The organism is Pseudomonas sp. 5.2 (assembly GCF_059025405.1).
Window position 1 is genome coordinate 226,411 of sequence record NZ_JBYBHH010000001.1, and the last position, 57,671, is coordinate 284,081.

Annotated in this window: 41 protein-coding genes (2 of these 41 only partly in view); 27 read left to right on the plus strand and 14 right to left on the minus strand. The window is 64.2% G+C overall.

All coding sequences use genetic code 11. The features are described from left to right. Positions 1–529 carry the 5' portion of a 3'-5' exonuclease gene (locus AC5PZ0_RS01065; protein ID WP_027592917.1) on the minus strand. 23 nt of this gene lie to the left of the window's left edge, so 529 of the gene's 552 nt are visible here — the first part of the coding sequence; the start codon lies at positions 527–529; its stop codon lies off the left edge, out of view. Positions 530–700: 171 nt separating this feature from the next. On the opposite strand from AC5PZ0_RS01065, the gene AC5PZ0_RS01070 reads away from it, so the two are divergent. Continuing rightward, entirely contained in the window at positions 701–1,501 is an 801-nt protein-coding gene (locus tag AC5PZ0_RS01070) for a substrate-binding periplasmic protein (protein WP_454243165.1), read from the plus strand. A gap of 63 nt (positions 1,502–1,564) precedes the next feature. Further along, positions 1,565–2,578: a GNAT family N-acetyltransferase gene (locus tag AC5PZ0_RS01075; RefSeq protein WP_186682493.1), complete on the plus strand. Its 1,014-nt coding sequence runs from the start codon at positions 1,565–1,567 to the stop codon at positions 2,576–2,578. Positions 2,579–2,617: 39 nt separating this feature from the next. Here AC5PZ0_RS01075 and AC5PZ0_RS01080 read toward each other — a convergent pair whose 3' ends face one another. Further along, positions 2,618–3,148: an RNA polymerase factor sigma-70 gene (locus AC5PZ0_RS01080; RefSeq protein WP_027592914.1), complete on the minus strand. Its 531-nt coding sequence runs from the start codon at positions 3,146–3,148 to the stop codon at positions 2,618–2,620. 342 nt (positions 3,149–3,490) lie between these two features. Between AC5PZ0_RS01080 and AC5PZ0_RS01085 the strand changes: the two genes are divergently transcribed. Further along, positions 3,491–16,450, plus strand: coding sequence for a non-ribosomal peptide synthetase (locus tag AC5PZ0_RS01085; protein WP_493854129.1), 12,960 nt, complete (start codon positions 3,491–3,493; stop codon positions 16,448–16,450). A gap of 291 nt (positions 16,451–16,741) precedes the next feature. Here AC5PZ0_RS01085 and dsbG read toward each other — a convergent pair whose 3' ends face one another. Genes dsbG through dsbD form a run of 3 tightly spaced genes read right to left on the minus strand, consistent with a single transcriptional unit; the run spans position 16,742 to position 20,053 of the window. Next, positions 16,742–17,503: a thiol:disulfide interchange protein DsbG gene (gene dsbG / locus AC5PZ0_RS01090; RefSeq protein ID WP_099428705.1), complete on the minus strand. Its 762-nt coding sequence runs from the start codon at positions 17,501–17,503 to the stop codon at positions 16,742–16,744. Between the two features lies 1 nt (position 17,504). After that, the gene (locus AC5PZ0_RS01095; RefSeq protein WP_493854130.1) at positions 17,505–18,341 is read right to left on the minus strand and encodes a TlpA family protein disulfide reductase; all 837 of its coding nucleotides are present in this window, start codon (positions 18,339–18,341) and stop codon (positions 17,505–17,507) included. Next, positions 18,341–20,053 carry a protein-disulfide reductase DsbD gene (gene dsbD, locus AC5PZ0_RS01100; RefSeq protein WP_493854131.1) on the minus strand — a complete coding sequence of 571 codons (1,713 nt, stop codon included), beginning with the start codon at positions 20,051–20,053 and terminating at the stop codon, positions 18,341–18,343. The genes AC5PZ0_RS01095 and dsbD overlap by 1 nt, the downstream gene beginning before the upstream one ends. A 164-nt stretch (positions 20,054–20,217) precedes the next feature. Here dsbD and AC5PZ0_RS01105 point away from each other — a divergent pair, with 164 nt between their 5' ends. From AC5PZ0_RS01105 to AC5PZ0_RS01115, 3 genes are all read left to right on the plus strand, one after another. Continuing rightward, entirely contained in the window at positions 20,218–20,901 is a 684-nt protein-coding gene (locus tag AC5PZ0_RS01105; RefSeq protein WP_493854132.1) for a response regulator, read from the plus strand. Beyond that, positions 20,898–22,220 carry an ATP-binding protein gene (locus AC5PZ0_RS01110; protein WP_493854133.1) on the plus strand — a complete coding sequence of 441 codons (1,323 nt, stop codon included), beginning with the start codon at positions 20,898–20,900 and terminating at the stop codon, positions 22,218–22,220. The genes AC5PZ0_RS01105 and AC5PZ0_RS01110 overlap by 4 nt, the downstream gene beginning before the upstream one ends. Before the next feature lie 163 nt (positions 22,221–22,383). Continuing rightward, the gene (locus AC5PZ0_RS01115; protein WP_238216012.1) at positions 22,384–23,775 is read left to right on the plus strand and encodes an aspartate aminotransferase family protein; all 1,392 of its coding nucleotides are present in this window, start codon (positions 22,384–22,386) and stop codon (positions 23,773–23,775) included. Positions 23,776–23,990: 215 nt separating this feature from the next. Here AC5PZ0_RS01115 and AC5PZ0_RS01120 read toward each other — a convergent pair whose 3' ends face one another. Then, positions 23,991–24,959: a siderophore-interacting protein gene (locus tag AC5PZ0_RS01120; protein WP_493854134.1), complete on the minus strand. Its 969-nt coding sequence runs from the start codon at positions 24,957–24,959 to the stop codon at positions 23,991–23,993. A 72-nt stretch (positions 24,960–25,031) separates the two neighbouring features. Continuing rightward, positions 25,032–26,153: a cupin-like domain-containing protein gene (locus tag AC5PZ0_RS01125; RefSeq protein ID WP_493854135.1), complete on the minus strand. Its 1,122-nt coding sequence runs from the start codon at positions 26,151–26,153 to the stop codon at positions 25,032–25,034. A gap of 140 nt (positions 26,154–26,293) precedes the next feature. Here AC5PZ0_RS01125 and AC5PZ0_RS01130 point away from each other — a divergent pair, with 140 nt between their 5' ends. Beyond that, positions 26,294–27,256 (plus strand): alpha/beta hydrolase, encoded by a 963-nt coding sequence (locus AC5PZ0_RS01130; RefSeq protein WP_493854136.1) that lies wholly within the window; start codon positions 26,294–26,296, stop codon positions 27,254–27,256. A 147-nt stretch (positions 27,257–27,403) separates the two neighbouring features. On the opposite strand, the gene pvdN is transcribed toward AC5PZ0_RS01130, so the two are convergent. Together pvdN and pvdM are read right to left on the minus strand one after the other, a co-directional pair. After that, entirely contained in the window at positions 27,404–28,693 is a 1,290-nt protein-coding gene (pvdN, locus tag AC5PZ0_RS01135) for a pyoverdine-tailoring periplasmic protein PvdN (RefSeq protein WP_493854137.1), read from the minus strand. Between the two features lie 16 nt (positions 28,694–28,709). Further along, positions 28,710–30,056, minus strand: a complete 1,347-nt coding sequence (gene pvdM, locus AC5PZ0_RS01140; protein WP_454243174.1) for a pyoverdine-tailoring dipeptidase-like protein PvdM — start codon at positions 30,054–30,056, stop codon at positions 28,710–28,712. Positions 30,057–30,254: 198 nt separating this feature from the next. On the opposite strand from pvdM, the gene pvdP reads away from it, so the two are divergent. Next, entirely contained in the window at positions 30,255–31,880 is a 1,626-nt protein-coding gene (pvdP, locus tag AC5PZ0_RS01145; RefSeq protein ID WP_493854138.1) for a pyoverdine maturation tyrosinase PvdP, read from the plus strand. Between the two features lie 194 nt (positions 31,881–32,074). Here the strand turns inward: pvdP and AC5PZ0_RS01150 are convergent, their stop codons facing one another. From AC5PZ0_RS01150 to AC5PZ0_RS01160, 3 genes are read right to left on the minus strand one after another with little or no spacing between them, the layout of a single operon-like run. Then, positions 32,075–33,478 carry an efflux transporter outer membrane subunit gene (locus AC5PZ0_RS01150; protein ID WP_493854139.1) on the minus strand — a complete coding sequence of 468 codons (1,404 nt, stop codon included), beginning with the start codon at positions 33,476–33,478 and terminating at the stop codon, positions 32,075–32,077. 3 nt (positions 33,479–33,481) lie between these two features. Further along, positions 33,482–35,446 carry a MacB family efflux pump subunit gene (locus tag AC5PZ0_RS01155; protein WP_493854140.1) on the minus strand — a complete coding sequence of 655 codons (1,965 nt, stop codon included), beginning with the start codon at positions 35,444–35,446 and terminating at the stop codon, positions 33,482–33,484. Beyond that, entirely contained in the window at positions 35,447–36,619 is a 1,173-nt protein-coding gene (locus tag AC5PZ0_RS01160) for an efflux RND transporter periplasmic adaptor subunit (RefSeq protein ID WP_099428715.1), read from the minus strand. It abuts the gene before it with no gap. 228 nt (positions 36,620–36,847) lie between these two features. On the opposite strand from AC5PZ0_RS01160, the gene AC5PZ0_RS01165 reads away from it, so the two are divergent. The 5 genes from AC5PZ0_RS01165 to AC5PZ0_RS01185 all read left to right on the plus strand — a co-directional run bounded on the left by AC5PZ0_RS01165 (position 36,848) and on the right by AC5PZ0_RS01185 (position 40,166). After that, on the plus strand, positions 36,848–37,324 hold the full coding sequence (locus AC5PZ0_RS01165) for a sigma-70 family RNA polymerase sigma factor (RefSeq protein WP_027592893.1): 477 nt from the start codon (positions 36,848–36,850) through the stop codon (positions 37,322–37,324). A 169-nt stretch (positions 37,325–37,493) separates the two neighbouring features. Further along, positions 37,494–37,973: a histidine kinase gene (locus tag AC5PZ0_RS01170; protein WP_265967937.1), complete on the plus strand. Its 480-nt coding sequence runs from the start codon at positions 37,494–37,496 to the stop codon at positions 37,971–37,973. Between the two features lie 72 nt (positions 37,974–38,045). After that, positions 38,046–39,371 (plus strand): MFS transporter, encoded by a 1,326-nt coding sequence (locus tag AC5PZ0_RS01175; RefSeq protein WP_099454840.1) that lies wholly within the window; start codon positions 38,046–38,048, stop codon positions 39,369–39,371. Between the two features lie 94 nt (positions 39,372–39,465). After that, entirely contained in the window at positions 39,466–39,762 is a 297-nt protein-coding gene (locus AC5PZ0_RS01180; protein WP_274888161.1) for a type II toxin-antitoxin system MqsR family toxin, read from the plus strand. Positions 39,763–39,764: 2 nt separating this feature from the next. Next, complete coding sequence (locus AC5PZ0_RS01185) at positions 39,765–40,166, plus strand: type II toxin-antitoxin system MqsA family antitoxin (protein ID WP_027592889.1); 402 nt, start codon at positions 39,765–39,767, stop codon at positions 40,164–40,166. A 72-nt stretch (positions 40,167–40,238) separates the two neighbouring features. Here the strand turns inward: AC5PZ0_RS01185 and AC5PZ0_RS01190 are convergent, their stop codons facing one another. Beyond that, positions 40,239–41,921, minus strand: coding sequence for an electron transfer flavoprotein-ubiquinone oxidoreductase (locus tag AC5PZ0_RS01190; protein ID WP_081717456.1), 1,683 nt, complete (start codon positions 41,919–41,921; stop codon positions 40,239–40,241). Between the two features lie 538 nt (positions 41,922–42,459). Between AC5PZ0_RS01190 and AC5PZ0_RS01195 the strand changes: the two genes are divergently transcribed. The 9 genes from AC5PZ0_RS01195 (at position 42,460) to AC5PZ0_RS01235 (ending at position 49,647) form a co-directional block, all read left to right on the plus strand. Further along, positions 42,460–43,209: an electron transfer flavoprotein subunit beta/FixA family protein gene (locus AC5PZ0_RS01195; RefSeq protein WP_027592887.1), complete on the plus strand. Its 750-nt coding sequence runs from the start codon at positions 42,460–42,462 to the stop codon at positions 43,207–43,209. Beyond that, positions 43,210–44,139, plus strand: coding sequence for an electron transfer flavoprotein subunit alpha/FixB family protein (locus tag AC5PZ0_RS01200; RefSeq protein WP_027592886.1), 930 nt, complete (start codon positions 43,210–43,212; stop codon positions 44,137–44,139). It abuts the gene before it with no gap. A gap of 235 nt (positions 44,140–44,374) precedes the next feature. Further along, complete coding sequence (locus AC5PZ0_RS01205; RefSeq protein ID WP_099428718.1) at positions 44,375–45,196, plus strand: substrate-binding periplasmic protein; 822 nt, start codon at positions 44,375–44,377, stop codon at positions 45,194–45,196. 9 nt (positions 45,197–45,205) lie between these two features. Next, complete coding sequence (locus tag AC5PZ0_RS01210; protein ID WP_027592884.1) at positions 45,206–45,559, plus strand: DUF4398 domain-containing protein; 354 nt, start codon at positions 45,206–45,208, stop codon at positions 45,557–45,559. Continuing rightward, positions 45,556–46,368 (plus strand): OmpA family protein, encoded by an 813-nt coding sequence (locus AC5PZ0_RS01215; protein WP_027592883.1) that lies wholly within the window; start codon positions 45,556–45,558, stop codon positions 46,366–46,368. The genes AC5PZ0_RS01210 and AC5PZ0_RS01215 overlap by 4 nt, the downstream gene beginning before the upstream one ends. Positions 46,369–46,642: 274 nt before the next feature. Beyond that, positions 46,643–48,085 carry an aminotransferase-like domain-containing protein gene (locus tag AC5PZ0_RS01220; protein WP_027592882.1) on the plus strand — a complete coding sequence of 481 codons (1,443 nt, stop codon included), beginning with the start codon at positions 46,643–46,645 and terminating at the stop codon, positions 48,083–48,085. A gap of 61 nt (positions 48,086–48,146) precedes the next feature. Then, a complete protein-coding gene (locus AC5PZ0_RS01225; protein WP_099428720.1) occupies positions 48,147–48,623 on the plus strand; it encodes a hypothetical protein in 477 nt (158 codons plus the stop codon). Positions 48,624–48,753: 130 nt separating this feature from the next. Next, positions 48,754–49,008, plus strand: coding sequence for a YkgJ family cysteine cluster protein (locus AC5PZ0_RS01230; protein ID WP_027592880.1), 255 nt, complete (start codon positions 48,754–48,756; stop codon positions 49,006–49,008). Positions 49,009–49,041: 33 nt separating this feature from the next. Further along, complete coding sequence (locus AC5PZ0_RS01235; RefSeq protein WP_027592879.1) at positions 49,042–49,647, plus strand: START domain-containing protein; 606 nt, start codon at positions 49,042–49,044, stop codon at positions 49,645–49,647. A gap of 233 nt (positions 49,648–49,880) precedes the next feature. Here AC5PZ0_RS01235 and gltA read toward each other — a convergent pair whose 3' ends face one another. Further along, complete coding sequence (gene gltA, locus AC5PZ0_RS01240; RefSeq protein ID WP_027592878.1) at positions 49,881–51,170, minus strand: citrate synthase; 1,290 nt, start codon at positions 51,168–51,170, stop codon at positions 49,881–49,883. Between the two features lie 351 nt (positions 51,171–51,521). On the opposite strand from gltA, the gene sdhC reads away from it, so the two are divergent. From sdhC to AC5PZ0_RS01265, 5 genes are all read left to right on the plus strand, one after another. Beyond that, a complete protein-coding gene (gene sdhC, locus AC5PZ0_RS01245) occupies positions 51,522–51,908 on the plus strand; it encodes a succinate dehydrogenase, cytochrome b556 subunit (protein ID WP_077068487.1) in 387 nt (128 codons plus the stop codon). After that, positions 51,902–52,270 (plus strand): succinate dehydrogenase, hydrophobic membrane anchor protein, encoded by a 369-nt coding sequence (sdhD, locus tag AC5PZ0_RS01250; RefSeq protein ID WP_027592876.1) that lies wholly within the window; start codon positions 51,902–51,904, stop codon positions 52,268–52,270. The genes sdhC and sdhD overlap by 7 nt, the downstream gene beginning before the upstream one ends. A gap of 3 nt (positions 52,271–52,273) precedes the next feature. Further along, a complete protein-coding gene (gene sdhA / locus AC5PZ0_RS01255) occupies positions 52,274–54,046 on the plus strand; it encodes a succinate dehydrogenase flavoprotein subunit (protein ID WP_027592875.1) in 1,773 nt (590 codons plus the stop codon). A gap of 11 nt (positions 54,047–54,057) precedes the next feature. Beyond that, entirely contained in the window at positions 54,058–54,762 is a 705-nt protein-coding gene (locus AC5PZ0_RS01260; protein ID WP_008091906.1) for a succinate dehydrogenase iron-sulfur subunit, read from the plus strand. A 245-nt stretch (positions 54,763–55,007) separates the two neighbouring features. Then, on the plus strand, positions 55,008–57,671 hold the 5' portion of the coding sequence (locus AC5PZ0_RS01265; protein ID WP_027592874.1) for a 2-oxoglutarate dehydrogenase E1 component. It continues 168 nt past the right edge of the window; 2,664 of the gene's 2,832 nt are visible here — the first part of the coding sequence; it begins with the start codon at positions 55,008–55,010; the stop codon falls past the right edge of the window.

Here is a 57,671-nt window from a genome sequence, read left to right on the forward strand (position 1 = left end):
TTAAGGGCAGTAGCCGCGCGGTATTGCGCGCATCTTCCAGGGCCCGGTGCTGCTGCCCGCAAAAGTGCATGCCGGCCAGTTGCAAGGCGCCATTGAGGCCGGTCGGCCGCTGCAGGTGACGGGCTTTGGCGAAGCGCTGCTTGAGGTTGATGTGCGGCACGTTGCGCAGCAGGCTGTCGAGCCCGTGCTGTTGCCATTCCTGCAGTAATTGCTGGCGGTCGTAGTCGCCCCAGCTGACCCAGGCCTGCAACTGCCCACGATGGTGCCCCAGCCAGCGCTCGAAGCGCGCCCACACCTCAGGGAAGGGCGCGGCGCTGTCGACGCTGGCCTGGCTGATGTGCGTGAGCTCGCGGCAAAACGGCGTCAGCTGTGGCCGCCGCCGGGGCCGTACGAAACGCTGGAAGTGGTCGACTTCGCGGCCTTCGCGGGTTACCAGGCTTGCACCGATTTCAATGATTTCCATCTCTGTGACCGGCCACCCACCATCGTCGGTGGTGGCTTCCAGGTCGATCACCAACCAATGGCCCATACCAGGCTCCCTTGCAGATCCTGCTAGAGCGTAGCCAATGTCTGGCCTTACGGCACCCCCTGGCAATTTGCCGCCTGCTTTGGCACAAAGGCCGGCGACCAGCAGTTGTGCCCTGCCCGGAAAACGCCTAGCTTAGGCGCAACCAGGTACGAACCGTGATGAGTGTGCGTCTTGACCCCAGCGCCCGGCTTAAAGGCCTTGCCCATTCTGCTGATGCTGGCTGCGCTTTGGCTGGCAATACCAGGCTGGGCTGCCGACGCGATCGAAGTGAAGATCGGCGCCGCGCACTTCCCGCCTTACACCGTACGCCCCGAGCAGGGGGCCGACACCGGTCTGTTGCCGCAGTTGGTCGCAGCCCTGAACCGTGCGCAGCAGGGCTACCATTTTGTGCTGGTGCCCACCTCCATCCAGCGGCGCTTTGGCGATTTGCAGCAGGGCCGCACCGACATGGCGATCTTCGAGAACCCGCAGTGGGGCTGGCAGGGTATTGCTCACCAGACCGTGGACATGGGCCTGGAGGATGCCGAGGTGTTCGTTGCCAGCCAGGCCAACGGCCGTGACCCGCGGTACTTCGATGAGCTGCGCGGCAAGCGCCTGGCGCTGTTCAACGGCTATCACTACGCCTTCGCCCGCTTCAATGCCGACCCTGACTACTTGCGTAAAGCCTTCAACGCGACCCTGACCTACTCCCACGACAGCAACCTGCTGATGGTGCAGGCTGGCCGTGCCGACATCGCCCTGGTCACCCGTTCGTACCTAAGCGACTTTCTGCAGCGCAACCCCGACAGCCAGGCGCAACTGGTGGCATCGCAGCGTATCGACCAGGTCTATCACCACTACGCCTTGCTACGCCCGGGCGCGCCCATCGGCGAGCAGTCGTTCGCGGCCCTGATGCGTGCCCTGCGCGACAACGGGGAACTGACGCGTATCTTCCAGCCCTACCGGATCACGGTGCAGGCGCCGCGCGACTAAATTCCGCTGCAGCGGCAACGTTTTCCACGGTGAGCCTTCTTTTCATCTTCGTGAGCCAAGACCATGCCGTTCGATGCCGCTTCGCAGCCACTGTCACCGCCACGCTGGCGCACCCTCAGCGCCGATGAGGGCGATAGCTGGCTGAGCCTGACCCTTGAAGGGCGCCCGCTGATCCAGTTGCGGCTGGTGCCGGGTGCGTGCCTGGAAGTGCACCTGCAAAGCCTTTGCCCAGAGCGCCCTTACCAGGCCCTGTGGGCCGCCTGCTATTGGCTGCTTTCGCGTGATGTCGCCTGCCAGCGCCTGGCCTGGCACCTGCCCGAGGGCGTGCCACAGGCGCTCGCCAGCGGCCTGTTGCTGCCCGGCGAGCAGCCAGGCGTGTACCTGTGCGAGCGTGCGCTGTTCTGGCAGTTGCCCCAGCCTTGGCTCGGCGACACGGCTGCGAGTGTTTACCCGCAGCAGATGCAGATCAGCAACGGCAAGCGCCATCCGCGCCGGGCACCCAAGCCCCGCGGCGAAGTGTACCGGCGCTTCGATGCGCGCCTGGGCAGTTGGGTGTCGCTGCGCGCCCTGGAAATCGATCAGGACCTGGAGCGCTTCAGCCGCTGGCAGAACAACCCCCGGGTCGACGCGTTCTGGCAGGAAAGCGGCTCTTTACAGCAGCACCGTGAATACCTGGAAAAGCTGGAAGCCGACCCGCATACCCTCACGCTCATCGGCTGCTTCGACGATGAGCCGTTCGCCTACTTCGAGGCGTATTGGGCAAAGGAAGACCGGATTGCGCCGTTCTACTCGGCCGATGATTACGACCGCGGCATTCACATGTTGGTAGGGGAGGAGGCGCACCGTGGGCCGCACAAGGTGGCCAGCTGGTTATCGGCGCTGGTGCACTACCTGTTCCTCGATGACCCGCGCACCCAACGGGTGGTGGCCGAGCCGCGGGCGGACAACGGCAAGATGATCGGCTACATGCACGATCAGTGTTTCCATTGCGACAAAGAATTCGACTTCCCGCACAAGCGCGCGGCGCTGATGATTTTGGGGCGGGAGCGGTTTTTCGATCGGTGTACGCTGGTCTGAGAATGCTGGGGGCGAAGCGCCCCCAGTCATTTCAGCTATTCAAACCTGACGGTTGGCCGTCTTGCGGCAATGCACCAAGGCATCGCGAATCATGAAGTTGACCAAGGTCGGCGACACGCCCAATTCCTTGGCGATGTCCTTTTGCGGCACGCCGTGCAAACGGTACATCTCGAACGCATAACGGGTGCGCTGGGGCAACTCGCTCAATGCCTCGGCGATGTCATCGAGGGCGGCGAGGTTGATGTGCGTGGCTTCGGGCGAAGCGTTCTGGATGACCACGTTCAGGCCTTCCTCTTCGCTGCCGGAATACTTCAGCTCCATCGCCTGCTTGCGGTAGTGGTCGATGGCCAGGTTGCGCACGATCTGGAACAGGTAGCTGAGCTGCGCCTTGAAGGACGAGGTGATCTGCGGGGCGGCGCTGAGCCGGAAGAATGCATCCTGCACCACGTCTTCCGCGCGTGAGCGGCAGCCGGTGATGCGCGCAGCGATCTTGACCAGAATGCTGCGATTGTCGACGAAGGCCTGGAGTAATGGTGAATCGCACTTACTTGTGGATAGTTGTTCCGCCATGGAAATCACCTTGTCACAGAGGGGAGAGGAGGCACCCAAGGTTGGGAAGCTTCCCGAGACGTGCGACAAGCTATTCAGAATGATAATGATTGTCAAATACGAAACGTAATTAGTATCTGTACGTTTCGGTTCTAAGCAAGGATTGAGACGTGTGTCGCGTGGGGGATTGCGCGCCGCCCGCGCGGCGCACGGTCTCCCACGCGCCACACCTCTCAAGGCAAACCCCGCTAATTTCTTCCCCCGCCCATCCGTTCCCCTGTGTACATCCGGCCGCCGAGTGCTGCCCGCCTACGTGCGCGGCGCAGCCGGCCCGACTTCACCAGACACTGGCAGGAACACCCCATGACGGACGCCTTCGAACTCCCGCTCTCGCTGGTCCAGGCCCTGGCGCAACGCGCCGCGCAGACCCCGGACAAGATAGCCCTGCGCTTTCTCGCCGACGCTCCTGGCGAGCAGGCCGTGCTCAGCTACCGGGACCTGGACCGCCGCGCGCGCACCATCGCCGCCGCCCTGCAGGCCCGGGCCGGGTTCGGTGACCGTGCGGTGCTGCTGTTCCCCAGTGGCCCGGACTATGTCGCGGCGTTCTTTGGTTGCCTCTACGCTGGCGTCATCGCCGTGCCAGCGTATCCACCGGAATCCACCCGTCACCATCACCAGGAGCGCCTGCTGTCGATCATCGACGATGCCGAACCGCGCCTGCTGCTGACCATCGCGGCGCTGCACGACAGCTTGCAGGGCCTGGACGCGCTGGCGGCGGACAACGCCCCTGAACTGCTGGCCGTGGATGGCCTTGACCCGGCCCTGGCCGATGCCTGGCAGGCACCTGCCCTGGCCAGCGATGACATCGCCTTCCTGCAGTACACCTCGGGCTCCACCGCGCTGCCCAAGGGCGTGCAGGTCAGCCACGGCAACCTGGTGGCCAACGAGCAGTTGATCCGTCACGGTTTCGGCATCGATGTGAACCCCGACGATGTCATCGTCAGCTGGTTGCCGCTGTACCACGACATGGGGCTGATCGGCGGCTTGCTGCAGCCGATCTTCAGCGGCGTGCCGTGCGTGCTGATGTCGCCGGGCTACTTCCTCGCCCGGCCGCTGCGCTGGTTGCAGGCGATCAGCGAATACGGCGGCACCATCAGCGGTGGCCCCGACTTCGCCTACCGTTTGTGCAGCGAACGGGTCAGCGAAGCGTCCTTGGCCGGGCTCGACCTGAGCCGCTGGCGCGTGGCCTATTCCGGCTCCGAACCGATTCGCCAGGACAGCCTGGCAACCTTCGCCGACAAGTTCCAGGCCTGTGGTTTCGACCCGCAGAGCTTCTTTGCCAGCTATGGCCTGGCCGAAGCGACCCTGTTCGTCAGCGGCAGCCGCCGTGGCCAGGGCATCGGTGCCCTGGCGCTGGACGCCGAAGCCTTTGCCGCCAACCGCGCCGAAAACGGCAGCGGCAGCGGCAGCGTGCTGATGAGCTGTGGCTACCCGCAGCCCGGGCATGCGGTGCGCATCGTCGAGCCGCAGCGCCTCGAAGCGCTGGGCGACAACCAGGTGGGTGAAATCTGGGCCGGTGGCCCGAGCATCGCCCTGGGCTACTGGCGCAACCCTGAGGCCAGCGCGCGCACGTTCGTCGAGCGCGATGGTCAGACCTGGCTGCGCACCGGCGACCTGGGCTTCATGCGCGAGGGTGAAGTCTTTGTCACCGGGCGCTTGAAAGACATGCTCATCGTCCGCGGCCAAAACCTTTACCCGCAAGACCTGGAAAAAACCCTGGAGCGCGAAGTCGACGTGCTGCGCAAAGGCCGCGTGGCGGTGTTTGCCGTGGACCACCAGGGCGAGGAGGGCATCGGCGTGGCGGTGGAGATCAGCCGCAACGTGCAAAAAGCCCTCGAGCCCCAGGCATTGATCAAGACCCTGCGCCAGGTCATCGCCGACGCCTGCCGCCAGGCGCCGGCCGTGGTCTTGTTGCTCAACCCGGGCGCGCTGCCCAAGACTTCCAGCGGCAAGCTGCAACGCTCGGCCTGCCGCCAGCGCATGGGCGATGGCAGCCTCGACTGTTACGCGCGCTTCCCGCAGGCCAGCGAGCAACCCGCAAGCGGCGCGGTGGCAGATGATCTGCAGGCCCGTATCGCCGCCGTGTGGCGCGATGTGCTCAAGGTCGAAGCCGTGGCGGCGGACGACCACTTCCTGCTGCTGGGCGGCAACTCCATTGCAGCCACCCAGGCCACCGCGCGCCTGGCGGATGAGCTGGGCATCAACCTGAGCCTGCGCACCCTGTTCGAAGCCCCGCTGTTGGGCGAGTACAGCGCGGCGGTCGCTGCAATCCTCGCTGAAGGCGGCGCCCCAGCCCAGGCCATCACCACCCTGGCGCGCGACCAGTCGCTGCCGCAATCGCTGGCACAGAACCGCCTGTGGCTGCTGTGGCAACTGGAGCCACAATCGGCGGCCTACAACATTCCGGCCGGCCTGCGCCTGCGCGGTGAGCTGGACGTCGCCGCACTGGAGGCTGTGTTCCAGGCTCTGGTGGCGCGCCATGAATCGCTGCGCACGGTGTTCAGCGAAGTGGATGGCCAAGCCCTGCAGCGAATTCAGGCCCAGCAGCCGTTCAGCCTGCGTCGCCTGGACCTCGAAGGCCAGGCCCCCGAGCAGGTTGCCGCGTGCCGCGAGGCGGAGGCCCAGCAGCCGTTCGACTTGTGCCAAGGCCCACTGCTGCGCGTGACCCTGGCGCGCCTGGACGATGAAGACCACCAGCTGTGGGTGACGCTGCACCACATCGTCGCCGATGGCTGGTCGCTGAACATTTTGCTCGACGAGTTCGCCAAACTGTACGCCGCGCACTGCCAGGGCCAAACGCTCACGCTGGCGCCGCTGACCCTGGGTTACGCCGACTACGGCACCTGGCAACGGCAATGGCTGGCCGACGGCGAGGCCGAACGCCAGTTGCAGTACTGGAAAGCCAAGCTGGGTGATGAACTGCCGGTGCTCGACCTGTGCACCGACCAGCCGCGCGCCAGCCAGCGTGACAAACGCGCGGCGCGCTACACCCTGAAGGTGCCGGTCAAGCTGACCGAAGCGCTCAACGCCCTGGCCCGCGAGCAGCAGGCGAGCCTGTTCATGGTGCTGCTGGCCGGCTGGCAAGCGGTGCTGCACCGCTACAGCGGCCAGGCAGACCTGCGCATCGGCGTGCCCAATGCCAACCGCCCGCGCCTGGAAACCCAGGGCCTGGTCGGCTTCTTCATCAACAGCCAGGTGCTGCGTGCGCAGTTGCATGGCCGCTTGCCCTTCGAGCACCTGCTGGCCCAGGCTCGCCAGGCCACCCTTGAGGCCCAGGCCCACCAGGACCTGCCGTTCGAACAGCTGCTCGAAGCCCTGCCCGACGCGCGCGAGCAAGGCCTGTTCCAGGTCATGTTCAACCACCAGCAGCGTGACCTTTCGGCGCTGCGCCGCTTGCCAGGTTTGCTTGCCGAAGAGTTGCCGTGGCACAGCCGCGAAGCCAAGTTCGACCTGCAACTGCACAGTGAAGAGGACCATCAAGGCCGCCTGACCTTGGCCTTCGACTATGCCGCCGAACTGTTCGAGGCCAGCACGGTAAAACGCCTGGCCGCCCACCTGTTGGCGTTGCTGGAGCAGGTTTGCACCCGGCCGCAGCTGGCGCTGGGCGAGGTGCAGTTGCTCGATGAACAGCACCGCGCACAGCTGCTCGGCTGGGGCCAGGCACCGGCGGCGGCGCCCCAGCGTCTGCTGGTCGAACAGCTCAACGAGCAGGCCCGGCTGACCCCGCAGCGAACCGCGCTGGCCTGGCAGGGCGGCAGCCTGGACTATGCCGAGTTGCACCAGCAAGCCAACCGCCTGGCCCATTACCTGCGTGACAAAGGCGTTGGCCCCGATACCTGCGTGGCCATCGCCGTCGAGCGTTCGCCGCAGTTGCTGGTTGGCCTGCTGGCCATCCTCAAGGCCGGTGGCGCCTACGTGCCGCTGGACGTGGACTACCCGGCCGAGCGCCTGGCCTACATGCTCGGCGACTGCAAGGCCAGCCTGCTGCTGAGCCACAGCGGCCTGCTGGGCAAGCTGCCGCAGGTCGAAGGCGTCAGCGCCATCGCCCTCGACCAGTTGCACCTGAACAGCTGGCCCAGCCATGCCCCCGGCCTGCACCTGCACGGCGACAACCTGGCCTATGTGATCTACACCTCGGGCTCCACTGGCCAGCCCAAGGGCGTGGGCAACACCCATGCGGCCCTGGCCGAACGCCTGCAGTGGATGCAGGCCACCTATGCGCTGAACGACAGCGACGTGCTGATGCAAAAAGCGCCCATCAGTTTCGACGTCTCGGTGTGGGAGTGCTTCTGGCCGCTGGTCACCGGCTGCAAGTTGGTCCTGGCAGGCCCTGGCGAGCATCGTGACCCGCAGCGCATCGCTGCGCTGGTGCAAGCGCATGGCGTGACCACGCTGCACTTCGTGCCGCCGCTGTTGCAGGTGTTCGTGCAAGAGCCGCAGGCCGCCGCCTGCACCAGCCTGCGCCGGTTGTTCTCCGGCGGCGAAGCGTTGTCGGCCAACCTGCGTGACCGTGTGCTGCAACTGCTGCCCCAGGTGCAACTGCACAACCGTTATGGCCCGACCGAAACCGCGATCAACGTCACCCACTGGCACTGCCAGGCCGAAGACGGCGAGCGCTCGCCGATCGGCCGCCCGTTGGGCAACGTGCTGTGCCGCGTGCTGGACGATGAACTGGAACTCACCGCGCCCGGCGTGCCGGGTGAGCTGTACCTGGGCGGCGCAGGCTTGGCCCGAGGTTACCTGGGCCGCCCGGGCCTGACGGCCGAGCGTTTCGTGCCCCAGGCCGACGGCGACGGCCAGCGCTTGTACCGCAGTGGCGACCGTGCCCGCTGGCAAGTCCAGCTGGAAGCGCTGGAATACCTGGGGCGCCTCGACCAGCAGGTGAAGGTGCGCGGCTTCCGCGTCGAACCCGAAGAAGTGCAGGCCTGCCTGTTGGCGCAAGCAGGTGTTGAGCAGGCCCTGGTGCTGATCCACAAGGACGCCGTGGGCGCGCAACTGGTCGGCTACTACAGCGGTGCGGCCGAGCCGGCTGCACTGCTGGCCGCCTTGGCCGAGCAACTGCCGGCGTACATGGTGCCGGCGCAGTTGATCCCGCTGGCACACCTGCCGTTGGGCCCGAGTGGCAAGGTCGATCGCAAGGCGCTGCCCGCTCCGGTGTGGCAACAGCGCGAGCATGTCGAGCCGCAAAGTGCCGTACAGCAGCAGGTCGCGGCGATCTGGCGTGAAGTGCTCAACCTGCCGCGTGTGGGCCTGCAGGACGACTTCTTTGCCCTGGGTGGCCACTCGCTGCTTGCCACCCAGATCGTCTCGCGGACCCGTCAGGCGTGCGATGTCGAGCTGCCGCTGAAAGTGCTGTTCGACGCCAGCGAGCTGGGCGCGTTCTGTGCCGAGATCACGCGCCTGCGGGAGGCCGGCGCGCATAACCTGCAAGGCGAAATCGCCCGCGTCGACCGCCGCCAGGCCGTGCCGTTGTCGTATTCGCAACAGCGCATGTGGTTCCTCTGGCAGATGGAGCCCGACAGCCCCGCCTACAACGTCGGCGGCATGGCCCGCTTGCGTGGCGCGCTGCACGTGGACGCATTCGAGCGGGCGCTGCAGGCGCTGATCGTGCGTCACGAAACCCTGCGCACCACGTTCCCCAGCATCGACGGCGTGGCGTACCAGTGCGTGGCCGAAGACAGCGGCGTGCACCTCGACTGGCAAGACTTCAGCACCTTGCCCGCCGAGGCCCGCCAGCAACGCCTGCAACAGCTCGCCGACGACCAGGCGCACCAGCCGTTCGACCTCGAGCGTGGCCCGCTGCTGCGCGCCTGCCTGGTCAAGGCCGAGGAGCGTGAGCATTACTTTGTCCTGACCTTGCACCACATCGTCACCGAAGGCTGGGCCATGGACATCTTCGCCCGCGAGTTGGGCGAGCTGTACGAAGCCTTTGTCGATGATCGCGAGTCGCCACTGACGCCGCTGCCGGTGCAATACCTGGACTACAGCGTGTGGCAGCGGCACTGGCTGGAAAGCGGCGAAGGCGCGCGGCAGCTGGCCTACTGGAAAGCCCGCCTGGGCGATGAGCACCCGGTCTTGGCATTGCCGTCCGATCGCCCGCGCCCAGCGGTGCAGAGCCACCGTGGCGAGTTGCACCGGTTCGAGCTCGACCCGGCGTTGGTGGCGCGCGTGCATGCGTTCAACAGCCAGCGCGGGCTGACTCTGTTCATGACCATGACGGCAACCCTGGCGGCCTTGCTGCACCGCTACAGCGGCCAGCGTGACCTGCGCATCGGCGCACCGGTGGCCAACCGCATCCGCCCGGAAAGCGAGGGGCTGATTGGCGCCTTCCTCAACACCCAGGTACTGCGCTGCGAACTGGACGGCCAGATGACCGCCGCCGAGCTGCTGGAGCAGATGCGCCAGGCCGCCATCGAAGGCCAGTCGCACCAGGACCTGCCATTCGACCAGTTGGTCGAAGCCCTGCAGCCACCGCGCAGCAGCGCCTATAACCCGCTGTTCCAAGTGATGTGCAACGTCCAGCGCTGGGCGTTCCAGCAAAGCCGTGAACTGGTGGGCATGCAGGTCGACTACCTGGTCAACGACGCCAGCGCCACCAAGTTCGACCTGTACCTCGAAGTCACTGACCTCGATGGCCGCCTGGGCTGCTGCCTGACCTACAGCCGCGACCTGTTCGACGCGCCGCGCATTGCGCGCATGGCCGAGCACTGGCAGCAGTTGCTGATCGGCCTGCTGGACGACCCACAACAGCGCCTGTGCGAGCTGCCGATGCTGAGTCCGGGTGAGCAGCAAGTGCTGGTTGGGCAATTACAAGGCGAGCAGGATTTTGCCCTCGACCAGACCTTGCACGGCCTGTTCGCCGCCCAAGCTTCGCGCACACCACAGGCCCGTGCGCTGACCTTCGCGGGCCAGCACCTGAGCTACGCCGAACTGGACCAGCAGGCCAACCGCCTGGCCCGCGCCCTGCGCGAGCGCGGTGTCGGCCCGCAGGTACGCGTCGGCCTGGCCCTGGAGCGTTCGCTGGAAATGGTCGTCGGCCTGCTGGCCATTCTCAAGGCGGGCGGTGCCTATGTGCCGCTCGACCCCGAGTACCCCCTCGACCGCTTGCGCTACATGATCGAAGACAGCCGCATCGGCCTACTGCTCAGCCAGCGCGCGCTGCTGGAAACCCTTGGCGAACTGCCAGACGGCGTGGCCCGCTGGAGCTTGGAAGACGATGCCGCAGGCTTGTCCGCCTTCAGCGATGCCCCGCTGGATAACCTCAACCTGCCGCAGCACCAGGCTTACCTGATCTACACCTCCGGCTCCACCGGCAAGCCCAAGGGCGTGGTGGTCAGCCATGGTGAAATCGCCATGCATTGCCAGGCCGTGATCGAGGCCTTCGGCATGCGCAGCGACGACTGCGAACTGCACTTCTACTCGATCAACTTCGATGCGGCCAGCGAACGCCTGCTGACCCCGCTGCTGTGTGGTGCCCGCGTGGTGATCCGTGCCCAAGGCCAGTGGGGCGCTGAAGAGATCTGCCAACTGGTGCGCGAGCAACAGGTGAGCATTCTTGGCTTCACCCCAAGCTATGGCAGCCAGTTGGCCCAGTACCTGGCCGGGCAGGGCGAGCAGTTGCCGGTGCGCCTGGTGATCACCGGCGGCGAGGCGCTGACCGGCGAGCACCTGCAGCGCATTCGCCAGGCGTTCACGCCGCAACAGTTCTTCAACGCCTACGGCCCGACCGAAACCGTGGTCATGCCGCTGGCCTGCCTGGCGCCACCCACGCTGCCGGCCGACCTGGGCAGTGTGCCGATCGGCCGCGTGATTGGCGCCCGCAATGGGTACATCCTCGATGAGGACCTGGCCTTGCTGCCACAAGGCGGTATCGGCGAGCTGTACATCGGCGGTGCCGGCCTAGCCCAGGGGTATCACGACCGCCCGGGGCTGAGCGCCGAGCGCTTCGTTGCCGACCCCTTCAGCACACAGGGCGGGCGCCTGTACCGCACCGGCGACCTGGTGCGCCTGGGCGCCGATGGTTTGGTCGAGTACGTTGGCCGTGCCGACCAGCAGGTGAAAATTCGCGGCTTCCGTATCGAATTGGGCGAAATCGAAAGCCGCCTGCAGGCGCATGCCGATGTCGACGAGGCGGTGGTCCTGGCCCTCGACCTGCCGGGCGGCAAACAACTGGTGGGTTACCTGGTGTGCAAGCAGGCCGGTGCCAACAGCGACGCCCAGGCCGCGCTGCGCGACGCGGTCAAGGCCGATGCCCGCCAGCAACTGCCGGACTACATGGTGCCCGCACACCTGGTGCTGCTCGACAGCCTGCCGCTGATGGGCAACGGCAAGCTCGACCGCAAGGCGCTGCCGTTGCCGGACCTGGAGCAGGCGCACCAGCATTACCAGGCTCCAGGCAACGAAGTGGAAGCGCAGCTGGCGCAGATCTGGCGCGACGTGCTCAACGTTGCCCGCGTTGGCGTGCAGGACAACTTCTTCGAACTCGGTGGCGACTCGATCCTCTCGATTCAGGTGGTCAGCCGGGCCCGTCAGTTGGGCCTGCAGTTCACCCCGCGTGACCTGTTCCAGCACCAGACCATCCAGACCCTGGCCACGGTGGTCAGCCTGAGCGCCGCGCCAAGCGGTATCGAGCAGGGCCTGCGCGAGGGGCAAACCGGGCTGACGCCAATCCAGCACTGGTTCTTCGACAGCGAAGTGGCCCAGCCACAGCACTGGAACCAGGCCGTACTGTTGGCAGCGCGCCAGCCTCTGGCCAGCGCGGCTCTGGAGCAGGCCCTGGCTGCACTGGTGCAGCACCACGACAGCCTGCGCCTGCGTTTCCGCCAGGCCAATGGCCGCTGGCAGGCCGAGTATGCCCAGCCTGCGCCTCAGCAACTGCTGTGGGCGGCCACGGTTGCCGACTTCGATGAGTGCCAGGCGCTGTACACCGACCTGCAGCGCAGCCTCGACTTGGAGCAAGGCCCGCTGCTGCGCGCCTTGCTGGTAACAGACGGGCAGGGCAGCCAACGCCTGCTCCTGGCGATTCACCACCTGGTGGTTGATGGCGTGTCCTGGCGCGTGCTGCTCGAAGACTTGCAGGCGCTGTACCGTGGCCAGCCGTTGGCGGCCAAGACCCACACCCTGGGCGACTGGGCCGCACGCCTGGCCAGCTACGCCGGCAGCGACTCGCTGCGCGACGAGTTGGACTGGTGGCACGCCCAGCTCGGCACTGTGCGCCACGAACTGCCGTGTGATCACCCGCAGGGTGGCAACCTGCACCGCCACGCCCGCACCTTGGCCATCGGCCTCGATGCCGAACAGACCCGCCAGTTGCTGCAACAGGCCCCCGCGGCCTACCACACCCAGGTCAACGACCTGCTGCTGACAGCCCTGGCCCGCGCCTTGTGCCGGTGGAGCGGTGACAGCCAAGTGCTGGTACAGCTCGAAGGCCACGGCCGCGACGGGCTGTTCGAAGACATGGACCTGACCCGCAGCGTCGGCTGGTTCACCAACGCCTACCCGCTGAGCCTTTGCCCGGTGCTGGGTGATGACGATGCCGCCCGCGCCACTTCGATCAAACGGGTCAAGGAGCAACTGCGTCAGGTGCCGCACAAAGGGCAGGGCTATGGCGTGCTGCGCTACCTGGCCGACGCGGCCGGGCGCGAGCGCATGGCCGCACTGCCGCAGGCCCGCATCACCTTCAACTACCTGGGGCAGTTCGACCAGCAGTTTGACACTGATGCGCTGTTCCAGCCGCTGGACGCACCGGCGGGCCTGGCCCATGACCTGGAGGCCCCGCTGCCCAATTGGCTGAGTGTCGACGGCCAAGTCTATGCCGGTGCCCTGCAATTGCGCTGGACCTACAGCACCGAGCGCTACGACGAGCAGACCATCGCCACCCTGGCCGAAGGCTACCGCCAAGAGTTGCTGGCGCTGGTCGGCCACTGCCTGGCCGACGGCAACGGCAGCTTCACGCCGTCCGACTTCCCCTTGGCGCACCTGACCCAGGAGCAGATCGACAACTTGCCGGTCGCTGCCGCCGAGATCGACGATGTCTACCCGCTGACGCCGATGCAGGAAGGCATGCTGCTGCACACCCTGCTGGAGCCAGGCACCGGCATTTACTACATGCAGGACCGCTACCGCATCAACAGCGCGCTCGACGCCGAACGCTTCGCCCAAGCTTGGCAGGCGGTGGTGGCGCGCCATGAGGCCCTGCGGGCGTCGTTCAGTTGGAACGCCGGCGAGGCGATGCTGCAGATCATCCACAAGCCCGGCAAGACGGCAGTGGATTATCAAGACTGGCGCGGCCTCGACGACGGTGCCCAGGAAGCCCGCCTGCAAGCCCTGCACAAGCAGGAGCGCGAGGCCGGTTTCGATCTGCTGCGTGAAGCGCCGTTCCACCTGCGCCTGGTGCGCGTCGCCGATGAACGCTACTGGTTCATGATGAGCAACCACCACATCCTGATCGATGCCTGGTGCCGCTCGTTGCTGATGAACGACTTCTTCGAGGTCTACCAGGCCCTTGGCGAAGGCCGCCCGGCCCAGTTGCCGGTGCCGCCACGCTACCGTGACTACATCGGCTGGCTGCAACGCCAGGACCTGAACGAAGCGCGCCAGTGGTGGCAGGCCAACCTGGCCGGCTTCGAACAGGCCACGGCGATCCCCAGCGACCGCCCGTTGCGCCACGACCACGCCGGTGACGGCATGATCGTCGGCGACTGCTACACACGCCTGGACGTCACTGACGGTGTTCGCTTGCGCGAACTGGCCCAGGCCCATCAGCTGACCATCAACACCTTTGCCCAGGCGGCCTGGGCCCTGGTGCTGGCGCGCTACAGCGGCGAGCGCGACGTGGCCTTTGGCGTCACCGTGGCCGGGCGCCCGGTGAGCATGCCGCAGATGCAGCGCACCGTTGGCCTGTTCATCAACAGCATCGCCTTGCGCGTGCAACTGCCCGCCGCCGGCGAGCGCTGCAGCGTGCGCCAGTGGCTGCAAGGCGTGCTTGAACACAATATGGAAGTGCGCGAGTACGAGTACCTGCCGCTGGTGGCGATCCAGGAATGCAGTGAACTGCCCAAGGGCCAGCCGCTGTTCAACAGCCTGTTCGTGTTCGAGAACGCGCCGGTGGAAACCGCAGTGCTGGACCACGCCCAGCACCTCAACGCCAGCTCCGACTCGGGCCGCACCCACACCAACTTCCCGTTGACGGCGGTGTGCTACCCGGGGGATGACCTGGGCCTGCACCTGTCGTTCGACCAACGTTACTTCGACACTTCGACCGTCGAACGCCTGCTGGCCGAGTTCAAGCGCCTGCTGTTGGCGCTGGTGCAGGGCTTCGAGGGCGAGGTAAGCGACTTGCCGCTGCTGGGTGCCGAAGAGCAACGCTTCCTGATCGAAGACTGCAACCGCACCGAGCACGCCTACGCGCTGGAACAGAGCTATGTCGAGCAGTTCGAGGCGCAGGTCGCCGCGCACCCAGAGCGCACGGTGGCGCGTTGCCTGGACGCGTCCTTTGACTACGCGGGCCTGAACCTTGCGGCCAACCGCCTGGGCCATGCCCTGATCGGCGCAGGCGTAACCGTCGATCAGCCGGTTGCGCTGTTGGCCGAGCGCGGTTTGCCATTGCTGGGGATGATTGTCGGCAGCTTCAAGGCCGGTGCCGGCTACCTGCCGCTGGACCCCGGCCTGCCCGCCGCGCGCCTGCAGCGCATCGTCGCGCTCAGCCGCACACCGGTGCTGGTATGCAGCGCGGCCTGTGCCGAGCAGGGGCGGCAGTTGCTGAACGCACTGGAGGGTGTGGCGCGGCCGCAATTGTTGGTGTGGGAAGACATCCAGGCCAGCAACATCGCCAGCCACAACCCGGGTATTCATAGCGGGCCCGACAACCTCGCGTATGTCATCTACACCTCGGGCTCCACCGGTTTGCCCAAAGGGGTGATGGTAGAGCAGCGCGGCATGCTCAACAACCAGCTCAGCAAGGTGCCTTACCTGGCCCTGAACGAGCAGGACGTAATTGCCCAGACCGCTTCGCAGAGCTTCGATATCTCGGTCTGGCAGTTCCTGGCCGCGCCGTTGTTCGGCGCCAGGCTGGAGATCGTGCCCAATGCCATCGCCCATGATCCGCAAGGCCTGCTGGCGCATGTGCAGGCTACCGGCATCACCGTGCTGGAAAGCGTGCCGTCGCTGATCCAGGGCATGCTGGCCAACGATCACCAGGCCCTCAACGGCCTGCGCTGGATGCTGCCGACCGGCGAGGCGATGCCGCCAGAACTGGCCGCGCAATGGCTACAGCGTTACCCAGGTATTGGCCTGGTCAATGCCTACGGCCCGGCGGAGTGCTCGGACGATGTGGCGTTCTTCCGTGTCGATGTCGAGTCCACGCGCGGCAGTTACCTGCCGATTGGCACCCCGACCGACAACAACCGCCTGTACCTGTTCGGCGAGGACCAGGCACTGGTGCCGTTGGGCGCGGTTGGCGAGCTGTGCGTTGCCGGTACCGGCGTTGGCCGTGGCTATGTTGGCGACCCCGTGCGTACCGCCCTGGCCTTTATCCCGCACCCCCATGGCGCGCCGGGTGAACGCCTGTACCGTACCGGCGACCTGGCGCGCCAGCGCCTGGACGGGGTGCTGGAGTATGTGGGCCGCATCGATCACCAGGTGAAGATTCGCGGGTACCGCATCGAACTGGGTGAAATTGAAGCGCGCCTGCATGAACAGGCCGAAATCCGTGATGCCGCGGTGGGCGTGCAGGAAGGCGCCAACGGCAAGCACCTGGTCGGCTACCTGGTGGCCCATCAGGGCGTAACCCCTGATGTGGCGTTGCTCGAACAGATCAAGCAGCGCCTGCGCGCAGCATTGCCGGAGTACATGGTGCCGCTGCATTGGGGGTGGTTCGACAGCCTGCCGCACAACGCCAACGGCAAGCTCGACCGCAAGTCACTGCCGGCCATCGACATCGGCAGCCAGCACAGCCAGGCCTACCTGGCGCCGCGCAACGAGCTGGAAGCGGTGTTGGCCGGTATCTGGGCCGATGTGCTCAAGGCCGAACGGGTGGGGGTACACGACAACTTCTTCGAGTTGGGCGGGCATTCGCTGCTGGCCACGCAGATCGCTTCGCGGGTGCAGAAGCAGTTGCAGTTGGATGTGCCGCTGCGGGCGATGTTCGAGTGCAGCACAGTGGAGGAACTGGCGGTGTATGTGGAGGGGTTGCAGGGGCGTGTGCTGGATGACGACAAGGTTGACCGGCTGAGTGACCTGATGGCGGAGCTTGAGGGGCTGTAGGGTTAGGGTTTCGCCTTGGGTTTTGCGGGGCGGCGGACATCGAGCGCCGCCCGCGCGGCGCTTCGCAGCACAAGGCTGCTCCTACAGTTGTTTCGGGCCAGTTTCGCCTGTGCCTTCCGCGCGCGACCGCCTTGTTGATTCGACTCTATATTGAGGCGGGCACTAAAGGGGGCCGCGCGCGTTTGCCCCAGAAATAACTGCCCCTGAACAACTGTAGGAGCAGCCTTGTGCTGCGAAGCGCCGCGCGCGCGGCGCTCGATTTCTGCTCCACTGCAAAACTCAACACATGCGCTAGCGCTTACCCAAAATCTTCCCCAGCATCTCCGGCCGCGGCGCCCCTTGCTGGCTCTGCAAGTTACCCTGCTCATCCTGATAGAAAATCGCCGGGGTCGCCTGCAGCCCCATTTCTTCCATCAACGCCATGTTCGCCGCCAGCTTCTGCTGCACGGCCTCTGGCACCTTCTCCAGCGGCTTGAGCGTACTGGCCTTGCCGGCCTTCTCGTGCTCTGCCAATGCTTTGGCCGGGTCTTTTGCCGCCAGCAATGCCGCCGACTTGGCGGGGCTGTCCTCGCGAATGATGCCAACCATGATGTGGCGCAGCTGCACCTTGCCCGACTCGACCCACGGCCGCGCCTGTTCCCAGAACATGTTGCAGTACGGGCAGTTGGGGTCGCTGAACAGGTACACCTTGCGCGGCGCGTCGGCCTTGCCGTCGGCGATCCAGGCGGTTTTCTCCATCTTCGCCCAGATTTCCTTGCTCATCGGCCCATACACCAGCTTGTCCAGCGGTGCGGCGCTGAGGTCTTGGCCTTGTTCGTCGAACAGGCTGCCGACCAGCACATGCTTGCCATCAGGCGTCAGGTACAGAGCGATGCCGTTGTTCTGGTATTCGGCGGCGTAGCCGCGCAGGCCGTCGGGGGCGTCGAAGCTGCCCTTGATCACGGCGCCCTTGGCTTGTAGTTGCTGGATCGCCTTGGGCAGCGCGTCTTCGGCGTGCAAGGGCGGGGCGGCCAGCAGGGCCAGGGACAGGGGCAGTAGTGCAGTCAATCGCATGTCAGTTTCCTTGTGCGGCAGGGGTGGGCGCGATGGCCCGGTCGAAAGGTTCCAAGGCATGGCGCAGGCTGGCCCGGGACAGCTCGCCAAGGTGGCTGCCGATCAGCCGGCCATTACTGTCGTAGAACAGCGTAGTGGGCAGGGCCATCGAGCCGACGCGCTGGGCCAGTTGCCCGGCGCCGTCGAACAGCACGTGGGTCAGGCTCAAGCCAGTGGTGGCGAGGAAGGTGCTGACGTTCTCGGGTGTTTCACCTTGGTTGACGAACAGGAAAGTCACGTGGGGATAGTCGCCCTGGGCCTGTTGCAGCACCGGCATTTCACGCCGGCACGGCGGGCACCAGGTGGCCCAGATGTTGATGACCAGTGGCTTGCCGCGGTAACTGTGCAACGCCACGGTCTGCCCGCCGGCGTTGCGCAGGCTCAGCTCAGGCAGCTCGGTGCCTTTGCTGTACAGGTGGCTGCCCAGGCTGCTCAGGCCCCAGAACAACGCGCCGCTGAACAATGCCCAGCCCAGCGGGCGGCGCAGGCCTGGTTGACGCCAGCCTTGCCAGAGCGCGGCCAGCACGATGCCGGCAAGGCCAGACCAGAACAGGAAGCCGCCGTCGCGGATGTCGATGACCTGCACCAGGTCATCCTGGTACATCGGCCAGTAGGCCACGACGAAGCCCAGGCGCGCGCACAGCACACCGATCAGAAACAGGTTGAACAGGGCCGACTCCGGGCTTTCGCCACCGCGTCGGGCGACCCACCAGCCGACCACGCTGGCGATCACCAGGGCGGTGAGCATCAGCAGGTGGTTGAGGGCCATGGTCAGTGGCCCGAGGGTTACGGTCAGCATCAGCCTTGGCTCCTGGTCTGGGTCCAGTGTTGCAGGAACGCGGCGGCATCCACTTCACCGGTGATGCGCCGTGCGCGGCGTTCGTCGCCTTCCGGGCCGACCCAGATGATGCTGGGCGGGCCGGGTACCTGGTAGCGTTGCAACAATGCCTTGCTCGCCGGGGTGTCGGCGGTCACGTCCAGGCGCAGCAGTTGCACGCCGGCCAGGCTGGCTTGCACGTCGGCGCGGGTGAAGACGTTTTTTTCCATGACCTTGCACGACACGCACCAGTCGGCATAGTAGTCGACCATCACCCACTGGCCACGGGCTTTGGCGGCCTCCAGTTCGCGTTGCAGGTCCTCGGGGCGGTTGACGGTGACAAAGGCATCCTCGGCGTGCTGCCCGGCCGCAGGCGCGGCACCCCCGGCGAACGGGCGCAGGGGTTGCCAGAGGTCATCCCCCCCGGCGGCCGCGCCGACCAGCAACAGGGCACCCCAGAGCGCGCCCAGCAACGGCACCGCGCGCAGTGCCGGCAACCGTTGCAGGGCCGGCCAGGCGGCCCAGGCCAAGGCGATCAACCAGGCGCCGCTCAGGGCCAGCAGCAGGCTTTCAGGCAGCAGGCTGCGCACGGTATACAGGGCCATGGCCAGGAACACGAAGCCGAACACGCCCTTGACCCGATTCATCCATGCGCCAGGGCGTGGCAGGTAGCGATTGCCCAGGGTCACCAGCAACAGCAGCGGCACGCCCATGCCCAGGCCCAGGCTGAACAGCACCAGCGCACCCTGCAGCACGTCGCCGCTCTGGGCGATATACAACAGCGCGCCGGCCAGCGGTGCGGTCATGCACGGGCCGAGCAGCAAGCCGGAAAGCGCCCCGAGCAATGCTGCGCCGTACAGGTTGCCGCCACGGGTGCCTTGGCCGGCGCGGTCGAGGCGATCGCGCAGGGCAGCGGGCAACTGCAGCTCGAAGGCGCCGAACATCGGCAGCGCCAGCAACACGAACAGTACCGCCAGGCTGCCCAGCAGCCAGGGTTGCTGCAACCAGGCCTGCAGGCTGGCGCCGAGCAGCGCGGCCACCACCCCTAGGGCGGCGTACACCAACGCCATGCTCAGCACGTAGACCCCGGCCAGCAGCCAGCCGCGCCGGGCGCTGGCGCCATTGCCCAGCACCAGCCCGGCAAGGATCGGCAGCATCGGCAGCGAGCAGGGGGTAAAGGCCAGCAGCAAGCCGAGGCCGAAGAAGGCCAGCAGGCCCCAGGCCAGGTTGCCCTGTTGCAGGTTGCTGGCCAAGGCCTGGTCGCTGGCCTGATCGGCGGCGGGGGCCACGCTGCCGCCCAAGTCGATGGCGGTGGTCTGCGGTGGGTAGCACAGGCCGGCGTCGGCACAGCCTTGCCAGCCCAGGCGCAGTTGGCCTTGCGCACTGGCCGGGATCAGCAGTTCGAGCTGGTCGCGGTACACCGCGCTGTCCCCGAAGAATTCGTCATGGTGGTTGAGCGCGGGGGGCAGCTGTGGCTGCTGCTCGGGGCTCAGGCCGTCGAACTTCAGGCGCTTCTGGTACAGGTAGTAGCCTTGCTTGATCTGAAAGAACAGGCGCATCTGGCCGTCGGGTTGGCGGTCGTGGCTCAGGACAAAGGCCTGGTCGACCGGCAGGAAGTCGGATTTGACCTCGAACGGGTTGGCTTGCAGGGGGCCGGCCAGCAGGAGGGCAAGGAACAGAAAGAGGGCGCGCATGTCTTCGCCTTGGCTATACGATGAAGTGGGCCATGCTGGCCTGGGTCGATTAACCCAAGGTTAACCCGGTCCTACATCCGCCTAAACGCACGCTCAAGGTCCATAATCCCCTCTTAATCCACCCGTGGTGCAGTATCTGCCTCACTTACCCCGGAGCCCCCACCATGCACGTTCTGCTCTGCGAGGACGATGACCTGATCGCCAGCGGCATCTGCGCCGGCCTCACCGCCCAGGGCCTGACCGTGGACCGGGTAGCCAATGCCGCAGGTGCGCGGGCGATGCTCCAGGCCGCGCAGTTCGATGTGATGATCCTCGACCTCGGCCTGCCCGACGAGGATGGCCTGAAGCTGTTGCGGCGCTTGCGTCAGCAGGGCGAGACCCTGCCTGTGCTGGTGCTCACCGCCCGCGATGCGGTCACCGACCGGGTCGAGGGCTTGCAAGCCGGTGCCGACGACTACCTGCTCAAGCCGTTTGACCTGCGCGAGCTGGCAGCGCGCCTGCACACCCTGCTGCGCCGGGTGGCCGGGCGCGCGGTGAATGTCATCGAGCATGGGCCGCTGCGTTACGACCCTAGCAGCTGCGAAGCCTTCCTGGCCGGGCAGCCGGTCGATCTGTCCCGTCGTGAGCAGGCGCTGCTCCAGGCATTGCTGCAGAACCCTGGGCGGGTGCTGTCCAGCGAGCAGTTGAAGGACTGCGTGTACGGCTTCAGCGACGAGGTCGAAAGCAACGCCCTCAACGTGCATATCCACCACCTGCGCCGCAAACTTGGCAACGGTATCGTCGAGACCGTGCGCGGCCTGGGCTACCGGCTTGGCCCGGCGCAAGCACCGGAAGAGGCTGCTTCATGAGCCTGCGGGTACGCCTGAGCCTGATCCTGGGCAGCGCCTTCGTGATTATCTGGGTACTGGCTGCGGCGTGGATGCTGCGCGACCTGCGCCAGCAGATGATGTTCTCCCTCGACCAACGCCTGGTGGCCTCGGCACGCATGGTGGCCGGGTTGATCGACCAGTTGCCGCAGCCGCTGGCGGCCAAGGGCGAGGACGCGCACTTTTCCGCCGACCAGTTCAGCGTGCCGGATGGCATGGCGTGCCAGGTAAGCTCGCTGCGCGGCGAGATCCTGGCCAGCAACCACAAGCATGATGGCGCCATGGATGACCAGCGCAGCGGCTTCCGTGACCAGACCATCGACGGCGCGTTGTGGCGTACGTTCACCTACAACCACGGCGATGTGCGCATCACCACCGCCGACCGCCACATGGAGCGCGAGGCCCTCAACCAGTCGATCCTGCTGGCCGCCTCGGCGCCGGTGCTGATGGCTTTGCTCGGCAGCCTCGGCCTGTTGTGGATCGGCTTGGGCAAGGGCCTGGAGCCGCTCAACCGGATGCGCGACGCCTTGCGTCGAAGGCGCGCCGACAGCGTCGAGCCCCTGCAGGTGGCGGGCCTGCCCAGCGAGCTGCAGCCGCTGTTGGACACGCAGAACCAGTTGTTCCTGCGGATCGCCCAGACCATCGAGCGCGAACGGCGCCTGACCGATGACGTCGCCCACGAGCTGCGCAGCCCGCTGACGGCGATCAAGACTCACCTGCAGGTGGCGCGGATGACCGATGGCGCGGTGCGTGAACAGGCATTGGAGCATGCCGAGCAAGGTACCGACCGCATGCACCGCACGCTTGAGCAACTGCTGATGCTGGCGCGTGTGGAAGGCAGCCTGTCGTTCGAGGATGGCGTGCAGTGCAGCGCCGAGCAGGTCGCCCGCCAGGCGGTGCAGGATGCCGGCGGTGGCGATAACCGTCGCATCGTATTGCGCCTGCCCGAGGAGGCCACGCAAATCTACTTGGGCATGCCCGCGCCGCTGGCAGTTGCGGCCTTGCGCAACCTGCTGGACAACGCCCTGCGCCATGGTGGCGAAAGCGCGGTGGAGCTGGAGGTGCAGATGACTGACGGCCAGGTGGGGTTCATGGTGCGCGACCACGGGCCGGGCATTGCTGAAGCAGACCTGCAGCACCTGACCGAGCGTTTCTGGCGCAACGGCCAGAGTGGCGGATGTGGGTTGGGCTTGGCGATCGTCCAGGCAATCGTCCAGCGCTGTGCCGGCAGCCTGCGTTTCGACAGCCGTGGCGATGGCTTGCGGGTGCTGTTGCAGGTACCGGCGCGTTCGGGGCGTTGATATGCGGCCTGGGCCGGCCTATTGGCCGGCCCAGGCTGTAAAAATCCCACAACAACCGCTAAATCCTCCTTGCGCTGAAGCGTTCTCCAAGCGACAACTACCCGCACACATCTGCTTACAGGGGCGTGGCGGGGCACTTTCGCTTGCTTGCGAGGATCTACCCATGTCGACCGCTTCCAGCCTTGCCCAGGTCTTGCCGGCCAGTGCGCCGCAACCCCTGTACGCGTTCACCGATTCGCCCTTGCTGCAACGCCAGCAGCAACAGGAATCCAACGCCCGCAGCTACCCGCGGCGCATCCCGTTGGCGCTCAAGCGCGCCCGTGGCATCCATGTCGAAGATGTCGAAGGCCGTCAGTTCATCGACTGCCTGGCCGGTGCCGGCACCTTGGCCCTGGGCCATAACCACCCGGTGGTGATCGAGGCGATCCAGCGTGTACTGGCCGACGAACTGCCGCTGCACACCCTCGACCTGACCACGCCGGTCAAGGACCGCTTTGTTCAGGACCTGTTCGGCGTGCTGCCCGAGGCGCTGCGCCGGGAAGCCAAGGTGCAGTTCTGCGGCCCGACCGGGACCGATGCCGTTGAGGCGGCGCTGAAACTGGTGCGCGGCGCCACGGGGCGCAGCACCGTGCTGGCCTTCCAAGGTGCCTACCATGGCATGAGCCAAGGTGCGCTGAGCCTGATGGGCAGCCACGGGCCCAAGCAGCCGTTGGGTGCCTTGTTGGGCAACGGTGTGCAGTTCATGCCGTACCCGTACGACTACCGTTGCCCGTTCGGCCTGGGTGGCGAAGCGGGGGTGAAGGCTAACCTGCATTACCTGGAAAACCTGCTGCTCGACCCAGAAAGCGGTGTGCCGCTGCCGGCGGCAGTGATTCTTGAAGTGGTGCAGGGCGAGGGCGGGGTGATCCCGGCCGATATCGAGTGGCTCAAGGGCGTGCGGCGGATCACCGAGCAAGCCGGGGTGGCGCTGATCGTCGACGAGATCCAGAGCGGCTTCGCCCGCACCGGGCGCATGTTCGCCTTCGAGCATGCCGGTATCGTGCCGGACGTGGTGACCTTGTCCAAGGCAATTGGCGGCAGCCTGCCGCTGGCAGTGGTGGTGTACCGCGACTGGCTGGACACCTGGAAGCCGGGCGCCCATGCCGGCACCTTCCGTGGTAACCAGATGGCCATGGCCGCAGGTTCCGCAGTGATTAATTACCTGGTCGAACATCGCCTGGCCGAGCATGCCGAGGCCATGGGCCAGCGCCTGCGCCAGCATTTGCTTCACCTGCAGCGGGATTACCCGCAACTGGGTGATATCCGTGGGCGTGGGCTGATGCTTGGGGTGGAGCTGGTCGACCCGCAGGGCCAGCGCGATGCCCTGGGCCACCCTGTGGCCAACCGTGAGCTTGCGCCGAAGGTGCAGCGTGAGTGCCTCAAGCGTGGCCTGATCCTGGAGCTGGGTGGTCGCCATGGCGCAGTAGTGCGCTTCCTGCCGCCGTTGATCATCAGTGGCGAGCAGATCGACGACGTGGCGCAGCGGTTTGCCGAAGCCCTCAGGGCTGCTGTCTGATCATTACCGGGGGCCGCCTTGCGGCTCAATCGCCGGCAAGCCGGCTCCCACCGGGTTCGGCGCGAGCTTTGGTAGCAACTGTCTTGTGGTGCTTGTTCCGGCCTCTTCGCGGGCAAGCCCACACAGGTAACTGCGCAGGCTCAGACCTTGTGAGGAACCCTGTGGGAGCCGGCTTGCCGGCGATTGGGGCGCACAGCGCCCCCGGCATTACTGCATCAGTCGAATGTGCGCCCGGCCCGCCAATACCCCATCAGCGTCAGGCAGTCTCGCGGCAATCCGCGTTCCTTGATCAAGTACCGGCGGATATCCATCACGGTCGCCGACTCGCCCGCCACCCAGGCATGGAATGCGCTGTGGCGTGTGCTGGCCTGTTCCCACAAGATGCGCGTGTCGATGTCCACCTCTTCCAGTTTCAGCCGGGGCGCGGCGCTGCCATCCGGCAGTCCGGCCAGTTCGCGCACGGCATGCTGCATGGCCTGGCCATGCTCGCAGTGCAGCAGCTCGCGGGGCAGCCAGTGCACGTGGGCGGCGGCGCTGTGGCGCAGCGCCAGGCAGTCGGCCTCCAGGGGCACCTCGATAAAGGCTTGCACCGCAAGCTCGGGCTGCATGTCGGCCAATTGCTCAAGAATGCCGGCGATGGCCGGTAGCGCCGTTTCATCGCCTATCAGCAAAACATTGCGTACGCCTTGCGGCGGCTTCCATTCATAACCGCCCGGGTCACCGGCATAGGCCAGATTGGGGGCCACCATTTGCAGGCCATCGCCCACCTGGGCGTGGGTGGCCCAGGCCGAGGCAGGCCCGTTGACGCCGTGCAACACGAAATCGACATCGACCTCCAGGGCTTCCCGGCGCAAGTCTCGAATGGTGTAGGTACGCATCGGTGGGCGTTGGGCTGGCGGCAGGGCGCTGTGCGCGGCCTTCCAGTGCAGCTCGTTCGGCAGGCTCGGCAGCGAGCCATCGGGGGCCGGGAAGAACAGCTTTACGCGCTGGTCAGGGGCCAAGGTGCACATCTGGGCAACATCGGGGCCGGTGAAGACCAGGCGCGTCAGCGACGGGCTGAGGCTGATGCGCCGGGCCAGCACCAGGTCGAACACGCGGTAGGCGCTGGTGCTCGGCGAGCGGCCCTTGACCAGCCGGCGCAAGCCTTGCTGCAGCGCCTGGGACAGGCGGGTGGGGTTGGCCATGCGGGAGTCCTCTTGCAAGCGGTTTCTCTAGGAACGAGCCGACGCCACTGCAAATTAACCCCGCAGGTGCGGCTACCAGCCGCGCCCGGAATTCACCCAGAAGTTCACCGACAACGACGTCGACACCGACTGCACCTGGTGGAACCACCCTTCAGGCAGGAACAACAGGTCACCGGCCTGCAGCACCACGCGCAGGAACGGCACGTCACGCGCGGCTGGGAAGCGCTGGTAGTCCGGTGCGTCGGGGTTGAAATCGCAGCCGTCCAGGCCGCCCTTGGGGCTGGTCGACCAGGTGCCCAGCGCCGCACGGTGGTGGGGCGCAGCCAGGATGAACGACTTCTGCCCCCACACCTGGGCGAACAGGTTGTCGGTGTCGTCGCGGTGCAGGGGCGTCAGGGTGCCCTTGGGGCCGATCCAGATGCGTGGCGAGATGAAGCGCTGGCGCTCGAAGTAGTCCGGAAAGCGGATCAGGGTCAGGAGTTTTTCCGGGACGATGTTATTGCCCATGTAGGCCGGCGTTTCGCCAGGCTTGGCCGGGGTGTCCAGCGAGGCGATGAAATCGGCCATGGAGGTCGAGCGGAAGTCGCGGTCGGTAGAGAAGGTTTTCTTGACGTAGTCACCGTGCCGGGTAATGCCTTGCAGTTCGGCGAAATGCTCAAGTGACGCTTCGCGGCCCATGGTGAACAGTGGCCAGTCCTGCAGGGCATCGCTGAGCACCACCGGTATGCCGTGCGCCAGGTAGTCGCTTTGAAACCGTTGCAGGGGCATGTCTGCCCGTGCAATGCGCTGCACCTCGCGCTGCACCGGCAGCGCGGCCGAGACCTGCTCGCTGAGGCGTGCCGGCGTTGGGTAGCGCTGGTTCATCGCCACCTTGGTCGCTGCGGCGCCTTTGCGGGCGTTGTTGATGATTTGCGGTAGCAAGGTGGCCAGGCCCATGTTGCCGGTGATCTTCAGGCGTGCGCTGGCGAACAGCTCCTCGACGTTGGCCGTGCCGCCCATGATGCCGAGGAAGTCGCGCTCGGCCACCTCGATGGTGACATCCGGGGTGCTGTGCCGGCCTGCGCCGGTGCGGCTGGTGTCGCGCACTTCCGACCAGAAGGCCCGGTCGTGGCCGAAGACGAACTGGAACACGCCTTCGATGCCGACGGCATGGGCGTTGGCGAACAGTTTGCTGAGGATGCTCTGAAGGTCCACGGTTAGCCTCTGACGGGATTTCGTTGTGCAGGGATAACGAGTGTGTCGGCCATCGATTTAGCGGCGCTTACAGCTAATTTTCGGTGGGCCTTCTACGTCCCGTAGGGACAGCAGTCATATTGTTCAAGCAAGGATCCGACATGGCATTGCACCCTGATCTGGCGGGATTTCTGGAACTGGTCGAATTTGGCCGGTTGACGGGCAGAAGCCTGCCCATGCACGCGATGGACGTGGCTCAGGCCCGGGCCGAGTTCGAGGGCAGTTCGCAGGTGCTCGACCCAAGCCCGCCCGGCAGCGTGGCGGTGAGCGAGCTGCAGGTCCCGGCGCGTGATGGTGCCAGCCTGCCAGCGCGGCTGTACCGCACGGGTGACGCAGGCGATGCCTTGCAGCCGGTGATCTTCTACCTGCACGGTGGTGGCTATGTGGTGGGCAGCCTCGACTCGCATGACTCGGTGTGCCGCCGCCTGGCAGCCATGGGTGAGTTTGCGGTGCTGGCGCCGGACTACCGATTGGCGCCGGAGCAGCAGTTTCCGGTGGCGCTGCACGATGTGCTGGATGCCGCCAACTGGCTGGCCGAGCAGGCTGGGGCGTTGGGCTTGGACAACCGCCGGGTGGTGGTGGCCGGGGACAGCGTCGGTGCCAGCCTGGCCGCCGTGCTGGCCATCACGGCCGTCGAGCAGCCCGAAGCGCTGGCGTTCAAGCCGCTGGCGCAGTTGCTGTTCTACCCGGTGACAGACATTTCCTGCCAGCGCGACTCTCACCGCGAGCATGCCGAGGGGTACCTGCTGGAAACGCCTACCCTGGAGTGGTTCTACCAGCACTATGCGCCGCAGCCGGAGCAGCGTCTGGACTGGCGTGTGTCGCCCTTGCTGTCGACGGTGCGCGAGCCATTGGCGCCGGCGTACCTGTTCGTGGCCGAGTACGATCCGTTGCATGACGAAGGGCTTGCCTACCGAGACTGGCTGGTGGCGGGGGGGACCGAGGTGACGTTTGCCCGGGTCGAGGGGCTGACCCATGACTTCTTGCGCATGTCCGGGATCGTGGGGCAGGTGGGGGAGATTTATCAGGATGTGGGGGGCTGGCTGAAGAGGGTTGGGGGGTGAGTTAACGTTGGAATCGCTGGGGCCGCTTCGCGCCCCTTTCGCGACGCAAGGCCGCTCCCACAGGTTGGTTAGCTCCCTAGGTGGGACGCTTTACCAGTGGGAGCGGCCTTGCGTCGCGAAAGGGGCGCAAAGCGCCCCCAGCATTCGTCACGAACTACGCACCCGCCGCCCCAGCACATCGACCAAGCGGTCGATCTCGGCCTCGGTGTTCAGCAGCCCAGGCGCGGTACGCACCACCGGCCCAGCATCACGTGACACGGCATCGACGACAATGCGCTGGCTGTTGAGATACCCGGCCACGTCATCCGCATCCTGGCCCTTGACCCTGAAAAAGGTAAACCCAGCCGAGTACTGGGCACTGCGCGGCGTCACCAGTTCGACCGCTTCAACCGCCTCAAGACGCTGCTTGAGGTAGTCATTGAGCCCATGAATACGCGCCTGGATATTCGCCTTGCCCTGCTGCAGGTGCAGCTCGAATGCCTTGCCCAGCGCCCAGCGGTGCTCAAAGGCATGGTAGCCGCCTGGGGTCATGATGGTGGCGAAGTCTTCATTCTCGGAAAACGTGGCAATGGTCGGGTTCAGCTGCTTGAGCTCGGTGGAGGCCGCGCAGATGATCCCGGTGCCACGTGGCCCGAACATCCACTTGTGGGTGCCGGCGATGAAGTAGTCGCAGTTCAGGTCGGCAAAGCGGATGTCCTCGACGCCAAAGCCATGTACCCCGTCGATCACGTAAATAATGTGGTCCTTCTCGTCGCGCTGGCGATTGACCTCGCGTACCAGTGCGCCAATCTCACCCACCGGCAGCTTCACACCACTACCCGAATGGACCCAGGTCATGCCCAGTACCCGCGTCTTGGCGCTGATGGCCGCAGCCAGGGTGCCGAGTACCTGGTCGGTGCTGACCTGTGACGGGTTCTCGAACAGGCGCAAGCGGCGCACCGGCGTGCCATCGCGGGCAGTGCGGAAACTCATCGTCTGGCGCGCCGCCGAATGCTCGTGCACGGTGGTGAGAATTTCCTGCCCAGGTGCAAGCTTCAGGCCGCCATAGATCAGGCCCAGGCCTTCCGTGGTGCTGCCGGTCAGGGCGATCTGTCGGGGGTTTACCTCAAGGTAGCGACCGGCCCATTCACGCACTGCGGCCTCGTGCTTCCACTCCGCCTGGCTGTCCCAGTCAACCCTGCGCGCCGGGTGGCGGTCGAAGCTCGCACGCAAGGCCTCGATGGCCTCGCGCACCGGCTTTGGGTGTGACGTGATCAGAAAGTTGGCGAAGTGCGCGTAGGCGGGGTCCAGGTCGAACAGGCCGCGAAAGGCGGCCCAGGCGTCGCTGCCAGCGGGTGGCAATGGCGCGGCCTGAGCGCCCGGCAGCAACTGGCTGGCCAAGGGCAGGGCCGCGGCCAGCAGGCCTGCCTGCTTGAGGAAGGTACGGCGGTCGTTCATGAAGGCGCTCGCAGGGTTATCGGGACGAAGTGGTGGCGGGTTGCGCGGCGTGCTGCACCTGCTCCCACACCCGCAGGAAGTTGCCGCCCCAGAGCTTGGCGATATCGGCCTCGGAATAGCCCCGGGTGATCAGTTCGGCAGTGACGTTGCGCGCTTCGCTTGCGTCGTGCCAACCGTCGATGCCGCCGCCTTCATTGAAGTCCGAGCTCAGCCCCACATGGTCGATGCCGACCTTGCGCACCGTGTAGTCGATGGCGTCGCCGAAATCCTTGAGCGTGGCCGGTGGCTCTTCGTCGAGGATGCCGTACAGCGCGTTGGCGTACTGGCCCACCTTCTGCTCGGGCCAGCCGGCGATGACCGGGTCACCCGGCATCAGCGCGTAGTTGAGGTTGGCCAGCGGTGGCAAGTCGTAGCGGGCGCGCAGGGCGTTGAGTTTGTCCTGGGTTTTCGCGCTCAGTGGCTTGAGGTAGGTGGAGAAGGCCACCAGTTGAATCACGCCGCCGCTGTCCTTGATCAGTTGCATTTCCTTGTCGGACAGGTTGCGGGCAATGTCGACCATGGCGCGTGGCGCAGAGTGCGACGCCACCACCGGCGCGCGGCTGAGGCTGACCGCCTGGCTCAGTGCCTTGCTCGACATCTGCGACACATCGATGATCACACCCAGGTCGTTAAGGCGCTGTACGGCGCGTTTGCCGACTGGCGAAAGGCCGTCCAAAGCATCGGCGGTGTCATTGAAAAACGGCAACGGGCGCGAAGAGTCGGCCCAGCTGTTGTTGCCCACGTAGCTGAAGCCGAACATGCGCACGCCGCGGGCGGCCCAGCGGTCGAGCTGGTCGATATCGTCGCCCAGGGCATAGGCATTGAGCATGCTGAGGAACACCGCGAACTTGCCTTCGCCGTGCAGGCGTCGCATGTCTTGCGGGGTGTAGGCGATACCGACCTGTTCGGGGAAGTCGCGGACCATGGCGTCGATGGCGTTGTAGCGCACGTCCTGGGTGTGGCGTGCGGCTTCGACGAAGCCTGCGGTCGGCCGGTGCGGGCCATCGTCGCCGGTCCACGATTCGGGCCAGGCGAAGATCGTCAGCGCGGCGCCAGACAGCCGCCCGCGGGCGGCCTTGGCCAGGTCGAAGCGGCCATTGCCATCCTTGTCGGCCTCGCTGCCTTCAGTGCCGAAAGTCAGCGGCAGGGTGACATGGCTGTCGAACGAGATGATGCGTTCCTGCAGGTCGTTGGCCTGGCGCACCACCTCTCTGGAGTAGCCGGCCGGCGTGGTGAAGTAGTGCCAGGCGGCAAATCCGGCACCTGCGGTCACGGCCGCGGCCAGGCTGATAAACAGGGCTTTTTTCCAGCGTGGAGTCGTCATCTTGGTCTCAGTAGGTTCACCGTCGAGGGATGGGCACAGAGGCCGCCGCTACCTGGAGTGAACGAGCCCACCCCGTGGAAATTTAGCCAGCCGTGGCGGCGCCCCTGCGTCGGCAGCGGTAAATTTCGCGGTGTGGACAACGTTCTAGCCTTGGACGGGCTGTGCTCCACGGCCGCAATAAATGCACAGGTAGTTGCAATGACGATTTCTCGACGCGGGTTCATCGCCGGTGTGGCATTGACGGGCGTGGTGGTGCCCGGTGCGTTGTATGTACAGCGCCAGCGGGCCGCCGAGGCGTTTCCGGAAACCCCCGGCGAGGCGGTCGTCGAACGGGCTGATACGCACCTGCAGCAGTTGGGTGACACCTTGCGCGGGATCTGGCGCTGGACCTTGCATGGCAAGGACGCGGGCCTGCAAGGGTTGCCTGAGGGCGAGCTGGAGCTGTTCCTGGATGTTGCGCCCAGTGGGCGGGCGTTGCGCGGCTACTTGGATACCCCCGAGCGCCTACGCAGCGATGAACAGCCGCGTTACCGTGTGGTGGGCGACCTGCTGGCAGACAAACCGGGCACTTTACGCTGGCGCTTGTTCTCGAGCCGGCCAGGTGAGGTGCAGGCCCGCTACGAATGCCATATCGTCATCGACGAGGTCTGGGGCCGCTTCGGCAATGCCGGGCCTGCGACCCTCAACGGGCGCATTGCGCCACTGGACCGAGCGTTGTCGCTGCCGGTGCAAGACAACCACTTTCTGGCGCTGAAACACACCTTCCCCGAGGCGCGCGAGCGCACGCCGTTAAGCCCGCAACTGCTGGCCTGGTTGATCACCCCGGAGCACCGACTGTTCCACCAGTTGTGGCATTCCTCGCGTGACAAATGGCACAAGCTGGACAAAGACAAGCAAGCCGCCCTGCGCGGCTTGGGCTGGCAGCCGGGGCCGCGTGATCGGGAGCGTGACGCGCGCGGCCGGCACAAGGACCGCAACGGTTCGGGTGAGGATTTCTTTTTCATGCACCGGCACATGCTTGGCAGTGCCCGCGCCTTGCAGGACCTGCCTTCATGGACGCGGTTTCCGCAGCCACAACCGGAGCTTGAGCGCGACCGTGCCGGGTTCGCCCGCTATTGGGACAACCATGACGGCAACGCCTTGCCGCCCACCTGGTTGGCGAATGGTGATGCGGAATACACCCAGTGGGTGCGCGACATCAAGCACCCGGATACCTACCATGGCAACTTCCAGGTCTGGGAGTCGCGTTACAGCGACCCGGACTACCTGAGCACACTGACCCTGGGCCAGTTCGGTTCAGAGGTGGAGCTGGGCCTGCATGACTGGCTGCACATGCGCTGGGCTTCGGTGCCGCGTGACCCGGCCAACGGCATGCCGGTGCCGACGGCGCGCACGCCTGACGACTTTGCAGCGCGTTGGTTTGCGGCCGAAAACGACTTTCTGGGTGACCCGTTTTCATCCCATGTAAACCCGGTGTTCTGGCACTTTCATGGCTGGATCGATGACCGCATCGAGGACTGGTTCCGCGCCCATGAGCGGGTTCACCCCGGCGAGGTGCGGCGCCTGGAAGTCAATGGCGTGCCTTGGTTTGCGCCAGGGCGCTGGGTCGAAGTGTCGGACCCTTGGCTAGGGCCTGACACCCATGGTTGCTCGACGGTGCCGGGCTTGCGGCCGGGGCGCAGCGTCGAGATGGACCCGGAGACGATGAAGCTGGCTTTGCGCATCATCTACAGCGATGAAGACCTGTTCGGCAAGTTGCGGCCGAAGGTGCCCCAGCGGCCTTGGTATGCGCGCAATCTGAAGGTGGCGCAGCGGTCGCTTTGAGGGGGATTGGGGGATGGGATCGGGGTGTAGGGCGAGGGATTTTCGGTGGGTTTTAGATCGAGCGCCGCCCAAGGGCCGAGCGCCAATGGCTCAGGACTAATTGGCCCGAAACAGATGTAGGAGCAGCCTTGTGCTGCGAAGCGCCGCGCGGGCGGCGCTCGATCTCGAACCCGCAGCAAATCCATCGCCCTACACTACCGCTCAACCTTCCACCCACCCCCCAACGCCTTGTACAGCGCCACACTCCCTTGCAGCCGTGCCAATCGCAGCTGCGCCTGCTGATCCTGGGCCAGGTAAAGGGTGCGCTGGGTTTCAAGCACGCTGAGCAGGGTCTCGGCGCCCGCGCCATAGCGCTGCTGGGCCAGCTCGAAAGCCAGGCGCGCCTCCTGCACTTCTTCGTCCTGCCACCGGCGTTGGCGGTCCACGCCGTGAATCGCATTGAGCGCTTTCTCGACATCGGCGAAACCGGCCAGGATGCTGCCTCGGTACGTCTCCAGCAACTCAGCTTGCTCGGCCTCGGCCAGGTCGCGAGAAGCGCGCAGCCGGCCGTTGTTGAAGATCGGCGCGACCAGCCCGGCGCTGAGGGTATAAAAAGAGCTGTCGAGCACATGAGCAAAGGTATTGGCGCCACTGCCCAGGTTGGCCCCTAGGGTCAACTTGGGCAGCATCGCTGCCCTGGCCACCTGTACGTTGGCGCTGGCCGCTGCCAGCCGCGCTTCGGCGGCGGCGATGTCGGGGCGACGGGCCAGCAGTTCGCTGGGGACGCCGCTGCCAATGGACGGCCACTGCAGCGCATCGAACGCTTCACGGCTGGGCGGCAGGGCCTGCACCGGGTCGCCGAGCAGCGTCGCCAAGGTGACCCGGCTGTCTTGCCACTGCTGTTCGAGCAACGGCACTTGCCGTTCCTGGGCGGCCACCAGGCTGCGCTGCTGGGCCAGTTCCAGGCGTGTGGCCGAGCCGGTGCGCTGGCGGGCTTCGACCAGGCCCAGCACGTCACGTGCATTGCGCAGGTTGAGCCGAGCGATGTTCAGTTGCGCTTCCAGGGCCAGGCCTTGCAGGTAGCTGTCGGCCACGGCGCTGACCAAGGTCAGCTCGACCGTCTGCCGGTCGAAGCGGCTGGCATCAAGGCGGCGCAAGGCGCTGGCCCGTGCTGCGCGCAGGCCGCCCCAGAAGTCGATCTCGTAGCTGGCGCTGAGTTTCAGGTCGAACGCGGTGCTGGTGCGTTCGCTGCTGCTGACGTCCAGCTGGTCGTTGCCTTCACCCTTCAACAGCCGCTGGCGGCTGCCATCCAGGCCCAGGTTCAGTTCGGGCAGCAATGGCGCGCCAGCGATGACGGCCTGGGCCTGGGCCTGGCGCACACGCGCCGTGGCGGCCGCGAGGTCATAGGCGTTGAGCCGGGCACGCTCGACCAGGCGGTCCAGCTCGCTGCTGGCAAACGCGCGCCACCACTGTGCTGATGGCAGCTCGGTGGATGACGGCGCGGCCTCGCCTTGCCAGGCGTGCGGCGCGGCAATCCCGCTGTCAGGCGTGGGCGGCGTGCTGCAGGCGGCAAGGCTCAGGCACAAGGTCAACAGGCTGATACGGCTTGGCAAGGTCATGGATTATTCGCTGGTAAGGGCTTTGACCGGGTCGAGTCGGGCGGCTTTGCGGGCCGGCATGAAGCCGAACACGATGCCGGTGACGACAGCGCAGGCGAACGCGCCGAATATGGCAGGCAGGGCGAAGGCTACGGCAACCTCGGCCAGCATCAGGCCGCCGCCGATGGCCAGGGCCAGGACGATGCCGGCCACGCCGCCGACCATCGACAGCATCACGGCCTCGCTGAGAAACTGCCGCAGGATGTCGCGCTGGCGCGCGCCGGTGGCCATGCGGATGCCAATCTCACGAGTACGCTCGCGCACGGTCATGAGCATGATGTTCATCACCCCGATGCCGCCCACCAACAACGAAATCGCGGCAATCGCCCCCAGCATCAGCGACAGGCTATTCTGCGTGCGTGCTTCGGCCTGGATCAGTGCTGCGTCGTTGGTCAGCTCGAAATCCTGACGGCCCTGGTGACGCTGGCGCAGCAGGTGATCAATGGCCACTTCGGCTTCGTTGACCCGGGTGGAGTCGTGCGCGGCGACGGCGATGTAGTCTGGGTCGCGCTGGCCGAACAGGCGGATAGCCGCGGCGGAATAGGGCACCGCGATGCGCCCGTCGCTGTCCTGGTCGCCGGAACTGGCGCCTTTACCGGCGAGAATGCCGACGACTTGGAACGGCACATTGCCGATCAGGATGTATTGCCCCAGCGGGTCGCGCCCAGGGTCCAGCATCTTTTCCCGCACCTTCTGGCCGATCACCGCCACAGGCGCGGCACTGGCTTCGTCGGCCTCGGTGTAAAAGGTGCCCTCGACCGCCGGCCAGTTGAAGATCTCCGGGAACCAGATGTTGTTGCCGCCGACATAAAACTGCTGGCTGTTGTTGCCGTGGCGCACCATCAGTTTGTCGCCGATCACTGGCATGACGTGCTTGACCTGGGGCAGCTCGCCGATGGCCGCGACGTCGTCGAGGGTGATGGTGCCGGCCTGTTCACCCAGCGTTGCTGGCTTGCCGTTGAGGTAGAGCACGTTCGAGCCAAACGCCGCCATTTGCGCCATGACCTGGCGCTTGCTGCCTTCGCCGACGGCCAGCATGACCACCACCGAGGCTACCCCGATGACGATGCCGAGCAGGGTCAGGGCGGTGCGAAAACGGTTGACCCACATCACTCGCCAGGCGGCCTGCAGGGCTTCGACCAGTTCACCTTTCCAGGCCCCGCGCAGGGTGGCGCCGCGGCCCAGGCGCTGGCGCAGGTCGTCGGCCTGCAGCCCTTGGCGTGTGGGGGGCGGTGGCTGCTCGGCGGCCGAATCGCTGATGATCAGGCCATCGCGGATTTCAATGACCCGCTGCGCCCGCGCCGCCACGTCGCGGTCGTGGGTAATCAGGATGATTACATGGCCCTGGCTGGCCAGTTCGTCGAGCAGCGCCATGACTTCGGTGCCGCTGTGGCTGTCGAGCGCGCCGGTGGGTTCGTCGGCGAGGATGATGTGGCCACCGTTCATCAGTGCCCGGGCAATCGATACGCGTTGTTGCTGGCCGCCGGACAACTGGTGCGGGCGGTTGCCCGTGCGGCTGGCCAGGCCCAGGCGGGTGAGCAGGGCGGTGGCGCGCGCGTGCCGCTCGCTGGCGGCGATACCGGCATAGATGGCCGGCATCTCGACGTTCTCCTGGGCCGAACCCGAGGGGATCAGGTGGTAGCCCTGGAAGACGAAGCCAAAGGCTTCACGGCGTAACCAGGCCAGTTCGTCGCTGTCCAGCTCGGCCACGTCCTTGCCCGCAAAGTGGTAGCTGCCAGCGGTTGGCCGGTCGAGGCAGCCGAGGATGTTCATCAGCGTCGATTTGCCGGAGCCGGAGGCGCCGACAATGGCGACGAACTCGCCGGGGTGGATGCGCAGGCTGATGCCCTGGAGGATGTCGACCTTGGGGGTATCGACGCCGCCGTAGGATTTACGGATGTCGATCAGTTCGATCAGGGGCGTAGTCATTCAACCTCCGCTGACGCTGGGGGCGCCGATCACCAGGCGCTCGCCTTCGCTGAGGCCGTCAAGTACCTGCACCCGCAGCCGGTCGCTCAGGCCGGTCTGGACCTGGCGCTGTTCCACTTCGCCTTTGCTGTTGAGTACCCGGGCGAGGCGCAAGCCATTGTTGTCGTCCAGTGCGGCAAGCGGCACGGTCAGCACCTGGCTGGCCTGGCCGGCGACAAAGAACACCTGCGTGGTCATCTCGGCCATCAGGGCGCCATCCGGGTTGTCGACATCCAGCAGCACGGTGTACTGCACCACCTGGCTGCCGGTGGTGCCATTGGTGGCGCTGGTCGGGCTGCCGCCGCCCTGGCTGCTCTGGTCCAGCGGTTTAGGCGGGATCGGCAGGATCTGCCGGACCGTGCTGGTCCAGCGGCGCTTGCCGCCGGCCAAGGTGGTGAAGTAGGCGGTCATGCCGGGCTTGACCTTGCCGATGTCGGCTTCCGACACCTGGGCCCAGACGGTCATTGGCGAAAGCCTGGCGATGCGCAGGATCAGAGGGGTCTGCTGTTGGGCATTGAGGGTCTGGCCTTCTCGGGCATCGACCGCGACCACGGTGCCGTCCATGGGGGCATAAATGCGCGTGTAGCCCAGTTCCGCCTCGTCGCTGCGCAGGTTGGCCTGGGCCTGACGAATCTGTGCCTGGAACATGTCGATGCGGGCCTGAGTTACCTTGAGCTGGGCATCGGCCGTCTGCACGTCTTCGTCACGGGTCGCACCGGCGGCCGCCAGGTCACGCTGGCGCTTGAGCTGCTGCTGGGCCAGTTGAAACTGTGCACGTTGCTCGGCCAGTTGTGCCTTGAGGTTGTCGATCGAGTAACGCCCGGCGTCTAGCCTGGCTTGCTGGGTGGACGGGTCGATCTCTACCAGCAGTTGGCCTTTGCGTACCTGGTCACCGGCTTCAACGTGCAGCTTGTGGATCTGCCCGGAAGCCTGGGCGCCCACGTCGACGTAGCGCCGCGGCTGCAGGGTGCCCAGGGCAGTCACGCTGCTTTCGATGTCGGCACGGGTGACGGCGACTGTGCTGATCGGCTGCGCGCCAAAGGGCAGGGTCTTCCAGGCCAGCAAACTGCCCAGGCTCAGCAGGGCCAAGCCACTGAGCAGTAGCCGACGGCGGGTGTGGGGTAAACGTCGCATGCAGACTTCCAGCCAGGAGTGAAGGCCACGCGCAGCGCAAAAGCGGCGCGCACTGAGGTCCCAGATAGACGAAGGCTAGCGGGCGGGATTTAGCGTACAGGGCAGGAGGAAGTCGTGTTGCTGAGAATAATTATAATTTGTAAGATCGCACGTTGACATCACTTCGGTCCTGCACAGCTTTGTGAAAAGGCTTTCAGAAAAAGCAGCAGGGCCCTCTCAGGTAACGTCGTGGAACATTACTATCGCGAACTGGTGGGCTTCCTTTCCGCGCGCCTGGGCAGTCGTCAGGCGGCCGAAGACGTTGCGCACGATGCTTATCTGCGGGTGCTGGAGCGCACCGATGCGGAACGGATCGAGCACCCGCGTGCCTTTCTGTACCGCACGGCGCTCAACCTGGTGGTCGACCGCCACCGGCGGCATCAGGTTCGCCAGGCCGAACCACTGGAGGTGCTCGACAGCGACGAGCGTTGGCATAGCCCAGCGCCCACCCATGACATGCAGCTCGATCAGCGCCTGGCGCTGATGCAGCGCGCCCTGGATGAACTGGGCAAGGTCTGCCGCGACTGCTTCCTGTTGCGCAAGCTCGATGGCCTGTCGCATCAGCAGATTGCCGAGCACCTGGGGGTGTCACGCAGTGTGGTGGAAAAGCACATCGTCAATGCCATGAAGCACTGCCGTGTGCGCATGCGCGAGTGGGAATCCTGAAAGTCTGGTGAAAGAGGAATGAAAATTCCGTCAAGCATCGACTTGATTTATGCGGGTTTCCCGACAACTATCTAGGTAGACCCCAGCCAGGCAAAGCTTTGGCGATTGCCGTTACTGGCGCAGTATGGTCAGGGAGTGTCCCTTTTTACCTAACTGCCCAGGTCCGAAAATGGCAAACAAGACCCTGCGCATCCTCATCGCCGACGAGCACCCCAGCCAGCGCTTGCAGCTGGAAAAGTTGCTCAATGGCCTGGGCTATTACCGGATTGCGCCCGTGGACAGCTTCGAGGAGCTGCAACGCCTGGTGCAATCTGCTTTGCAGCCTTTTCATCTGTTGCTTGGCAACATTGAACTGGCCAGCCACGTCGGCGTCGACCTGGCGCGTTTCTGCCGGGTGAGCACGCAAATCCAGCACGCCCTGCTTTACCACTCCCAGCAGTTGCAAGTGCCTTCGGTGCCGCAAACCGAGCGCCAATCCGTGAGCGTGAGCCTGCCGCAAGCGCCCGATAACGAGGCACTGGAATCGTTCATGGCGATCATCGACGCGCCGCTTTTGGTCGGCAAGCTGCCCCTGCCAGCTGCCGTGCCCGCCAGCGCGCTGCGCCCACGCCCGCGGGCGAACTTCGCGCACACGGTCTTCAGCCGCTAGCGCCGATGTGGGCGGGGCAAGGGGGCAGCTATTTGCTATCCTCTTGCCCTTTGCCGATCTGCGGACTCTGCCATGACTGCCATCGATACCGCTCGCCCGCCACGGTTCAGCCGTGGCGACCACCGGACCTTGGGCCTGGCGGCACTGGGTGGCGCGCTGGAAATCTACGATTTCATTATCTTCGTGTTCTTCGCCCTGACCCTCAGCAAGCTATTTTTCCCGCCAGAAATGCCTGAATGGCTGCGCTTGCTGCAAAGCTTCGGGATCTTCGTCACTGGTTACCTGGCGCGGCCACTGGGCGGTATCCTGATGGCGCATTTCGCCGATCATCTGGGGCGCAAGCGGGTGTTTAGCCTTAGCATCCTGATGATGGCCCTGCCATGCCTGCTGATCGGTGTAATGCCGACGTACGCCGATATCGGCTATGCCGCGCCGTTGATCCTGCTGGCGCTGCGCATTCTGCAGGGGGCGGCGGTCGGGGGCGAAGTGCCCAGTGCCTGGACGTTCGTCGCCGAGCATGCGCCACCGGGGCGACGGGGCTATGCCCTGGGCTTCTTGCAGGCTGGGCTTACCTTCGGTTACTTGCTGGGCGCACTGACGGCCACGCTGCTGGCGCAGGTGTTCACCCCCGAAGAAATTCTCGACCATGCCTGGCGCTACCCCTTCCTGCTGGGTGGGGTGTTTGGCGTGATAGGCGTGTGGCTACGCCGGTGGCTCAGCGAAACGCCTGTGTTCCTGGCCCTGCGCGAGCGCCAGGAGCAGCCGGTGGCGTTTCCGCTGCGGCGCGTGCTGGGCGAGCATCGCCGGGCGCTGATCCCAGCGGCGCTGCTGACCTGTGTGCTGACGTCGGCGGTGGTGGTGCTGGTGGTGATTACGCCGACGGTGATGCAACAGCGTTTTGGCATGACTGCCGGGCACACCTTTGCCCTCAGCAGTGCGGGTATTGTCTTCCTTAATATCGGTTGTGTACTGGCCGGCCTGCTGGTCGATCGCCTGGGCGCCTGGCGTGCCCTAATGATCTACAGCCTGCTGCTGCCGCTGGGCATCGGTGTGTTGTATGCAAGCCTGGTGGGCCAGTGGGGCGCAACCTGGCTGGCTTATGCCGTGGCAGGGCTGTGCTGTGGCGTGGTGGGCGTGGTGCCGTCGGTGATGGTCGGGCTGTTCCCTGCGCAGATTCGGGTGTCGGGCATTTCCTTCACCTATAACGTCGCCTATGCCCTGTGGGCCAGCACCACGCCGCTGGCGCTGATCGCCTTGATGCCGTGGAGCCCATGGGTGTGTGTCGGGTTTTGTCTGATCATGGGCATGGTGGGGCTGCTCACTGCCCTGTACTTCGGGCGTCGCGAGCCCTTGGCGTTTGCGGCGGAGCCCATGCCAATCATGTGCGGTGACAAATGAGCCAGTAGCGGCTGGCAGGTGGTGAGGCAGACTTCCGGGTGGGGGCTATTGGAATAACCTATTAGCCAAATTTAACCTGGAAGGTTAATTTCTCATGGAAAAGAGAACGCCTCACTGTCCGCTGCAGCGGATAAGGGGATTGGTAAGTGCTGGACGTATCAGCCCGACTACCGCCTCGTTGCGAGACGCCCAGGCACTGGGGATGGAATACCCGGATATGCTCGATGTCATCAATGGCTTGGAGCGCAGAGACTTTTACAAAAGCATGACCAGCTACGTTGATCATCGCGTTTGGCAGGATGTTTATCGTCCGCTTACGGTCAAGGGGTACGTGTACCTCAAACTGTCTGTGGTGGACGACGTTCTCATCGTGTCTTTCAAGGAGATGTAACCATGAGATGTCCAATCTGCGGCGGTGCGGAGCTTGCGCCCGACACTCAGGACATGCCCTATCGATACAAGGGTGAAGCGACCCTTATTCCGAATGTCAGTGGCGACTACTGTGCTGCCTGTGGTGAGGCAGTGCTGAGCCATGATGAAGCTTTGCGCATCAGTGACCTGATGTCGGCGTTCAATCGCCAGGTCAACGCTGCGGCGGTCGACCCGGGTTTCATCGTCTCAGTGCGCAAGAAATTCGATCTCGACCAGCGTGAAGCAGGGGAGATCTTCGGGGGTGGCGTCAATGCGTTCTCCCGTTACGAAAACGGTAAAACCAGGCCACCAGTGGCGTTGGTCAAACTGTTCAAACTGCTGGATCGCCACCCGGAACTGTTCGAAGAAGTACGCACTGCCTGATGCAGGTAGGCAGCAAAAAGCCCCCGGCTCTGACGAGGCGGGGGCTTTTTAGTGCCGCAAGGGCAGGGGGCCTTACATGTTCGGGTAGTTCGGCCCGCCGGCGCCTTCAGGGGTTACCCAGGTGATGTTCTGGGCGGGGTCCTTGATGTCGCAGGTCTTGCAGTGCACGCAGTTTTGCGCGTTGATCTGGAAGCGCTTGCTGCCGTCATCCTGGCTGACCACTTCGTACACGCCGGCAGGGCAGTAACGCTGGGCCGGCTCGTCGTACAGCGGTAGGTTGCTGGCGATCGGGATGTTCGGGTCGGTCAGCTTCAGGTGGCAGGGTTGTTCCTCTTCATGGTTGGTGCTGGAGAGGAATACCGAGCTGAGCTTGTCGAAGCTGAGCTTGCCGTCCGGTTTCGGGTAGTCGATCTTTTTCGAGTCGGCTGCGAGCTTGAGGCAGGCGTAATCCGGCTTGGTGTCGTGCAGCGTGAAGGGCAGCTTGCCGGCGAACCAGTTCTGATCGATGTAGTTGAACGCACCACCCAGGATAGGCCCGAACTTGTGCAGCGCCGGGCCGAAGTTACGGCTGGCGAACAGCTCTTCGTGCAGCCAGCTGGCCTTGAAGGCATCGACATAGGTAGTGAGTGCGTCGCCGCCCTCGCTGCCTGCGATCAACGCATCGGCGACCGCTTCTGCGGCGAGCATGCCGGATTTCATTGCGGTGTGGCTGCCCTTGATCTTGGCGAAGTTCAGGGTGCCCAGGTCGCAGCCGATCAATGCGCCGCCGTTGAATACCATCTTCGGCAACGAGTTGAGGCCGCCTTTGCAGATGGCGCGGGCGCCGTAGCTGATGCGCTTGCCGCCTTCGAGGTACTGCTTCATCACAGGGTGGTGCTTCAGGCGCTGGAACTCATCGAACGGCGACAGGTAGGCATTGCTGTAGGACAGGTCGACGATCAGGCCTACCACCACCTGGTTGTTTTCCAGGTGATACAGGAACGAACCACCGGTGTTTTCGGCGCTCATCACGTCCAGCGGCCAGCCTGCGGTGTGCACCACCAGGCCCTGCTCGTGCTTGCTTGGGTCGATTTCCCAGATTTCTTTGAGGCCGATGCCGTAGTGCTGGACGTCGGACTCGCTGTCGAGGTTGAAGCGCTTGATCAGCTGCTTGCCGATATGGCCGCGGCAACCTTCGGCGAACAGCGTGTACTTGGCGCGCAGTTCCATGCCAGGGGTGTACAGGCCGTCTTTCGGGTTGCCTTCGCGGTCGACACCCAGGTCGCCGGTGACGATACCGCGCACCACGCCGTTTTCATCGAACAGCGCTTCCTGGGCAGCGAAGCCTGGGTAGATTTCAACGCCCAGGTTTTCGGCCTGCTGGGCCAGCCAGCGGCACAGGTTGCCCAGGGAGATGATGTAGTTGCCGTGGTTGTGCATGGTCTTGGGCACGAACAGGTCGGGGACCTTGGTCGAGCTGCCTGCATCCTTCAGCACATAGATATCGTCGCGCTTGACCTCGGTGTTCAGCGGCGCGCCGAGTGCCTTCCAGTCAGGGAACAGTTCGTTCAGTGCGCGCGGCTCGAACACCGCGCCGGAGAGGATGTGCGCACCGACTTCGGAGCCTTTTTCGACCACGCAGACGCTGATCTCGCTACCGGCTTCGGCGGCCTTCTGCTTCAGGCGGCAGGCGGCGGACAGCCCCGCCGGGCCGGCGCCGACGATGACCACGTCGAATTCCATGTATTCGCGTTCCACTGGTTCTCTCCTACTCATCAAGGCTCGTGCTGTTGCTTTGTCTTATGGGTGTGGGGTGATCATGCGCACCGCGCTTCACGGGAGCGGAGCTGTAGCAGCGCAGAGGATGGACTACACCGTTTTGTCTTGGCCGCGCATTATATCTACACCACTTGGCGGGTCCAATACAAACGTTTGTTTGAATTTGCCGCAGGCCAGTAAAATCACAGGCGTACGGCTGGAGGGTGACCGATTTGCCGTATTGACCGGATTGGGTGTTGCGGTCAAGATACGAGCGGTTTTACGTTCGCCGTAGGCTTACCGCCGGGCGCAGGTACACCTCTAAAGACCGGGTGTGGAGTAAGGCTTTCGGGCCAATTCACGGTATGTAGTGGAGTTTACACGCCACCACAGAAAATGACCCGCGGGTATTTGCCGCAAGCGTCGCGACAAGACTGCTCGGTCACCTTGAAGTTTGCTTCTCCCGGTACGTTTTTAGAGGTGCCCTTGTACCCACGCGCATCGCCGGGCATGTCCCCAGGCGACTTTCTATTCACCGGAGAGTAACGAGGAATCCATGAAGGTTCTTGTAGCTGTCAAACGAGTGGTCGACTACAACGTCAAGGTTCGCGTCAAAGCGGACAACTCCGGCGTCGACCTTGCAAACGTCAAGATGTCCATGAACCCCTTCTGCGAAATCGCCGTTGAGGAAGCCGTACGCCTGAAAGAGAAGGGCGTTGCGACCGAGATCGTCGTCGTTTCCGTCGGCCCGACCACTGCCCAGGAGCAGCTGCGTACTGCGCTGGCACTGGGTGCCGATCGTGCCATTCTGGTCGAAGCCGCTGATGAGCTGAATTCGCTGGCCGTGGCCAAAGCGCTGAAAGCCGTTGTCGACAAAGAGCAGCCACAGCTGGTCATTCTCGGCAAGCAGGCCATCGACAGCGACAACAACCAGACCGGCCAGATGCTGGCTGCGCTGACCGGCTACGCCCAAGGCACCTTCGCCTCCAAGGTTGAAGTCGCTGGCGACAAGCTGAACGTCACCCGTGAAATCGATGGCGGCTTGCAGACCGTATCGCTGAGCCTGCCAGCGATCGTCACCACCGACCTGCGCCTGAACGAGCCGCGCTACGCGTCGCTGCCGAACATCATGAAGGCCAAGAAGAAGCCGCTGGAGACCGTTACGCCAGACGCGCTGGGCGTATCGCTCGCTTCCACCAACAAGACCCTGAAAGTCGAAGCGCCGGCTGCACGCAGCGCAGGTATCAAGGTCAAGTCGGTGGCCGAACTGGTCGAGAAGCTGAAGAACGAAGCGAAGGTAATCTAAATGACTATCCTGGTTGTCGCTGAATACGAAAACGGTGCTGTAGCCCCGTCCACCCTGAACACTGTCGCCGCAGCCGCCAAGATCGGTGGTGATGTGCACGTGCTGGTCGCTGGCCAGAACGTCGGCGGCGTTGCCGAATCTGCTGCCAAGATCGCGGGTGTTGCCAAGGTACTGGTTGCTGACAACGCAGCCTACGCCCACGTCCTGCCAGAAAACGTCGCGCCGCTGATCGTCGAGCTGGCAAAGGGTTACAGCCACGTGCTGGCCCCGGCCACCACCAACGGCAAGAACATCCTGCCGCGCGTCGCCGCACTGCTGGACGTCGACCAGATCTCCGAGATCATCTCGGTTGAATCGGCCGACACCTTCAAGCGCCCGATCTATGCCGGTAACGCCATTGCCACCGTGCAATCGAGCGCTGCGGTCAAGGTCATCACCGTGCGTACCACCGGTTTTGACGCCGTTGCTGCAGAAGGCGGTTCCGCTGCTGTCGAAACTGTTGGCGCTGCGCACAACGCCGGTATCTCCACCTTCGTCGGTGAAGAGCTGGCCAAGTCCGACCGCCCAGAACTGACCGCTGCCAAGATCGTCGTTTCCGGCGGCCGTGGCATGGGCAACGGTGACAACTTCAAGCACCTGTACAGCCTGGCTGACAAGCTCGGCGCAGCCGTCGGTGCCTCGCGCGCCGCAGTCGACGCAGGCTTTGTGCCGAACGACATGCAGGTCGGCCAGACCGGCAAGATCGTCGCACCGCAGCTGTACATCGCCGTCGGTATCTCTGGCGCGATCCAGCACCTGGCCGGCATGAAAGACTCCAAGGTGATCGTTGCGATCAACAAGGACGAAGAAGCGCCGATCTTCCAGGTGGCCGACTACGGCCTGGTCGCTGACCTGTTCGAAGCGGTTCCGGAGCTGGAAAAGCTGGTCTGATCCGCCTGCTTCACTTATAAAGAAGCCCGGCCCTCGTACTGAGGGCCGGGTTTTTTTATGGCCTTTTCCGATGCAGTGCTTGTCGCGGTTCCTGTCGGAGCAGCCTTGTGCTGCGAAGAGGCAGTCACAGCCACAAAAAATTGTTGGTCATGCCGGCCCTTTCGCAGCACAAGGCTGCTCCTACAGGTGCGGCGTGTACCTGATGGGCCGGGCCAAGCAATACAAGGAGTGAGCAATGGTGCTGCGTAAAGCAGGCGGGGTGCTGGCATGCATGGCGGCGTTGCTGGCGCCCGGCGCGATGGCGGCAGGCAAGTGCGAACGTTTGGTCGCGACCGGCAGCCCCGATGCGCCCCCGTATTCCTGGCAGGACCCGAAAGACCCTAAGCACCTGATCGGCGCCAATGTCGACCTGTTGCAGCAGGTGGCCAGTGAGCTGGGTGTGAAGGTGGACGTGCTGAGTGCTGGGCGACGCGATCAGGCGCTGGAGGAAGTGCGCAGTGGGCGAATGGACCTGCTGCTCGATACGCCCCTGCAGGTCGGCCAGCTGACCGCACTGGACTACATCCACCCGCCGTTGCAGTTGAACGAATACCTGGTCTGGACGCGGCATGACGCTGAGCTGGCCTTCGATGGCCCGGCAGACCTGGCCAAGTACCAGGGCAGTTTGTCTGAGCGCGCGCGTCTCACGCCGGCCTTTGAAGCGTTCGCCAAAGCCCACCTGAAGTTGCAGCCTGCGCAAAACCTGACCCAGGCATTCCAGAAACTGGTGCTGGGGCAGGTGGACTATGTGCTCGCCGGGCGCTATTCCGGCATGGCCATGACCCAGAGCCTGGGCATGAGCAACGACCTGATTGCCCGCGGCCTGCCAGTCGATCGCCCAGGGCTGTACCTGGCCGTGTCGCACAACTCGGCGTGCAATGACAGCTGGTTGCGTGGGCAATTGGCGAAAAAACTGACAGAATTGCCGATCTCCGGTGCGTCCGAGGCTGTGCTGCAACGAAATGTCGAGCGCTGGAAGGCGCAGATGCAGGTGCCGCTGGACGCCCCCAAACATTAGGAAGATTGCGTGAGAATCCAACCACTATTCCTTGCTCTGGCCATGCTCGGCCTGGCGGGTTGCGCCAACGACCCGGCGCCGAACGAGCAACTGCGCATTTCCGAGCAGGCGCTGGAACAGGCCAAGGCCGTTGGCGCCACCGAGCAGGTCGAGGCGCTCAAGCTGGCCGAAGACAAGCTGGCCCGGGCCAAGACCAACATGCTTACCGAAGATTTTCGCGATGCGCGCATGCGTGCCGAGCAGGCCGAGCTGGATGCACGCCTGGCCGAGGCCCAGGTGCTGAACCAGAAGAGTGAAGAGCAGCTGCAAGTGCTGCAATCGCGGGTTACGCGCCTGCGCAAACAGCTGGAGGTGCAGCCATGATGCGCCATACACCCATGACGGCGCTGGTGTTGCTGGCGTTGACGGCAGGCTTGCACGGGTGCGCCAGCCATCGCAGCGAGGCGGCGTTGGATGAAGCCAGTGCCACGTTCCAGAAGGTAAAAGACGACTCCGACGTGCTGCGCAGTGCGCCGCGCGATGTAATTCGTGCCGGTGAGTCGCTGGCGCGGGCCGAGCGCCTGTCCAGTTATATCGGCACCGGTACCGATGTGCGCCACTACGCCTACCTGAGCCAGCGCTACAGCGAAATTGCCAGCGAACATGCCAAGCTTGCATTGAACCAGGAGCGCCTGGCCAAGCTCGACCTGGAGCGCCAACGCCTGCAATTGGCGCTGCGTGAAGCGAAGCTTGCCAGCGTGCAGCAGCAAGGCAAGTGGGTCGAGTCGCAGATTGCCGCATTGGCTTCGGAGCAGACGGACCGTGGCCTGGTGATGACGTTGGGCGATGTGCTGTTCGATACCGGGCGTGCCGATCTGAAGAATTCGGCCAGCCGTACGGTGCTCAAACTGGTGCAGTTCCTCCAGCTCAACCCGCGCCGTGTGGTGCGCATCGAGGGTTACACCGACAGCACCGGCGCCCCGGAAGACAACCTGAAGCTCTCGCGTGATCGCGCGCAGGCGGTGGCTGACATGCTGGTGGACCTGGGCATCGACGAAAAGCGTCTGCAGGTTGAAGGCTATGGTGACCAGTACCCGATCGAAGCCAATGCCTCGGAGCGGGGCAGGGCGCAGAATCGCCGGGTAGAAATCGTCTTTTCTGACGACAAAGGCAAGCTCGCCCCCGCGCGTTGATCCCCGACCCTTGTAGGAGCAGCCTTGCGCTGCGAAGAGGCCGGTAGCAGCCCTAGAGAATTGTGCTGTTATTACCGGCCTCTTCGCAGCACAAGGCTGCTCCTACACCGATTATCGGTGAGTGGGTGAGTTCCTGCGCTGGGGTACTGTCACGCGACTGTAGTGTTGGCTATTCTGCAATCTGTCCCAGTACACTTCGCAACTGTTACGGTATTCTCTGCCGTCAGTGAGTCGCACAACAATAACGAGCCCGTCCGCGCGTCGAGATATCGCCATGACCAACCTGCTGCTTTACCAGCGTATCGCCCAGCAACTGGCCGAGGACATCCGCCGCGGTGTCTACCAGCCGGGCGAGCGCGTGCCCTCCGTGCGCAAGATGAGCGCCCAGCTCAATGTCAGCCACGCCACGGTGCTGCAGGCCTATGCCAATCTTGAAGACCAGGGGCTGATCCGCGCGCGCCCGCAGTCGGGTTACTACGTTCACCAGACCCCCGCCCTGACCGCGCAAACACCGGATATCGCCCGGGTCGAGCGCCCTGGCCTGGTGACCCGGGCCAGCATCATTCAGCAGGTGTTGACCGAAGCGCGCCGCGACGGCGTGTTTCCGTTCGGTGCTGCGGTGCCTCATGTGGATTACCTGCCGGTGCGCGCCCTGCACCAGCAGATTGCCAAAGTGACCCGCTTCCATAGCCCACGTGCGTTCAGTTACATGTTCAGCCCAGGCTTCGAGCCGCTGCGCCGACAGATCGCCATCCGCATGCGCGATGCCGGTGTGCTGGTCGACCCGCGTGAAATCATCGTGACCCATGGCTGCGTCGATGCCTTGCAGATGTCGCTGCGCGTGCTGACCCGCCCGGGGGACTTGATCGCCGCCGAGTCGCCGACTTACTACGGTTTGCTGCAGTTGGCTGACCTGCTGGGCCTGAAAGTGATCGAAATTCCAAGCGACCCGTCCACCGGGATCAGCCTGGAAGCCTTGCAGTTGGCCGCCAACCAGTGGTCGATCAAGGCGTTGGTGCTGACGTCGCGCCTGAGCAACCCGCTGGGCGGCACCATCCCTGAGGAGCGGCAAAAACAGTTGCTGCGCCTGGCTTCGGACTTCGATATCCAGATCGTCGAAGACGACATCTATGGCGAACTGATGTTCGAACAAGGCAAGACCAAGGCGCTGAAGGCGTTCGACCGGCTGGACCGGGTGATCTATTGCTCGAGCTTTTCCAAGACCTTGTCGCCAGGGGTGCGGGTCGGCTGGATGGTGGCGGGGCGGTACCAGGACGAAATCCAGCGCCTGCAGACCTTCACCACCCATTCGGCCTGCAGCGTGACGCAGATGGGGGTGGCCGCTTACCTGGAAAACGGCGGCTATGACCGGCACCTGCGCTACATCCGCCAGGAGTACCGCAAGAACCTCAGTGCTTACCAGTTGGCGGTGCAGCAGCACTTCCCCGAAGGCACGCAGATGACCCGGCCTACCGGCGGTTTCATTCTCTGGGTGAGCCTGCCGGGGCGGGTCAATACCCAGGACCTGCATGTGCGGGCGCTGGAGCAGGGCATCAGTATCGCGCCGGGGTTGATCTTCAGTAACACCGAGCAATTCAACCACTGCATCCGGCTTAACTGCGGTATCCCGTGGAACAAAGAGGCCGAGCGGGCGGTGATTACCCTGGGGCTTTTAGCCCAGCAATTGTGCAGAGAGACTACAGGTTCACTTTTGTAGGCTTGTCAGGCGCAGGCGGAACAGGGAGCATATGCATTTTCCAGCCTGACTGCCGATGTCCATGAAACTGTTGCGCTGTATCGCTCTGAGTTTTTGCCTGGTGCCGATCTGCTGTTTCAGCGGCGTCGCCCAGGCTGCGCAGCCTGCCGGCCAGGCGCAGGCCTCCCAAGCCAAGCCCGTGCAAAAGCCCGTGGCCAAGCCTGCGTCGAAGCAGGCCGCTAACAAAGCTGCCAAGCCTGCCAAAAAGCGTACGCCGCACAAACCGGTCAGCAAGGCGGTGGCTACACCGTTGCCCAAGCCCGCGCTGGATCTGAGTTTGCCTGTCGACATGGTCAACGACCTTGAACCGAATGTGGGCAGTTCGGCCACGCGACGCAAACCTTTGCTGCCGGCCATGTTCACTGAAAAGCCACAGAGCGATGAAAGCCCGTTCCAGCTCAATGGCCGCTTGATTAGCAACGAAATGCAGCTGCAACTGCGCAATGAAAGCCGCCGCGATGTGGAAGGTGCGGCCATCGAATTCGAATACCGCCAATAGCCAGGCAACTGACTGCTGGGTCACGGCATATTTCGTCGGGTCAGCAATTTCAAACGCATGTTTGAGCGGTTACTATCCGGTGACGTTCGTCCCGTTTTGCTCCAGGGAGACCTGATTTTGGTGAATAACCATGAACTGCCGTGAGGGTTGCGGTGCTTGCTGCATCGCCCCGTCCATCAGCTCTGCAATGCCGCGCATGCCCCAAGGCAAGCCGGCCGGCGAGCGCTGCCTGCACCTGACCGTCGACAACCTCTGCGACCTGTTCGGCAAGCCCGAGCGGCCGGCGGTGTGCGGTGGGTTCAAGGCAGATATCGAGGTGTGCGGCAGTGATCGCGATGAGGCAATCAGGATTCTCGGTTGGTGGGAGCAGATGACGGCGGCGTGACAGGCTGGATCTTCGACAATAAGGATAAAGATGATGAGATCGTTCAAGCGTATTGCACTGCTGTGTGGCATGGGTGTGTTGTTGGCGCCCGCTGCCTGGGCCGAGAACTGGCAGGTGGCCAAGGACGAGGAGGGGATCAAGGTTTCCACCAGTGAAGTGGCGGGCTCCAAGTATAAGGCCTACCGCGGCGTTACCGTGATCAAGGCGCCGCTGGCCAAGGTCGAGGCGCTGCAAGAGGACGTAGCCGGGGCGTGTGCCTGGATTCATGAGTGCAAGTCGCAGAAGCTGCTCAAGCACGAAGGTGACCAGAGCTGGACCTACACCCAGTTCAACACGCCATGGCCGGTCACCCCGCGGGACTCGGTGCTGCACATCACCACGGTCAAGGAGGCGGACGGTAGCCTGACGCGTAACCTGAAGGAAGAGCCGACCTATCTCCCGGAGGAGAAGGGGTTCGTGCGGGTGGCGAAAGTCGAGGGCTTCTGGAAGTTGGTGCCCAAGGGTGACACGACAGAAGTGACCTATCAGGTGCACACCGAGCCGGGCGGCAGTGTACCGGCGATGGTGGCTAACAAGTTCGTGGTCGACGCGCCGTTCAATACCCTGAAAGGGTTGCGTGAGCGGGCTGAAAAAAACTGAAGTTCAGGCGGGCTTCGGCCTCTGTGGGAGCGGGCTTGTCCCGCGAATGGGGCCGCGCGGTGCATGTCACCGGCTTTGCCGGTGTTCGCGGGGCGAGCCCGCTCCCACAGTAATCGCGCAAACTTTCAAAATTTAGGCAAGACAATTGCTCCCGCGACGCCGCATCGGTTCGAGCAAGATGGCAATAAAAAAGGCTGCCCGAGGGCAGCCTTTTTGCGTTCGGCTCGAGGAGCTTACTTGCGGTCAGTCAGGGCGACGATGTCGCGCTTCTGCTCGCCGGTGTACAGCTGGCGCGGGCGGCCAATCTTGTACGGGCTGGAGAGCATTTCTTTCCAGTGCGAGATCCAGCCGACGGTACGCGCCAGGGCGAAGATCACGGTGAACATGCTGGTCGGAATGCCGATCGCCTTGAGGATGATCCCCGAGTAGAAGTCGACGTTCGGGTACAGCGAGCGCTCGATGAAGTAAGGATCGGTGAGGGCGATCTCTTCCAGGCGCATGGCCAGTTCCAGCTGCGGGTCGTTCTTGATGCCCAGCTCGCGCAGGACTTCGTCGCAGGTCTGCTTCATCACGGTGGCGCGTGGGTCGCGGTTTTTATAAACGCGGTGACCGAAGCCCATGAGCTTGAACGGATCGTTCTTGTCCTTGGCCTTGGCGATGAAGGTGTCGATGTTCGAGACATCGCCGATTTCATCGAGCATGGTCAGTACGGCTTCGTTCGCACCGCCGTGGGCAGGGCCCCACAGTGCGGCGATACCGGCGGCGATACAGGCGAACGGGTTGGCACCCGAGGAGCCTGCCAGGCGTACGGTGGAGGTGGAGGCGTTCTGCTCGTGGTCGGCGTGGAGGATGAAGATCCGGTCCATTGCCTTGGCCAGCACCGGGCTGATCGGTTTGATCTCGCACGGGGTGTTGAACATCATGTGCAGGAAGTTTTCCGCGTACGACAGGTCGTTGCGCGGGTACATCATCGGCTGACCCATGGAGTACTTGTAAACCATCGCGGCCAGGGTCGGCATCTTGGCGACCAGGCGCACCGCGGAAATTTCGCGGTGTTGCGGGTTATTGATATCCAGGGAGTCGTGGTAGAACGCCGACAGGGCGCCGACCACACCGCACATCACCGCCATTGGGTGAGCGTCGCGGCGGAAACCGTTGAAGAAGGACTTCAGCTGCTCGTGAACCATGGTGTGGTTTTTCACGGTGCTGACGAACTGGGCCTTCTGCTCGGCATTCGGCAGTTCGCCGTTGAGCAGCAGGTAGCAGGTTTCGAGGTAGTCCGATTGTTCGGCGAGCTGTTCGATCGGGTAGCCGCGGTGCAGCAGAATACCCTTGTCGCCGTCGATGTAGGTGATCTTCGACTCGCACGAGGCAGTCGCCATGAAACCAGGGTCGAAGGTGAAGTGACCAGTGGCCCCCAACCCGCGGACGTCGATTACATCAGGACCAACGGTGCCGGTTAAAATGGGCAGCTCGACGGGGGCAGCGCCCTCGATGACCAACTGCGCTTTTTTGTCAGCCATGTGGCCTCCTATTAATGCTTGAAATCATCAGACAGACCCCCCACGCAGGGCCCGCACCACTATAGAGGGATAAATTCAGATGTCAATTTGCCTAAAGGCTGGTTGAAACGGGGCCTGAGGCCTGATTTTTCTCGAAATTGTCGCCCATTTACGCCTTTTGCTCGCTAAAGGCAATGCGCTATTTGGGCTACCCCATCACGTTGTCATAAGCAGCCTAACTGTCTATACTCGGCACCCGACCGCCAGGGGCTTGCAAGCCCGAACTGCTGGGGGTCGCCGTTCCCTGGGTGGTGGGTACCTGACCAGTACACTTACCAACAACTTTGCCCTGTTCGCTAGGGGCTCTTCAGTGTGAAAAAAGCCGTGAAAAGCCAACGACCTGTAAACCTAGACCTAAGGACCATCAAGCTCCCGATCACCGCGTACACGTCCATTCTGCACCGTATCTCCGGCGTCATCCTGTTCCTCGGCCTGGCCATCATGCTTTATGCATTGGGCAAGTCCCTGGGTTCCGAGGAAGGCTTCGGTGAGGTGAAGGCGTGTCTGACCAGTCCGCTGGCCAAACTGGTGACCTGGGCCCTGCTGTCCGCCCTGCTGTATCACCTGGTGGCAGGTGTTCGCCACCTGATCATGGACATGGGCATCGGTGAGACGCTGGAAGGCGGCAAACTGGGCTCGAAAATCGTGATTGTCATCTCCGTGGTGGTGATCGTTCTGGTGGGAGTTTGGGTATGGTAACCAATGTCACGAACCTGTCGCGTTCGGGCCTCTATGACTGGATGGCACAGCGCGTCTCTGCGGTCGTTCTCGCGGCTTACTTCCTCTTCCTGATCGGTTACGTCGTAGCCCACCCAGGTATCGACTATGCCCAGTGGCACGGTCTGTTCTCCAACAACGCGATGCGGATCTTCAGTCTGCTGGCCCTCGTTGCCCTGGGCGCTCACGCCTGGGTCGGCATGTGGACCATTGCCACCGACTACCTGACGCCAATGGCGTTCGGCAAGTCGGCAACTGCGATTCGTTTCCTGTTCCAGGCGGTATGCGGCGTTGCGATGTTCGCTTACTTCGTCTGGGGTGTGCAGATTCTCTGGGGTATCTGATCCATGGCTAGCATTCCAACTATTTCCTTCGACGCCATCATTATTGGTGGCGGCGGCGCCGGCATGCGCGCAGCGCTGCAGCTGGCTCAAGGTGGTCACAAGACTGCCGTAGTGACCAAGGTCTTCCCGACCCGTTCGCACACTGTATCCGCCCAGGGCGGCATCACCTGCGCCATCGCTTCGGCCGACCCGAACGATGACTGGCGCTGGCACATGTACGATACCGTCAAAGGTTCCGACTACATTGGTGATCAGGACGCTATCGAATACATGTGTCAGGAAGGCCCGGCTGCGGTCTTCGAGCTGGACCACATGGGCCTGCCGTTCTCGCGTACCGAAACCGGCCGTATCTACCAGCGTCCGTTCGGTGGCCAGTCCAAGGACTTCGGCAAGGGTGGCCAGGCTGCCCGTACCTGCGCCGCTTCCGACCGTACCGGTCACGCGCTGCTGCACACCCTGTACCAGGGCAACCTGAAAGCCGGCACCACCTTCCTCAACGAGTACTACGCCGTTGACCTGGTGAAGAACCAGGACGGTGCGTTCGTTGGTGTGATCGCCATCTGCATCGAAACCGGCGAAACCCTGTACATCAAGTCCAAGGCCACCGTTCTGGCTACTGGCGGTGCGGGCCGTATCTACGCCTCGACCACCAACGCCCTGATCAACACCGGTGACGGTGTCGGCATGGCCCTGCGTGCCGGTGTACCGGTGCAGGACATCGAAATGTGGCAGTTCCACCCAACCGGCATCGCCGGCGCCGGTGTACTGGTCACCGAGGGTTGCCGCGGTGAGGGTGGCTACCTGATCAACGCCCACGGCGAGCGCTTCATGGAGCGTTACGCGCCGAACGCGAAAGACCTGGCCGGCCGCGACGTCGTTGCCCGTTCCATGGTCAAGGAAATCATCGCCGGCAACGGCGTGGGCCCGAACAAGGACCACGTACTGCTGAAGCTGGACCACCTGGGCGAGGAAGTGCTGCACAGCCGCCTGCCAGGTATCTGCGAACTGTCCAAGACCTTCGCCCACGTCGACCCAGTGGTCGCGCCGGTGCCGGTCGTGCCGACCTGCCACTACATGATGGGTGGTGTTGCCACCAACATTCATGGCCAGGCCATCACCATGGACGCTGAAGGCAAGGACCACATCATCCCGGGCCTGTTCGCCGTAGGTGAAGTGGCATGCGTATCGGTCCACGGCGCCAACCGCCTGGGCGGTAACTCGCTGCTCGACCTGGTCGTGTTCGGCCGTGCTGCCGGCCTGCACCTGGAGAAGGCGCTGACCGAAGGCGTCGAGTACCGCGATGCCAGCGACACCGACGTCGATGTTGCCCTGAACCGCCTGAACAAGCTCAACGAGCGCACCACTGGCGAAGACGTGGCAAGCCTGAAGCGCGAGCTGCAAAGCTGCATGCAGAACTACTTCGGTGTATTCCGTACTGGCGAATACATGCAGAAGGGTATCGAGCAGTTGGCTGGCCTGCGTGACCGCATCGCCAACGTGAAGATCAACGACAAGTCCCAGGCCTTCAACACCGCGCGTATCGAAGCGCTGGAGCTGCAGAACCTGCTGGAAGTTGCCGAAGCTACCGCCATTGCGGCCGAAGCCCGTAAAGAGTCGCGCGGTGCTCACGCCCGTGAAGACTTCGAAGACCGTGACGACGAAAACTGGCTGTGCCACACCCTGTACTACCCGGGTGAGAAGCGCGTTGCCAAGCGCGGCGTCAACTTTGCGCCGAAGACCGTGCCGGCCTTCGAGCCTAAAATCCGGACTTACTAAGGGTGGCTGCTATGTTGAAAGTCGAAGTTTATCGTTACAACCCCGACACCGACTCGGCGCCCAAGATGGAGTCGTTTGACGTCGATACCGGCGGCAAGGACCTGATGGTCCTGGACGTACTGGCACTGATCAAGGAAAAGGACGAGGGTTTCTCGTACCGTCGCTCCTGCCGTGAAGGCGTGTGCGGTTCCGATGGCATGAACATGAACGGCAAGAACGGCCTGGCCTGCATCACCCCGCTGTCGGGCGTGGTCAAGGGCAACAAGCTGGTGCTGCGCCCGCTGCCGGGCCTGCCGGTCATTCGTGACCTGGTCGTCGACATGAGCATCTTCTACAAGCAGTACGAGAAGGTGAAGCCGTTCCTGCAGAACGACACCCCGGCTCCGGCCATCGAGCGTCTGCAGTCGCCAGAAGAGCGTGACAAGCTGGACGGTCTGTACGAGTGCATCCTGTGCGCTTGCTGCTCGACCTCTTGCCCGTCGTTCTGGTGGAACCCAGACAAGTTCCTGGGCCCCGCTGCCTTGCTGCAGGCCTATCGCTTCCTGGCCGACAGCCGTGACACCAAGACCCAGGAGCGCCTGGCGTCCCTGGATGACCCGTTCAGCGTCTTCCGCTGCCGTGGGATCATGAACTGCGTAAACGTTTGCCCTAAGGGTCTGAACCCAACCAAGGCAATCGGTCACGTACGTAACATGCTGCTGCAAAGCGGTACCTGATTCAAAGCGTTGTACCTGCAGTAAGCCGAGGTGCGGGTGGTGAGCCCGCACTGAGGTAAAACTCGAGCAAGGGCCCACAAAGCCCGCGCTCATTACCTATGAAGATATGAGACCAGCAGGGGCTTTCCGGGCTGGTACCCGGAAAATCAGCAAGATCCAAGTGGCGTGGTTCAGTCGCTGTGTTCGGACTTTTCCAGGTTTGCTGTGGCTCTCGCCGATCGTCCCCTAACCGAGGGTGACCAAGCATGCAAGAAAGCGTGATGCAGCGCATGTGGGAAAGCGCCCACCTTTCAGGTGGTAACGCTGCATATGTGGAAGAGCTCTACGAGCTTTACCTGCACGACCCTAACGCTGTGCCAGAAGAGTGGCGCACTTACTTCCAGAAGTTGCCAGCCGACGGCAGCACCGCTACCGATGTATCGCACTCGACAATCCGCGACCATTTCGTACTGCTGGCAAAGAACCAGCGCCGCGCCCAACCGGTATCCGCCGGGAGCGTGAGCAGTGAACACGAGAAGAAGCAGGTTGAAGTTCTGCGACTGATCCAGGCCTATCGTATGCGCGGCCATCAGGCTGCCAAGCTCGACCCGTTGGGGTTGTGGCAGCGCCCTGCGCCCGTAGACCTGTCGATCAATCACTACGGCTTGACCAATGCCGATCTTGATACGACCTTCCGTGCCGGCGACCTGTTCATCGGCAAAGAGGAAGCGAGCCTACGCGAGATCTCCGAGGCGCTCCAGAAGACATATTGTCGCACCATTGGCGCCGAGTTCACCCACATCGTCGATTCCGAGCAGCGCAGCTGGTTCCAGCAGCGCCTTGAAAGCGTGCGCGGCCGTCCGGAATTTTCCGCTGACGTGCAGGCTCACCTGCTCGAGCGCGTCACGGCCGGTGAGGGCCTTGAGAAGTACCTGGGCACCAAATACCCAGGCACCAAGCGTTTCGGCCTGGAAGGCGGCGAAAGCCTGATTCCGATGCTGGACGAGATGATCCAGCGCTCCGGCTCCTACGGTACCAAGGAAGTCGTGATCGGCATGGCCCACCGTGGCCGTCTGAACGTGCTGGTCAACACCTTCGGCAAAAACCCGCGCGAGCTGTTCGACGAGTTTGAAGGCAAGAAGATGAACGAGTTGGGCTCTGGTGACGTGAAATATCACCAGGGCTTCTCCTCCAACGTGATGACCACCGGTGGCGAAGTTCACCTGGCCATGGCGTTCAACCCGTCCCACCTGGAGATCGTTTCGCCAGTGGTCGAGGGTTCGGTGCGCGCCCGTCAGGACCGCCGCAACGACACCGTTGGCGACAAAGTGCTGCCGATCTCGATCCACGGCGATGCTGCGTTCGCAGGCCAGGGCGTGGTGATGGAAACCTTCCAGATGTCGCAGACCCGCGGTTTCAAGACCGGCGGTACCGTGCACATCGTGATCAACAACCAGGTTGGTTTCACCATCAGCAACCCGCTGGACTCGCGTTCCACCGAGTACGCCACCGACGTTGCCAAGATGATTCAGGCGCCGATCCTGCACGTCAACGGTGATGACCCGGAAGCCGTGCTGTTCGTGACCCAGCTGGCCATCGATTACCGCATGCAGTTCAAGCGTGACGTGGTCATCGACCTGGTTTGCTACCGCCGTCGCGGCCACAACGAGGCCGACGAGCCGAACGGTACCCAGCCGCTGATGTATCAGCAGATCAGCAAGCAGCGCACCACCCGTGAGCTGTATGCCGAAGCGCTGATCCAGGCCGGTCGCATCGATGCCGAGCGTGCTCAGGCCAAGATCGACGAGTACCGTAACGCCCTGGACAACGGCCTGCACGTGGTCAAGAGCCTGGTCAAGGAGCCGAACCGCGAGCTGTTCGTCGACTGGCGTCCGTACCTGGGCCATGCCTGGACTGCGCGTCACGACACCCGCTTCGACCTCAAGACCCTGCAAGACCTGTCGGCCAAGCTGCTCGAGCTGCCAGAAGGTTTCGTGGTTCAGCGTCAGGTCTCGAAGATCTACGAAGATCGCCAGAAGATGCAGGCCGGTGGCTTGCCGATCAACTGGGGTTATGCAGAGACCATGGCATACGCCACCCTGCAGTTCGAAGGTCACCCGATCCGCATGACCGGCCAGGACATCGGCCGTGGCACCTTCTCGCACCGCCACGCGGTGTTGCACAACCAGAAGGACGCCAGCACCTACGTGCCGCTGCAGAACCTGTTCCCAGGCCAGCCGCGCTTCGACCTGTACGACTCCTTCCTGTCGGAAGAAGCGGTACTGGCGTTCGAATACGGCTACTCGACCACCACGCCGAACGCGCTGGTGATCTGGGAAGCCCAGTTCGGCGACTTCGCCAACGGCGCGCAAGTGGTGATCGACCAGTTCATCACCAGCGGCGAGCATAAGTGGGGCCGTCTGTGCGGTCTGACCATGCTGCTGCCGCACGGCTATGAAGGGCAGGGCCCGGAGCACTCCTCCGCGCGTCTGGAGCGTTACCTGCAGCTGTGCGCCGAGCACAACATTCAGGTGTGCGTACCGACCACCCCAGCTCAGATCTACCACCTGCTGCGTCGCCAGGTCATCCGTCCGCTGCGCAAGCCGCTGATCGTCCTGACGCCGAAGTCGCTGCTGCGCCACAAGTTGGCCGTCTCGACCTTGGAAGACCTGGCAGAAGGCTCGTTCCAGACCGTGATCCCGGAAATCGACACCCAGGATCCGGCCAAGGTCGAGCGCCTGGTGCTGTGTGGCGGCAAGGTCTACTACGACCTGCTGGAAAAACGCCGTGCCGAAGGCCGCGAAGACATCGCCATCGTGCGTATCGAGCAGCTGTACCCGTTCCCGGAAGACGACCTGGTCGAAATCCTGGCGCCGTACACCAACCTCAAGCATGCAGTCTGGTGTCAGGAAGAGCCGATGAACCAGGGC

What these genes read in the sequence shown, in the direction of transcription:
- AC5PZ0_RS01075 (WP_186682493.1), top strand. Translation starts at nt 1,565, where the DNA reads ATGCCGTTCGATGCCGCTTCGCAGCCACTGTCACCGCCACGCTGGCGC.
- AC5PZ0_RS01080 (WP_027592914.1), bottom strand. Translation starts at nt 3,148, where the DNA reads ATGGCGGAACAACTATCCACAAGTAAGTGCGATTCACCATTACTCCAG.
- AC5PZ0_RS01085 (WP_493854129.1), top strand. Translation starts at nt 3,491, where the DNA reads ATGACGGACGCCTTCGAACTCCCGCTCTCGCTGGTCCAGGCCCTGGCG.
- dsbG (WP_099428705.1), bottom strand. Translation starts at nt 17,503, where the DNA reads ATGCGATTGACTGCACTACTGCCCCTGTCCCTGGCCCTGCTGGCCGCC.
- AC5PZ0_RS01095 (WP_493854130.1), bottom strand. Translation starts at nt 18,341, where the DNA reads ATGCTGACCGTAACCCTCGGGCCACTGACCATGGCCCTCAACCACCTG.
- dsbD (WP_493854131.1), bottom strand. Translation starts at nt 20,053, where the DNA reads ATGCGCGCCCTCTTTCTGTTCCTTGCCCTCCTGCTGGCCGGCCCCCTG.
- AC5PZ0_RS01105 (WP_493854132.1), top strand. Translation starts at nt 20,218, where the DNA reads ATGCACGTTCTGCTCTGCGAGGACGATGACCTGATCGCCAGCGGCATC.
- AC5PZ0_RS01110 (WP_493854133.1), top strand. Translation starts at nt 20,898, where the DNA reads ATGAGCCTGCGGGTACGCCTGAGCCTGATCCTGGGCAGCGCCTTCGTG.
- AC5PZ0_RS01115 (WP_238216012.1), top strand. Translation starts at nt 22,384, where the DNA reads ATGTCGACCGCTTCCAGCCTTGCCCAGGTCTTGCCGGCCAGTGCGCCG.
- AC5PZ0_RS01120 (WP_493854134.1), bottom strand. Translation starts at nt 24,959, where the DNA reads ATGGCCAACCCCACCCGCCTGTCCCAGGCGCTGCAGCAAGGCTTGCGC.
- AC5PZ0_RS01130 (WP_493854136.1), top strand. Translation starts at nt 26,294, where the DNA reads ATGGCATTGCACCCTGATCTGGCGGGATTTCTGGAACTGGTCGAATTT.
- pvdN (WP_493854137.1), bottom strand. Translation starts at nt 28,693, where the DNA reads ATGAACGACCGCCGTACCTTCCTCAAGCAGGCAGGCCTGCTGGCCGCG.
- pvdM (WP_454243174.1), bottom strand. Translation starts at nt 30,056, where the DNA reads ATGACGACTCCACGCTGGAAAAAAGCCCTGTTTATCAGCCTGGCCGCG.
- pvdP (WP_493854138.1), top strand. Translation starts at nt 30,255, where the DNA reads ATGACGATTTCTCGACGCGGGTTCATCGCCGGTGTGGCATTGACGGGC.
- AC5PZ0_RS01150 (WP_493854139.1), bottom strand. Translation starts at nt 33,478, where the DNA reads ATGACCTTGCCAAGCCGTATCAGCCTGTTGACCTTGTGCCTGAGCCTT.
- AC5PZ0_RS01155 (WP_493854140.1), bottom strand. Translation starts at nt 35,446, where the DNA reads ATGACTACGCCCCTGATCGAACTGATCGACATCCGTAAATCCTACGGC.
- AC5PZ0_RS01160 (WP_099428715.1), bottom strand. Translation starts at nt 36,619, where the DNA reads ATGCGACGTTTACCCCACACCCGCCGTCGGCTACTGCTCAGTGGCTTG.
- AC5PZ0_RS01170 (WP_265967937.1), top strand. Translation starts at nt 37,494, where the DNA reads ATGGCAAACAAGACCCTGCGCATCCTCATCGCCGACGAGCACCCCAGC.
- AC5PZ0_RS01175 (WP_099454840.1), top strand. Translation starts at nt 38,046, where the DNA reads ATGACTGCCATCGATACCGCTCGCCCGCCACGGTTCAGCCGTGGCGAC.
- AC5PZ0_RS01180 (WP_274888161.1), top strand. Translation starts at nt 39,466, where the DNA reads ATGGAAAAGAGAACGCCTCACTGTCCGCTGCAGCGGATAAGGGGATTG.
- AC5PZ0_RS01185 (WP_027592889.1), top strand. Translation starts at nt 39,765, where the DNA reads ATGAGATGTCCAATCTGCGGCGGTGCGGAGCTTGCGCCCGACACTCAG.
- AC5PZ0_RS01190 (WP_081717456.1), bottom strand. Translation starts at nt 41,921, where the DNA reads ATGAGTAGGAGAGAACCAGTGGAACGCGAATACATGGAATTCGACGTG.
- AC5PZ0_RS01195 (WP_027592887.1), top strand. Translation starts at nt 42,460, where the DNA reads ATGAAGGTTCTTGTAGCTGTCAAACGAGTGGTCGACTACAACGTCAAG.
- AC5PZ0_RS01200 (WP_027592886.1), top strand. Translation starts at nt 43,210, where the DNA reads ATGACTATCCTGGTTGTCGCTGAATACGAAAACGGTGCTGTAGCCCCG.
- AC5PZ0_RS01205 (WP_099428718.1), top strand. Translation starts at nt 44,375, where the DNA reads ATGGTGCTGCGTAAAGCAGGCGGGGTGCTGGCATGCATGGCGGCGTTG.
- AC5PZ0_RS01215 (WP_027592883.1), top strand. Translation starts at nt 45,556, where the DNA reads ATGATGCGCCATACACCCATGACGGCGCTGGTGTTGCTGGCGTTGACG.
- AC5PZ0_RS01220 (WP_027592882.1), top strand. Translation starts at nt 46,643, where the DNA reads ATGACCAACCTGCTGCTTTACCAGCGTATCGCCCAGCAACTGGCCGAG.
- AC5PZ0_RS01225 (WP_099428720.1), top strand. Translation starts at nt 48,147, where the DNA reads ATGAAACTGTTGCGCTGTATCGCTCTGAGTTTTTGCCTGGTGCCGATC.
- AC5PZ0_RS01230 (WP_027592880.1), top strand. Translation starts at nt 48,754, where the DNA reads ATGAACTGCCGTGAGGGTTGCGGTGCTTGCTGCATCGCCCCGTCCATC.
- AC5PZ0_RS01235 (WP_027592879.1), top strand. Translation starts at nt 49,042, where the DNA reads ATGAGATCGTTCAAGCGTATTGCACTGCTGTGTGGCATGGGTGTGTTG.
- gltA (WP_027592878.1), bottom strand. Translation starts at nt 51,170, where the DNA reads ATGGCTGACAAAAAAGCGCAGTTGGTCATCGAGGGCGCTGCCCCCGTC.
- sdhD (WP_027592876.1), top strand. Translation starts at nt 51,902, where the DNA reads ATGGTAACCAATGTCACGAACCTGTCGCGTTCGGGCCTCTATGACTGG.
- sdhA (WP_027592875.1), top strand. Translation starts at nt 52,274, where the DNA reads ATGGCTAGCATTCCAACTATTTCCTTCGACGCCATCATTATTGGTGGC.
- AC5PZ0_RS01260 (WP_008091906.1), top strand. Translation starts at nt 54,058, where the DNA reads ATGTTGAAAGTCGAAGTTTATCGTTACAACCCCGACACCGACTCGGCG.